The following is a 54,779-nucleotide window of genomic DNA, read 5'->3' on the forward strand; positions in this document are numbered from 1 at the left end:
TTGAAATCGCCAAGGCCGCTCTCGAAGCGAAGTGCCAGCCTACCGACATCAGCTTTGTGCTGGCACTGCGCACGATCCAATATGAGTTGTTCATCGCGGCAGCAACTCAGGCCCAAGGAAAACTCCCTGCCACCTTAAGCCGACTACGGGAAAGGCTGGTACTCGATCTGAAGACTTACCGACCCGATCGGACGTTCGACCGGGGCGTAAAAGCGAAAGCGCAGAGATATCCGGTAACCAGATTGAAGTCAAGCGCTTAACTTAACGGCATTAGGGTCAGAGCTCTAAATTGAAATGATTGTCCACGGTCTAGTCTCGGCACCGACCTCGACGTCTCGGCATTACATCTGTGCCTCTGGTAATTGCCAACCGTTCAATGAACTCTTCGCTGCCGAACACGGCGTTTCGATTGGTGGCATAGCGTACCTGCTCAAGCATTGACCAAGGCATTTCTTCCTCGAACAAGGCGCGATACCTGAGCTCGCGTTCGGGCCGCTCGGTCCCGAGCGCTTCATACAGGGCGTGTGGTTCGACAATGTTGTCTGCTTCGCCGTAGGCGTTCGTTTGATAACTCGACCACCGGTAGTCCAGCGGGTGATCCACCATGCCGGCCCGCACCGGGTTCAGTTCGATATAGCGCTGACACACAAACAAATACCGCGCGTCCTGGACCAGGCATGAGTGATATCTGCCCTGCCACAGCGTGCCCGTTCGGTTGCGGCGTCGATTGACATACGGAACATATCGCTCCCCGAGCATCTTCATCATAACGGCGGGTGATGAGCAGGACTGTGGAGATACCAGTAAATGCACGTGATTCGTCATCAGTACATACGCATGAACGCGGCATCCTGCCTGTTGGGCGCAGAGTCGAAGCATATCGAGATACACGAGATAGTCCGCTTCAGCAAAAAAGCATGGCAAGCGGTTATTGCCTCGTTGAATGATATGAAGAGGAACGTCGGGGATAATCAAGCGGGTTCGGCGGGGCATAAGGTGCTCCGAAAATAGATGGGATGAGCAAGCTGCGCCAGCCTAACGTCTTAGGCGATCTGATCTTGGTGATGCATCAATTGTGCGCGTGTTATTGCTAGTCAGAGCTCTGACCCCGGTGTGGAGAAAAGCATGCGATCAAGAATTTAATTGCTAGTCAGAGCTCTGACCCCGGTTTAGCGGCGAGCGGTCAAGCAACACGTTGACGACCCGGCAAAGCGCGCTACACTTTGGTCTTGCCCACCGAATGGAGTAATGATGCGTCCGATTCCTCTGCAGTGCTGCTTCGCCATCCTCGCCGCCCTCGGGGCGCTCGCGCCGGCGCAGGCGGACACCGTCCTCGATAACGCCAACGGTTACACCCTCAACAGCCGCAATGAGTTGCTGCGCTTTACCTCCCTGGCGTTCGATGGCAAGGGCCGCATCCTGGCCGTCGGCAGCGCCGCCCAGACCCGCGCCAAGGCGCCCAAGGCGCGCCACATCGACCTGCAGGGAAAAACCGTCCTCCCCGGCCTGATCGACGCCCACGGCCACGTGTTCGGCCTCGGCGAGATGCTCACCCAGCTCGACCTGGCCGGCAGCGCGACCCTGGCCGACGCCCTCAAAGCCGCCACCGAGTACGCTCGCGCCAATCCCGCGCACCCCTGGCTGCGCGGGCGCGGCTGGAACCAGGAAATCTGGAAGCTGGGCCGCTTTCCCACCGCCGCCGAACTCGATGGCGCCGTCGCCGACCGCCCCATCTGGCTCGCACGGGTCGACGGCCACGCCGGCTGGGCCAACACGCGCGCCCTGCAACTGGCCGGCATCACCAAGGACACGCCCGATCCGGCCGGCGGCAAGATCGTGCGCGACGCCGACGGCCATGCCACCGGGGTGCTGATCGACGCCGCCCAGGACCTGGTCGCCAGGGTCCTGCCCAAGCAATCCGAGGCCCAGGCCAGAGTCGTCCTCGAGCGCGCCCTCAGGCAGATCGCGCAAATGGGCCTGACCAGCGTGCACGATGCGGGCGTGAACGTCGGCCAGGATGCGCTTTACCGCGACTACGCCAGCCACGGCCAGCTCACCGCGCGCGTGTACGGCATGATCGGCGATGTCGGCGCCGACTTCGATCAGCTCTCGGCCAAGGGCCCTTTGACAAGCTACGCCAGCGACCTGTATGCGCTGCGCGCGGTCAAGCTGTATTCGGACGGCGCCCTGGGCAGCCGCGGCGCCGCCCTGATCGCCCCCTACAGCGACGAACCGGCCTCGCACGGCCTGCTGTTCCGCCAGAACGCCGAGATTGTCGCGATGATGGACAAGGCGATGCGGCGCGGCTACCAGGTCAACGTGCATGCCATCGGCGACGCCGGCAACCGCCAGATCCTGGACGGCTACCAGCAGCTGATCGCGCGCCATAAGGGCAAGGGCGGCGCCGCGCTGCGCCACCGCATCGAGCACGCGCAGGTCGTCGCCCCCGCCGATATCGGGCGCTTCAAGGCCATCGGCATCGTGCCGTCGATGCAGCCGACCCACGCCACATCCGACATGAACATGGCCGAACAGCGCGTCGGCCCGGAACGCATCAAGGGCGCCTACGCCTGGCGCACTTTCCTCAAGCAGGGCTCGCGCATCGCTTGCGGTTCGGACTTCCCGGTGGAGTCGTCCAACCCGTTCTTCGGCATCCACGCGGCCGTCACGCGCCAGGATGCGGCGGGCCAGCCGGCCGCCGGCTGGTATGCCAACCAGGCCATGACGCTCAAGGAGGCGCTGCGCTGCTTCACGCTCGACGCGGCCTACGCCGGCCACCAGGAAAAATCCACCGGTTCGCTCGAAAAGGGCAAGTGGGCCGATTTCATCGTCGTCGACCAGGACCTGTTCAGCATGCCGGCGGCCGATATCCACAAGGTCGGCGTGCTGCAAACCTGGGTCGGAGGCCGCCAGGTGTTCAAAAAAGAGTAAGCCCGCAGGGGCGCATAAATGATTTGACTTGGTTGTATATACAACTTAGACTTTGAAGCTGCACGCAGGCGCGTGGCGCTTGCGCACGCGCCTGCCCCTAAACTCTTGAAGGAGATGCCATGACCACCGATCCGACCAGTTTCGATGACGATCCCCGCTTCGACGCCAGCCGCACGATCCGCGCCCCGCGCGGCACCGAACGCTCTTGCAAAAGCTGGCTGACGGAGGCGGCCTACCGCATGATCCAGAATAATCTGGACGCGGAGGTGGCGGAAAACCCCAAGCACCTGGTGGTCTACGGCGGCATCGGCCGCGCGGCCCGCAACTGGGCCTGCTACGACCAGATCCTGGCGTCCCTGCGCGAACTGGAAGACGACCAGACCTTGCTGATCCAGTCCGGCAAACCGGTCGGCGTGTTCCAGACCCACGCGGATGCGCCGCGCGTCCTGATCGCGAACTCGAACCTGGTGCCGAAGTGGGCCAACTGGGAGCACTTCAACGAGCTCGATCGCAAGGGCCTGTTCATGTACGGGCAGATGACCGCCGGCAGCTGGATCTATATCGGCACCCAGGGCATCGTGCAGGGCACCTACGAAACCTTCGCCGAGGCGGGCCGCCAGCATTTCGGCGGCGACTGGGGCGGACGCTGGATCCTCACCGCGGGCCTGGGCGGCATGGGCGGCGCGCAGCCGCTGGCGGCCACCTTCGCCGGCGCGGTCTCGCTCAATATCGAGTGCCAGCAAAGCAGCATCGACTTCCGCCTGCGCACCGGCTACCTCGACAAGCAGGCCACAGACATCGACGACGCCATGTCGCTGATCGCCCAGCACACGGCGGCGCGCGAAGCGGTCTCGATTGGATTGCTGGGCAACGCGGCCGACGTGCTGCCGGAGCTGGTGCGGCGCGCCAAAGCCGGCGGCCTGGTGCCCGACATGGTGACCGACCAGACCTCGGCGCATGACCTGATCAACGGCTACCTGCCGCGCGGCTGGACGGTCGAACAGTGGAAGGCCGCCCAGAAGGACCCGGCGCAGCACGCGCGCCTGAGCGCCGACGCGCAAGCATCCTGCGCGGTGCATGTGCAGGCCATCCTCGACTTCCACGCCATGGGCGTCAAAGCCGTCGATTACGGTAACAACATCCGCCAGGTGGCCAAGGACCAGGGCGTGGCCAACGCCTTCGACTTCCCGGGCTTTGTGCCGGCCTATATCCGGCCGCAGTTCTGCGAAGGGCGCGGCCCGTTCCGCTGGGTGGCGCTGTCGGGCGACCCGGAAGATATCTACAAGACCGATGCCAAGATCAAGGAGCTGTTCCCGGAACAGAAGCAGGTGCACCACTGGCTCGACATGGCGCGCGAGCGCATCGCCTTCCAGGGCCTGCCGGCGCGCATCTGCTGGCTGGGTCTGGGCGAGCGCCACATCGCCGGCCTGGCGTTCAACGAGATGGTGCGCACGGGCGAACTGAAGGCGCCGGTCGTCATCGGCCGCGACCACCTGGACACCGGCTCGGTCGCCAGCCCCAACCGCGAAACGGAAGCCATGCGCGACGGCACCGATGCCGTCTCCGACTGGCCGCTCCTGAACGCGCTGCTCAATACCGCCGGCGGCGCCACCTGGGTGTCGCTGCATCACGGCGGCGGGGTCGGCATGGGCTACTCGCAGCATTCGGGCGTGGTCATCGTGGCCGACGGCACCGATGCCGCCGCTAGGCGGCTGGCGCGGGTGCTGGTCAACGACAGCGGCTCGGGCGTCATGCGCCACGCCGATGCCGGCTACGAGACGGCAGTCGCCTGCGCCAAGCGCAATGGCCTGAACCTGCCGATGGTTCCATAACGGGTTAACTTCCGACCCTCGCACATCTGAACAGAGCAAACATGAACACGACTTCGAACAAGGGCTGGACCCTTACTCCCGGCGCAATGAGCATGGCCGACCTGCGCGCCGTCTGGGCCGCACCGGGCGCGCTCACGCTGGCGCCATCGGCTTACCCGGCCATCCTGGCCTCGGCCGCGGCGGTCGACGCCATCGTCGCCAAGGGCGACGCCGCGTACGGCATCAACACCGGTTTCGGCATCCTGGCCAAGACCCGCATCCCGGACGAAAAGCTGGAAGAACTGCAGCGCAACCTGATCCTGTCGCACTCGGTCGGCACCGGCGCGCTGCTGTCGGACGCGGTGGTGCGCCTGATCGTGCTGATGAAAATCGGCAGCCTGGCGCGCGGCTTTTCGGGCGTGCGCCCGCTCATCATCGACACCCTGATCGCGCTGTACAACGCCGGCATCATGCCCGCCATTCCGGCCAAGGGCTCGGTCGGCGCCTCGGGCGACCTGGCGCCGCTGGCGCACATGACCCTGGCCATGCTGGGCGTGGGCCAGGTGCGCGTGAACGGCGAACTGGTGGAAGCGGCGGACGCGCTCAAGGCGGCCGGCATCGCGCCGGTGGTACTCGGCCCCAAGGAAGGCCTGGCGCTGATCAACGGCACCCAGGTGTCGACCGCGCTGGCGCTGCATGGCCTGTTCATGACCGAGCGCCTGCTGGAAGCGGCCATGGTGGCCGGTTCCCTGTCGCTGGACGCGGCCAAGGGCAGCGACGCGCCGTTCGACGCGCGCGTGCATGAAGTGCGCGGCCAGCCGGGCCAGATCGCGGCGGCCGCCATCTATCGCCAGCTGGTGGCGTCGAGCGCGATTCGCGCGTCGCACCTGGTCGGCGACGAGCGCGTGCAGGACCCGTACAGCCTGCGCTGCCAGCCGCAGGTCATGGGCGCGATCATGGACCTGATCGCGAACGTCTCGCGCACCCTGCTGATCGAAGCGAATGCGGTCACCGACAATCCGCTCATTTTCGCCGCTACCGGCGAGATCATCTCGGGCGGGAATTTCCACGCCGAGCCGGTCGCCTTCGCGGCCGACACGCTGGCGCTGGCGATCGCCGAAATCGGCGGCCTGGCCGAGCGCCGCATCGCGCTGCTGATCGATGCCACCTTGTCGGGCCTTCCGCCATTCCTGGTGCGCGAACCGGGCGTCAATTCGGGCTTCATGATCGCCCACGTCACCGCCGCCGCGCTGGCGTCGGAAAACAAGTCGCTGGCGCATCCGGCCAGCGTCGACAGCCTGCCTACCTCGGCCAACCAGGAAGACCACGTCAGCATGGCGACCTTCGCGGCGCGCCGCCTGGACGAGATGGCGCACAATACGGCGGTGATTGTCGCCATCGAGCTGCTGGCGGCGGCGCAGGGGATCGATTTCCATCGGCCGCTCACCTCCTCGCCGCATCTGGAGCACGTGCACCAGCAACTGCGCCACAAGGTGCCGTTCTTCGATGCCGACCGTTTCTTCGCGCCCGATATCGAGGCCGCGCGCCAGATGGTGCTGAACGGCGAGTTGAGTGCGTCCTGCAAGCCGCTGTTCGCGGCGCTGTACACTTGACCAGGTAACCAGGCCAACTACTCAGGCAAACATGCAAGAAAGGTAAAGGTGGGCGATCATGGATTTTGACTTCAAGGCGGGCAGTATCCCTATGCTGGTGTCGATGCCGCACGTGGGCACCGACATCCCGGACGACATCGCGGCGCGCCTGTCGCCCGACGCGCTGGCGCGTCCGGATACCGACTGGCACCTGGCGCAGCTGTACGGCTTCCTGGGGGAGATGGGCGCCTCGACCCTGGCGGCGCGCTGGTCGCGCTACGTGATCGACCTCAATCGCCCGCCGGAAGACAGCAACCTCTATCCGGGGCTGGACACGACCGGGCTTTGTCCGGTCGACACCTTCGCCAACACGGCGCTGTATCTGGAAGGCCAGGCGCCCGACGAGCATGACGTGCGCGGACGGCTGGTGCGCTACTGGCAGCCGTACCACCGCCAGCTGCGTTGCGAAATCGACCGCCTGCTGGCGCTGCACGGCAAGGTGGTGCTGTGGGATGCGCATTCGATCGCATCAAGGGTGCCGCGCTTTTTCGAGGGCCGCCTGCCGGACCTCAATTTCGGCAGCGCCCAGGGCACTTCCTGCGCGCCCGGGCTGGAACAGGCCGTGGTCGGCGTGGCGCAGGCGCAGGACCGCTTTTCGGTGGCCGTCAACGGCCGCTTCAAGGGCGGCTACATCACGCGCCACTACGGCCAGCCAGATGTCAACGTGCACGCGATCCAGCTGGAGATGTGCCAGGTGCTGTACATGGACGAAAGCGCGCCGTTCGCCTACCGCCCGGATGTCGCGGCCGAGGTCCAGCCGCTGCTGCGCAAACTGACCGAAGCGGCCGTGGGCTGGGTGCGCGCATGAGCGAGCCGCGCGTCCTGTTCGCGCGCCAGGCCCTGCTGGCCGATGGCTGGCAGCGCGATGTGCGTCTCGAATGGGATGCCGGCGGCACGCTGCTGGCGGTTACGCCGGGCGCGCAGCACAAGGGCGAGCCGGTCGCGGACATCGTTTTGCCCGGCATGGTCAACCTGCATTCGCACGCCTTCCAGCGCGCCCTCGGCGGCCTGACCGAAACCGCCGGCGAAGGCCCGGACAGTTTCTGGACCTGGCGCCAGCTGATGTACCGCTTCGCGCGCAACATCACGCCGGAGCATATCGAGGCCATCGCCGCGCAGCTGTTCTCGGAATGCCTGCGCCATGGCTACACCTCGGTGTGCGAATTTCATTACGTGCAGCGCGACCAGGATGGGACGATGTACGCGCGCCCGGCGCAAACGGCCGAACGCGTGGTCGCCGCCGCGCAGATGACCGGCATCGGCGTGACCATGCTGCCGGTCCTGTACAGCTACGCCGGCTTCGGCGACAAGCCGCTGGCGCCCGAGCAGCGGCGTTTTCGCACCGATGCCGCCGACGTGCTGCGCATCGTCGAGGCGCTTGAACCTTTGCGCGGCAGCCAGGTCGAAGTCGGCGTGGCCCCGCATTCGCTGCGCGCGGCCTCGCTGGGCCAGATCCGCGAGGTGCTGGCGGCGCTGCCGGCGGCCCGTCCGCTGCACATCCACATCGCCGAGCAGCAGGGCGAAGTCGAACAGTGTCTGACGGTGACCGGCCAGCGCCCGGTGCGCTATTTGATGGACAACGTCGCGCTCGATGCGCGCTGGTGCCTGGTGCACGCCACCCACCTGGACGAGGGCGAAGTCGCCGCGCTGGCCGCCAGCGGCGCCGTGGCCGGCCTGTGCCCGACCACCGAGGCCAACCTGGGCGACGGCCTGTTCCCGCTCGCGCCCTTCCTGGCGGCGGGTGGGCGCATCGGCATCGGCAGCGACAGCCACGTTTCGCAGTCGCCGGTGGAGGAATTACGCTGGCTCGAATACGGCCAGCGCCTGCTGCACCAGAAGCGCAACGTGGCGGCGTCGCCAGCGCAGCGCCGCGTGGGCGACTTTTTGTGGCAAAGTGCCTTGCACGGCGGCGCGCTGGCCAGCGGGCGCCCGGTGGGCGTGCTGGCGGTGGGCAAACGGGCCGATCTGCTGGTGCTCGACAGCGAGCATCCGAACCTGGCCGGCATCGGCGCGGACGATGTGCTGGGCAGTGTTATCTTCTGCGGTAACGACAATCTAGTCAGGGATGTGATGGTGGGCGGCCGCTGGGTCGTGCGCCATCGCGAGCACATTGCGCAAATGGCGATTGCGCAGCGCTACAAACAGACCATCGCCGAACTGCGCAAGCTACGACCATGACAATCCTGATCCCCTACGCCAGCCTGGTGGCGTCGCCGTGGAAGAACGGCGGCGGCAGCACCACCGAAATCGCCATCTCGCCCCCTGGTGCGGGGCTCGACACCTTCGACTGGCGCATCAGCCTGGCCACCATCGCCAGCAGCGGGCCGTTCTCGGTTTTTGAGGGCATCGACCGCACCCTGGCGCTGGTCGACGGCCCGGGCGTGACGCTCGATATCGAGGGCGACGGCCGCTTTGTGCTCAGCGAAGACGAGCCGGTGCTCGAATTCGCCGGCGAGGCGCAGGTGCTCGCCACCGCCGGTGCGCGGCCGACCACCGATTTCAACGTCATGACGCGGCGCGAGCGCTGCTCGCACCAGCTGGGCAAGCGCAGCCTGTCGGGCATATCCGGCCTTGCCACGCGCGCCGACCTGACCATTCTGTTCCTGGCCGAGGGCGAGAGCCTGGAAGTGAGCAGCGACGACCAGCGCATCGGCATGGTGCGCTACGACGCCATGCTGTTCGAGGGCGACGCCACCTGGACGCTCGAAGCCGGCCAGGCGACGATCTTCATCGTCGATATCTACTTCCATGAGGATTAAGCGATGACGACCTGCGACGCACTGTTCACCAATGTGCACCTGGCCACCATGGAGCAGGGCTACGGCGAACTGCGCGACGGCGCCATTGCGGTGAGCGGCGGGCGGATTGCCTGGCTCGGGCCGCGCGCCGGGGCGCCGCAGGCGGGAACCGTGCACGATGGCGGCGGCTGCTGGCTTACGCCCGGCCTGGTCGACTGCCACACCCACATCATCCACGCCGGCAACCGCAGCGACGAATTCGAGGCGCGCCTGAACGGCGCCACCTATGAAGACATCGCCAACGCCGGCGGCGGCATCATGTCCACCGTGCGCGCCACCCGCGCCGCGTCCGAAGACGAGCTGCTGCGCCAGAGCCTGCCGCGCGTGGCCAGCCTGCTGGCCGAAGGCGTGACCACGCTCGAAATCAAGTCCGGCTACGGCCTCACCCTGGAAGACGAGGCCAAGATGCTGCGCGCGGCGCGCCGCGTGGCGCAGGTGCTGCCGGTCGCCGTGTCGGCCACGTTCCTGGGCGCGCACGCGCTGCCGCCGGAATTCGCCGGCCGCGCCGACGATTATGTGGACGAGATCTGCCAGCGCATGCTGCCGCAACTGGCGGCCCTGGGCCTGGCCGACGCGGTCGACGCCTTTTGCGAGCGGATCGGCTTCAGCAATGCCCAGACCGAGCGCATTTTCGAGGCGGCACGGCGCCACGGCATGCCGGTCAAGCTGCATGCGGAGCAGTTGTCGGACCAGGGCGGGGCCGAGCTGGTGGCGCGCTTCGGCGGACTGTCGGCCGATCACCTGGAGCATCTGAGCCTGGCCGGCATCGACGCCATGGCGGCATCCGGCACGGTGGCGGTGCTGCTGCCGGGCGCTTACTACTTCCTGCGCGATACCGTGCAGCCACCCGTGACGGCGCTGCGCGCGGCCGGCGTGCCGATGGCGGTGGCCACCGACTGCAATCCCGGCACCTCGCCGATGACGTCGATCCTGCTAGCGATGAACATGGCCTGCACCTTGTGGCGCCTCACGCCCCAGGAGGCGCTGGCCGGCACCACCATCCACGCCGCGCGCGCGCTTGGCCTGGCAAGCGATATCGGCTCGCTGGCGCTCGGCAAGCGCGCCGATTTCGCGCTGTGGGACATCGCGCGCCCGGCCGACCTGTCGTACGCGATGGGCTTGAACCCCTGCCGCGCTGTCGTCAATGCGGGCGTGCTGCGCAAACCGGTGGTAAGCTTGCCCGATTAATTTGTCGGGAGAGTGCCGTGCGCACCTTTTTTGCCACGGCCTTGCGCTGGCTATCCATATTCACGCTGGTCCTCGGCGGCGCCGCCACGGCGGCCGACGGCGGCACCCTGCGCGTCGGTTCCAAGCGCTTTACCGAGTCGTACATCCTGGGCGAAGTGCTGACCCAGAGCGCGGCCGCGCAAGGCAAGGCCGAACACCGCCAGGGCCTGGGCAATACCGCCATCGTGCTGGCCGCGCTGCAGGCCGGCAGCATCGACGTGTATCCCGAATATATGGGCACGATCGACCTCGAAATCCTCAAGAACGCCAGCGCCAGTTCGCTCAACGAGATGCGCGCCTCCTTGAAACCCATGGGCCTGGGCGTGGCGGTGCCGCTCGGGTTTAACAATACCTACGCGCTGGCCATGCGCGCCGACAGCACCGATGTCGCGAGCCTGTCCGACCTGGCGCGCCAGCCGGGCCTCAAGTTCGGCCTGTCGCACGAATTCATCGGCCGCGCCGACGGCTGGCCGGGCCTCAAGCAGCGCTATGGCCTGCCGCACGCGCCGCGCGGGCTCGATCACGGCATCGCCTACGAGGCCCTGGCGCAGCGCCAGGTCGACCTGATCGACATTTACTCGACCGACGCCAAGATCCGTCAATACGGCCTGCGCGTGCTCAAGGACGACCTGGGCTATTTTCCGCGCTACGACGCCATGCTGCTGTACCGGCTCGACGCGCCGCAGCGCTTTCCCGGGCAGTGGGCAGCCATCGCCAGGCTGGAAGGACGCATCACGGCCGAACAGATGATCGCCATGAACGCGCAGGTCGAACTGGAAGGGAAGAGTTTCGCCGCCGTGGCGAAGAACTGGCTGACCCCGGCCAGCGCTGCCCAAGGTCCCGCGCAAGATCCTGCGCAAGGTCCCGCGCGCGCCGGGCTGCTGGATAAAATGTTCGACGCCAGCATGTGGACCCTGACGCGCCAGCATGTGGTGCTGGTGCTGGCGTCGGTGATCCTGGCCTGCCTGGTCGGCATTCCGCTCGGGATCGTGGCCGCCTTTGCGCCGCGCCTGCGGCAAACGGTGCTGGCGCTGGCCGGCGTGCTGCAGACGGTGCCGTCGCTGGCCTTGCTGGCGATTCTCATTCCGGTGCTGGGCATGATCGGCACCGTGCCGGCGCTGGTGGCGCTGTTTGTGTACGCGCTGCTGCCGATCGTGCGCAATACCTGCACCGGTCTCTTGGGCGTGCCGCAGGGCTTGCGCACGGCGGCGCAGGCGCTGGGGCTGGGCCGGCGCGCGACCTTGATCGATGTCGAGCTGCCGCTGGCACTGCCGGTGATCCTGGCGGGCATCAAGACGGCGGCGGTGATGAGCGTGGGCACGGCGACGATCGCGGCCTTTATCGGCGCGGGCGGCTTCGGCGAACGCATCACGATTGGCCTGGCGCTCAACGATAACGATATGTTGCTGGCAGGTGCGATTCCGGCGGCGCTGCTTGCCTTGCTGACACAGGGCTTGTTTGAAGCAGGAGAACGCTTGATCGCGCGCCGCAATTAGGCTTGCGCGCCTGACGATCGGCGCTGTCGTTTGCGCCGCGTCAAACGCGTCGAATCTCAGAGGGTAATAATTGCTTACAACAAGTTACGCATCTAAACAGAGGTAAGCAATTGTAAAGGCCCGCCACATCGCTGCAAGCGGCAACTATAGTGAAGCCGTAGATTGTCTCCAGTCTCCCCTCCCCATTCTAAACAAATGGGTTTGCCCACGGTGATTTTAGCCCGTGGGCTTTTTCTTTTTCAGGCCGCCGCAAGCTTGCCCAGCGCGTCGCCGTCGACGCGGCAGATGCGCCAGTCCGGCAAGATCTGCGCACCCATGCTCTTGTAAAAGTTGATGGCATTCTCGTTCCAGTCCAGCACCGACCATTCGAAACGCCCGCACTCGCGTTCGACCGCCAGTTGCGCCAGCGCGGCCAGCATCCGCTTGCCGTAGCCCTTGCCACGATGAACTTGTTTGACGTACAGGTCTTCCAGGTACAGCCCCTTGCGCGTGAGGAAGGTGGAGAAATTGTGGAAGAACAGGGCGAAACAGGCGACCTCGCCATCTTCCTCGCCGACCAGCGCCTCGCACGAGGAACGCGGACCGAACAGCGCGTCATGCAACTGCGCTTCGGTGGCCACGACCAGGTGTTCGAGTTTTTCGAATACGGCCAGCTCGACAATCATGCCGTAGATGTGGGCAACGTCGGATGGCTGCGCCGGGCGGATGGTGAAAGTGTTATCGGTAGTCATGGAACCTCGGGAATGGCGGCCAGGCTCGCTTCTGGCGCGGGTTGGGTTGAAGGTGAAGAAGCGGTAGCGGGCGCAGTTGCCGGCGCGCGTAGCGCCCACGCCACGCTGGCCAGGCACACGGCCATGCCCAGCCATTCGACCGGACCCGGGCGGTAATGCTCAAGCTGGATCGACAGCAGCACGGAAATGACGGGCGTCACCACGCCGATGTACACGGCTTTCGCCGAGCCGATGCGGTTGATCAGGGTGAAGTAGGCGTTGAAGGCGATCACCGAGCCGAACAGGGACAGGTACAGCAGCGCCATCCAGTAGCGCGGCGCGCTCGGCAGCACGAATGGCTGGCCGGTGGCGAGTGCCCAGACCACCACCATCGCGGTGCCCCAGAACATCGACCAGGCCATGGTCAGCATCAGATTCGACGATTGCTCGCGCACCTTGGCGACGACCACCGTGCCGGCCGAGCTGGCAATGGTGGCGACCAGGGCCAGTATCAGGCCCAGCAGGAAGTGCCCGGTGCCGCCGCCGGCGATTTCTTTCCAGGCGCCGGCAATCGAGTTGTAGAACAGCATCGTCACGCCGGCGATGGCAATCATGCCGGCGGCCCAGGTGCGCCACGAAATCGGCGTGCCGAAGGCGATGCGGCTGCAGATCGGGGTCCAGAACACCATCAGCGCGAACAGCACCGCGACCAGGCCCGACACCAGGTATTGCTCGGAACCGTAAGTGCACACGTAGGACAGGGCGAAGGTGAAAAATCCCTGCAGCATCACCCAGCGCTGGGCGCGCCACGGCAGGCGCAGCTTGTCGCCGCGTAGCAGGCACCAGGCGAACAGGGTGGCCGAGGCCAGCCCGAAGCGGTACACCACCGACACCGCCGGCGCGACTTCGCCCAGCTGCAAGGTGATGGCAAAAAAGGTGGAGCCCCAGATCAGGGCCGCGATCGCGAAGAGGAGTGGAGATGACATCCGGAAAGTATACGGTGATTCGCAACTTTCTGCCCGTCATCCTCAATTCGCCATCGGCGCGGAAAACTGCCTACCAGGCCAGGTTGAGACGCCGGTACAGGAAGCTCAGCACGAACAGCGGGCCGATCAGCAGGAAGCGCAGGTCGTCGAAGAAGGATGGCTTCTTGCCCTCGATCTTGTGGCCGACAAACTGCCCGATCCAGGCCAGCACGAAAATGGCCAGCGACAGTGGCAGCACGGTGGCCGGCGGCATCAGGCTGAGCAGGCCGAGCATCATGGCCGACATCGCGAGCATGCCGGCCGCGAAGGGCTTCGATAGCTGGAAGTAATAGCACAGCGACAGCACGGTGACAGCCACGGCTGCGAACGGGTGGATCCACCAGATAATGCCGAGCAGGGTGAACACGATCACCGGCACGCAAACGAAGTGAATCAGCTCGTTGGTGTGGTTCAGGTGGCTTTCGCTGTATTTCGCGAGCAAGGTATCGATGGCGCGCGGCTGGGGTGCTTGGTCCATGGGAGTCTCCGGATTTTGTTGTTGTGGTTGGCTTGCTGGACGATTCTACACCTGTCCCGGGGACTGCTAGAATCGCACCATGAACGATTTTCAGCTTGCCAATCTCGAAGCCGAAGCCGATGCCGATGCGCTCAAGCGCTGTTTTGCGCCGGTGGTCGATGCGCACACCCGCATTCTTGTGCTCGGCAGCCTGCCGGGCGAACGCTCGCTCGCGCAGCAGCAATATTATGGCAATCGCCAGAACCGTTTCTGGGTGCTGATGTCGGAGGTCACGGGTGTCAATCTGGTGGCGCTGGACTACGAGGCGCGCCTGGCGGCGCTGCTGGCGCACGGCATCGGCCTGTGGGATGTCGTGGCGCAGGCCCGCCGCGAGGGCAGCCTGGACAGCCAGATTCGCGGCCATGTGGGCAACGACCTGGTCGGGCTGGTTGAGAGCCTGCCGCAGCTCAGGACGATTGCTTTCAATGGCGGCACGGCGGCGCGGCTGGGGATGAAGACGCTGGGGGAACTGGCGCAGCGCTATCGCATCGTCAACCTGCCGTCGAGCAGCCCGGCCTACACCGCGCCGTATGCGGAGAAATTGCTGGTGTGGCGGATGCTGGGGGATGATGTGTTGCACTCTGCGCGCCCCCCGGCATAGTCAATCGGCACGCTCGAATTGACCAGGATCACCACTTATGCAATTTGCATTAACCATAGAATAATATTTATCTTGACGCAAGTTTGGCATGCGACTAGGATTTCCTTACCGTTAAAAGCGGTACACCGTTGGATTGAATTTCGCTATTTTTTGAAAGATACGAAAATGAAAAATCAAAATGGAATGAAAACGTTCGCGTTCAAGCTGGCCGAGAAGAAAACCAAAGAAGCAAAACCCACACCGCAGTGGCAAGCGCGCGAAGGCGTCGCCAGCGCCGGCTGCTCCGGCCCGGATGCCCGCGGCGACCGCCGTCCAGGCCGCGACAACGGTATCTACTGCTGACAGATTCGCTGGATAAGAAGCCTTGCTCATCGCAGGGCTTTTTTTTATCCGAACTGCTGTCCTCCACATCACTTTTTGAAAGATTGGTCCATGGAAAAGCAAGAGAACACCAAGCTGTTTGCCTTCAAACTAGCTGAAAAGAAAGCCAAAGAAACCAAACCAGCCCCGCAATGGAAACTGCGCGACGGCGTCGCCAGCGCCGGCTGCTCGGGCGAAGACCAGCGTGCGGATGGTTACTGGGGCCGCGATCTGGGCGTATGGTGCTGATCGCCTGAGCTCCAAGGGCGACCTCGAACAAGCTGCTGCGCGGCGTAACTTTCGAGGTCCCCCAGGCAAGCCCTGCTCTCGGGCAGGGTGTTTTCGGTTGACCTCTTCAAAGCGGCATATGGCGAAAAAGGTTCTGATTGTCAGTAACAGCGCCGACCTGCACGTCGACCTGCTCATCCCGATCCTGCAAGCGAAAGGATGCGCGGCCTTCCGCATCGACCTGGACGCCTTCCCGCGCGATTACCAGAGCGCGCAATGGTTTGCCGCGGGTAGCCTGCGCCAGTGGATCCGCCATCTGCCGTCGGGCGAGGCGCTCGACCTGGCCGAGGTGGGTGCGATCTGGAGCCGCAAACCGGCCGAATTCAGTTTTCTCAGCCCCGACCTCGGCGTCCAGGAACGCATCTACGCCAGGGCCGAAACCGAACAGGCGCTGTTCGGCATGCTCTACACGCTCGACTGCTTCTGGATGAGCCATCCGCTGGCCCTGCGCGGCGCCATGTGGAAGGGCGAGCAATTGCAGCGCGCCGCGCGCATGGGCTTTCGCATTCCGGCCTCGCTGACCACCAATTCGCCCGCCGAAGTAAAAGCCTTCCGCGCCAGTATCGACGGCCCGATGATCTTCAAGGCCCTCTCCAGCCCCAATCTGGGCGGTGAAGACCTGGACGATAATGAGCGGGTGGCGCAGGGCATCGGCACCACCGTGGTCGACGACGCCATGTTCGAACAACTGGACTCGGTGGGCGAGCTGGCCTGCCATTTTCAGGAGTACATTCCCAAACTGTACGAACTGCGCGTGACGATCATCGGCGAGCGCGTGTTCGCGGCCAAGATCCACTCGCAGGACGACGAACGCACCGCCATCGATTCGCGCGACATGTCGGCCGATATTTTGTACGAGGCGACCGTCCTGCCGGACGCGCTGCGCGAGCGCTGCCTGGCGTTCGCGCGCAGCTACGGCTTGCCATACAGCGCGCTGGACCTGATCGTCACGCCCAATGAGGACATCGTTTTCCTGGAAAATAATCCGGTCGGCCAGTTTCTCTACATCGAGCAGTTGATTCCCGCATTCGCCATGCTCGACGCGCTGGCCGACCGACTCATTCTGGAGTGCGCATGACCCAGTCACACCGTTTTCCCGTGCGTGAGCAAATCAAGGAAATCGAAGCGCTGCGCAACAGCCGGGTGCTGGTATTTGTCGCTTCCAACCTGGACATGGAAATCCTGCCGGCCTTGTATGAACAGTGCCGCGCCATTGGTCCGGTGCCGCGCCTGGACGTGGTGCTGCAATGCCGCGGCGGCATCGTCAACGCGGCGCGCCGCATCGCGCTGCTGCTGCGCCAGTTCAGCGAGCACCTGGCGTTCATCGTGCCGTATCACTGCGAGTCCTCGGCCACCATCCTGGCACTGGCGGCCGATGAAATCATCGCCGGCGACCTGGCCATGTTTTCACCGATCGACCCGCACCTGCACGGCGGCAGCGGCGACGACAGTGCCGCCTCGTCGTTCTCGTGCCAGGACATCAAGATGTTCGGCGCCATGAGCGAGGAGTGGTTCGGCGTCAGTTCCGACGAAGCGCGCCTGCAGTCGCTCGGTCTTCTGTGCGGCAGCCTCTTCCCGCCGACCCTCACCGCGTTCTACCGTAGCACCCAGGAAGTGATGCGGATCGGCGAAGAGCTGCTGCGCTTCCACATGCCCGACAAACCCGAGGCCTGGCGCCAGGAGGTGGTCAAGCAACTGATGTTCGGCTACTGCTCGCATAACTACGCGCTCACCCGCGAAGAGCTGGCAAAACTGGGACTGAACATCCGGCGCGAAGCGCAGGTCGAGGACTGTGCCTGGCGCATGTCGCGCGTGCTGCAAACGCTGGTCGGCGGCGGCCTGCGCGAAGCGGCCGACGCACCGTGGAACGATGTGCTGCTGGCCACGCGCGACGGCGGCATGCTGCGCGAACAGCGCAGCGGCGGCTTTCTGCCGCGCTGGAGCAAGCTGGCCGTATGAGCGCCGCAGCCTACCTGGCGGAGATCATCCGCTTCTTCACCGCGTTTTTGCTGGTGTGCGCCGCCATCGGCAAACTGCGCACCCTGGCCGCGTTCGCGCATAACCTGGTCGAGTCGTTCGGCGTGAAGCGGCGGGCGGCCGCACTGCTCGCACCGGCCGTCATCGCGGCCGAAGCATTGCTTGCGGGCCTGATTTTGGCCGGCGGCGGCATCGGCCGCATCGGCATGGCCGCCGCCCTGGTGCTGTTCGCGCTGCTGACGGCGCTCGTCGGCTACCGCTACGTGGTCGAAGGCAGCGTCAAATGCAGCTGCTTCGGCGAGAGCGAACGGCCGGTATCGGGCTACGATTTGCTGCGCAATGGCCTGGTCATCGCCGCCATCGGCGCCTGCCTTGTGTTCTCCGGCGGGGCCGCTTTCGGCAGGAAAGAAAGCGTGCTGGCCGCCGCCCTGGGGCTCATTGCCACCATAGTCGCGATCGGTTTCCACGACCTTGCCCGTAGCCTGAAGCGGAGCGCCTGATGGATAGCGACGTCCTGGCCGTCATCCTGCTGCTGCTGGCCTTGAGCGTGGCGCTGAACCTCAAGCTGTCCCTGCAGCTCCTGAAAGCCGTGAACCGTCTCGGTGCAGCCGCAAAGGCGGCATCGATCCTGCCGCTGGGCGAGGCGCTTGACGCCTTCAGCGGCACACGCCTGGCCGACGGCGCGCCGCTCACGGTGGGCGATGATGGCCAGCCGGCGGTGCTGCTGTTCCTGTCCAGCGCCTGCCCCAAATGCCGCCACAAGCTGCCCGAGATCGCGCGCCTGGCGCCGCTGGCGCGCGACGCCGGCGTGGCGCTCTGGCTGGTCAGCCTGGAGCCGGCCTGGCGCCTGCGCCGCTTCCTGCAATCGACCACGCTGGCCGCCAGCGCCGTGCGCGTGTCCGGCGCCGACTACGAGATGCTCAACCCGCTCATGTCGTCGCCCTCGTACCTGTTCATCAGCCAGGCCGGCACCCTGGACGCGCGCGGCATGATCGGCGACGACGACTGGCGCAGTTTTTGCGAACAGATGGACCAGCTGCAGATGGCGCAAGAGGCAAGCGCGTGAACCGGCCGTCGCCCCATCTCGACCGCCTGCGCCTGCTGCGCCCCTTCGCCGGGCGCCTGTGCGCGGGCCTGGTGTGCATGGCCATCACGGTGCTGATCCAGCTGGCCTATCCGAAGGCGCTGTCGTACTTCATCGATAACATCGGCGTGAGGAACGACATGGCGTGGTTCAGCTCACTGGCGCTCATCATGCTGGGCGTGCTGGCGCTGCAGGCCGTGGCGGCCACCGCGCGCTATTACATTTTCGAGTCGACCGGCTACATGATCGTCACGCGCATCCGGCGCCAGTTGTACGCGGCGCTGATCGCGCAGCCGATCCGCTTCTACGACAAGCACCACGTCGGCGAACTGACGAATCGCCTCACGGCCGATGTCGAGATCCTGCACGATACGCTCACCATGGGCATGGCCGTGTCGCTGCGCTGCCTGTGCGTGTTCATCGGCGGCGTGGCGATGCTGCTGACGATTTCGCCGGTCCTCTGCCTGATGCTGGTGATCTTTTTGCCGGCCACCCTGTTCATCGGCAAAATGACGGGCAAGGTGTACCGCAAGCGCGCAAGCCTGATGCAGGACGGCCAGGCCGAATGCGGCAAGGTCGCGCAGGAGCATTTTTCGAACATCCGCCTGGTGCATGCCTTCAGCCAGCAGCGCACCGCGCGCGCGCGTTACGCCGGCGCGACCGGACACGCCTTGTCGCTGTCGGTGTCGAGCAGCGCGCTGTTTGCACTGTTTCGCGGCGGCTCGTCGTTCCTGGTGTACCTGGCGCTGCTGGGCACTTTATGGTTCGGTGCGCGCCTTATCGGCCAGGGCGTGCTGTCGGTGGGCGACCTGACCGCCTTCATCCTGTACGCCAGCATGGTGACCGAAGCGGCGGGCGCCATCGGCGAATTCTGGAACGCGTGGATGCGCACCATCGGCGCCACCGAATGGATCTTCAAGGTCATCAACACCGAAAGCGCACAGGAAGCCGCGCCGGCTGGCGACCTGCATTTGCAGGGCAGGCTGGCGTTCGAGGACGTCGTGTTTGCGTATCCCGAACGGCCCGATACGCCGGCCTTGAACGGCATCGACTTTTCCATCGCCGCCGGTGAGACGATTGCGCTGGTCGGCGCATCCGGCGCCGGCAAATCGACCATCGCCAGCCTGATCCTCGGTTTCTACCAGCCCGAGCGCGGCAGCATCCTGTTCGACGGCGTCGACGCCAGTGCCATGACGCTGGCGGGCATCCGCAGCAAGCTGGCGATCGTGGAGCAGGAGCCATCGCTGTTCTCGGGCAGCATCTTCGAGAACATCGCGTTCGCGCTGGCCGAACGCGACGTGACGCTCGATGAAGTGAAGGCGGCGGCCAGGCTGGCCTATGCCCACGATTTCATCAGCGCCTTCCCGGACGGCTACGATACCGTGGTCGGCGAGCGTGGGGCGCAACTGTCCGGCGGGCAGAAACAGCGCATCGCGATTGCGCGCGCCCTGCTGCGCGATCCGCGCATCCTGATTCTCGACGAAGCGACCAGCGCGCTCGATTCGGCCAGCGAACTGCAGGTGCAGCGCGCGCTCGACACCTTGATGCAGGGGCGCACCACGATCATCATCGCGCACCGTTTTTCCACCATCGTCAAGGCCGACCGCATCCTGGTGCTGGAGCAGGGCAGGCTGGCGCAGCAGGGCACGCACGCGCAGCTGGTGGCGCAGCAGGATGGCTTGTACTTCCACCTGATGCGCCATCAGCTGGCCCGGGCCGGCAGGGAATAGGCAGCTGCTTAAACCCCTGCCGCCGGCAGCGTTTTGCTGAACTGCGATACGCCATTGAGGTCGAACAGGTCGACCTTCATCGCTTTCGACTGCGGGTCGATATTGACTTCGCCGAAGAACTGGTAGCCGGCGAACGGCGACGAGTTCTGGATCGGCGGCGCCTTGGCGAACACCTCGGTCGGGCCGAAGGTCATATCGAGTTTGCCCGGACCGAAGGCGCCGGCATTCATCGGGCCGGCCACGAATTCCCAGAACGGCGCAAAATCGGTGAAGTGCGCCCTGGCCGGGTCGTAGTAGTGCGCGGCGCAGTAATGCACGTCGGTCGTGATCCAGACCACGTTCGGCACCGCCTTGATGCCCTTGAGCAGACGCGCCATTTCCAGTTCGCGTCCCGAGGCCGGGCCGCTCACGCCATTGGCCACCGCTTCCCACATCGCCACGCCTTTGGCGTCTTTGCCGTCAGCCACTTCCAGCCCGATCGGCATGTCCGACGAGATGACCTTCCAGGTCGCCTTCGAGGCAGTCAGTTCGGCGATCAGCCAGTCCACCTGGGCCGAGCCGAGCAGCGCCGAGCCGGCGTTTTCTTCGGTTTGCAGATTGGTGCTGTTCGGGCCGCGGTAGCTGCGCATGTCGATCACGAACACGTCGAGCAGCGGACCGTAGCCGATGCTGCGGTAGATGCGCTGGGGTTCGGCCTGTTTGTAGAAGCGCATCGGCGCGTACTCCAGGAAGGCGCGGCGGCCGCGTTCGGCCAGGGTGGCGACGTTCTTTTCCTTGTAGCGCGCGTCGGCCGTCAGGTCCTTGGCGCCGCTGTAGTTGTTGGTGACCTCGTGGTCGTCCCACTGCCAGATCTGCGGCACCTGCGCGGCGAATTTGCGCAAGTTCAGGTCCAGCGTGTTGTACGCGTGGCGGCCGCGGAATTCCTTGAGCGTTTCGGCGACCTTGCTCACTTCTTCGGTCACGATGCTTTTCCAGATCTGGCCATTTTCGGCCTTCGCTTCGGCCGCGATCGGGCCGTCGGCGTAGACCGTGTCGCCGTTGTGGATGAAGAAATCCGGATCGCGCTTGCGCATCGATTCGTACATGCGCACGCCGCCGAAGTCGGTGTTGATGCCCCAGCCCTGGCCGGCCTGGTCGCCGCTCCAGTGGAAGCGGATGGCGCGCTTGCCGTCGGCCTGCGGCATGGTGCGGAACTGGCCCGACACCGCTTCGCTCTCGATGCGGCCATTGGCCGGGTCGATGTATTTCACGCGCACGAAGACGGTCTGGCCGGCCGGCAGGCCCGACAAGTCGACGCGCGAGGTGAAGTCGGTGGCCTCGGTGGCGGTCGGGCCGACAATCCGGCTGGCGTTGGTGAAGCGCTCGCTGGTGTCGTATTCGACGATCATCTGCGCATTGCGGTCGCTGCGGCTCCAGATCACGGCGCGCTCGCCGCTCACGTCGCCGAACTGGATCCCGGACGGCAGCTTGGGCCGTTCGGCTTCGCTCGGGACGATGGCCGGAGCAGGGGAGTCCGAGCTGCCGCAGGCGGACAGCAGCAGCGAACCATTGAGGGCCGTGCCGCCGGCGATGATGCCGCCGCGCGTGAGGAAACCGCGGCGTGAAAGTGTTGAGGTCATGAAGGCTCCAGTGAAGAATGGCTGGAAGTCTAGAGCCTGTTTGTTACCTATTGATGAATTGCCAAAGGGGAAACTAAGTTGCGTCGAACAGGGCGTGCAGCACGCTGGCGCTGTCGCTGATGGTGGCGTATTCGCCGTTCAGGTTCGCCAGGGCCATGGCGTGCACCTCGTCGGCGCTGCGGGCCTGGCCGGCGTAGTCGGTGCAGGCAAAGGCGAAGCAGGCGTCGGCCACCACGGTGGTGTCGAAACCCAGATTGCCGGCGCTGCGCGCGCTGCCCTCGACCGAATTGTTGGTGCTCACCCCGACGATGACGACGCGCTCGATGGCGCGCATGTGCAGCCAGCGTTCCAGCCCCGAATGAATGAACGCGTCGGGCACGTTTTTCTCGACCACGTGTTCGCGCGGCAGGGGCGCCAGCGCTTGCTGGAATTGCACGCCCGCCTGGCCGGGGCGGAACAGGCTGTCCGGCGAGCGCGAGATATGGCGCACATGGACCAGCGGCGCATCGGCCGCGCGCCAGGCGCTGAGCAGGCGCGCGATGCGTTCTTCGGCGTCGGGATTGTTGCGATGGCCCGCGGCCGGATTGGCCATGGCTTCGTGCATGTCGATGATGATCAGGGCGGGCAGGTCGCTGCGCATGAAGGCTCGCTAGGAATGGACGAGCACCCAGTATAGGTGCGCCGTGTGGGGCGCGCCAGTTGCGACTACTACGTACGGCCAGCCTCAGTAAGCGCGCTGGCGCTTGCCGATCTGCGAGCGCAAAAAGGCCAGCTTGGCCGAATAGCGTTCGGTGGCCGCATGCGTGGTGCTGTTGTCGAGCGCCAGCGCCAGCGCGTCGCGCGCGGAAGCCGCTTCGCCCAGGCGCCAGTGCGCGATCGCCAGCCAGAAGTGGAACTCGTGGTTGAACGGCGCGCGCCGCACTTCCTTGTTCAGCAAATCGCGCGCCTCGGCGTAGCGCAGATCTTCCAGTGCCTTCATCGCTTTGTGGAAGTAGTGGTAGGGCGGCGTGGGTTCGAGCGTGGCCAGGCGCGCCGCCAGTGCTTTCGATTCGTCGTTCTTGCCCAGTTTGGACAGCACCGGCACCAGGTTGTGCATGGCGATCGTGCTTTCCGGTTCCAGCGTCAGGGTGGCCTTGAAGGCGCGTTCGGCCAGCAGCTGGTCGCCGTGGCGCTGGTAGATCACGCCCAGCGTGTTGTAGGGCGTCGAGTAGGTCGGCAGGTGCACCACCGCCGCGCGCGCCCACCAGTAGGCCTCGTCGAGGCGGTTGTCGGCCAGCGCTTCGGCCGCGCGGTTATTCATGAACATCGCCTCGATCATGCGCTCTTCGATCACGTGCGTGTTGTAGCGCGCGCTGTCTTCGGGCGGCAGGAAGTCGATGGTCAGCATGCGCTCGTCGCCCCCGATGGTGCGCGCCTGCACCGTGCGCCGCTTGCCCATGCTGAGGTTGACGTGGGTGCTGGCGAAATACAGGCTGGCGCTGCGGGTCCAGGTTTCGTCGATCATCACGTCCTGGTACTGCACCTCCAGCCCCAGGTGCTTGGCGAAAGCGGCGGTCATGACCACCAGCGACAGGCAGTTGCCCATGCGCGCGTCGAAGGTTTCGGCGGCGTTGCGGGTGACGCTGGCGTCGTATTCGAGTTTCAGCTCGCCCTTGGTGTAGAGCGCCTCGACCAGGCCGCGCTCGGGGCCCAGCCTGCGCAGCACGTTGCGGAACTCGGGGCTGTCGATATAGGCGCGCATGGCGGGACTGAGCGCGAACAGCTGGTCCGGGCCAACCGGCGCCGGCGGCGGCGTGAAGGCGGTGTCGCTCAAGACCGCCTGCAGCGGCAGCGGGGCAGGCGCGCGCATGCTGGCGCAGCCGCTGCCCAGCAGGGACAAGGTAAGGATGGCCAAGCTGGCAAGGTGTCGCATCGATGCCTCCTGAAGTCTGCTTTCAGTATCGTCGTCGAAACGCGGAAAGTCTAGTGCTCGTGCTCGCCGTGGAAGGAATCGTGCAGTTCGTCGAGCAGGTCGGTGATGTCGTCGTCGGACAGGCCCAGATAGGCGCTGGCGCGGGCGCCGCCCTTGTCCCATTCGAGCGAGCCGCCGTGGCCCTGGTACTGCTGGATGGCGCTTTCGGCCAGCAGCGACAGCGCCACCAGGGCGCGCACGGCGTCGTCGGTCGCCTCGTCTTCGAGCACGGTGTAATCCTGGTGATGCAGGATGGCCCACGCCACTTCGCTCGACAGGCCCCAGTTACGCGCCAGCAGGCAGCCGATGGCGGCATGGTTGGTGCTGTGGCGCTCATCTTCGAGCGCGGTGAACGGGCGCACCGGATCGTTGGCCGCTTCGGCGAAGGTGGACGCGTAGGCGGGAAAGCGCTGCATCAGGAGCGGCACGCCGGTGTCGCAGAACAGGCCGAACGTGTGGGCCACGTCGGCTTCGCCGATGCGCAGGCGGCGCGACAGGTACACCATGGCCTGGGCGCGCCGGGTCGACAGGTCCCAGAAACTGGCCAGCGAAGCGTGGTCGGTGCCGATGCTGCGCCGGGCCAGCAGGCCGGTCATCAGGGCCGCGACCTGGTTAATGCCCAGGAACAGAATGGCTTGCTCGATCGACTTGGCCTTGCGCTTGCCGCCGTAAAACGAGGAATTGGCGAGCTTGAGCAGCGCCCCGGACATGCCGACATCGCTGGCGATGATGCGGCCGATGGTTGCCGGCGACGGATCTTCCGACATCAGTTCGCGCTGCAGGTCGGCCAGCAGGCTCGGACGTGGCGGTATCCGGATCGACTTGATCAGGGCATCGACCGGGTCGTCGGCGGGGTTGGCTAGGGCTGGGTTGCTCATATGATATGGAAGATTAATTTCCGCGTGGAATCTCTTGCAATACGTCACTATAAACCAGTCTGCCTCGCAGCGGCTCATCTTCTCTCAATCCAAAAGGAATCTTTCTTCAGTGTTGGCCCGCTGTCACACCCCGGCATGGGCAAACTGGCAGGCTTGCCTCAAAACCAACCGCCGGGGGGAGTTTAGGTAGAATTGTTTCTTATGAAAATGCAGACAATGACACGGTTGGCGGGCGTCGATTTTGGCGCGCCGTCGCAGGAGGTGGCGCGCCAGCTCATCGGCGTGGCGCTGCTGGTCGATGGCGTGGGCGGGCGCATCGTCGAAACCGAGGCCTACGACCGCGACGATCCGGCTTCGCACAGCTTTTCCGGCCCCAGCGAGCGTAACCTGGCCATGTTCGGCCCGCCCGGGCATGCTTACGTCTACCGTTCTTACGGGATCCACTGGTGCCTGAACTTCGTGTGCCGCGAGGATGGCCATGGCGCCGGCGTGCTGATCCGCGCCATCGAGCCGCTCGAAGGCATCGGCCTGATGCGCGAGCGGCGCGGCCTGGACGATGTGCGCCTGCTGTGCTCCGGTCCCGGCAAGCTGAGCCAGGCACTGGGCATCACGCGCTTGCACAACGCGCTGCCGCTGAACGCGCCGCCGTTCGCGCTGATCGCCCCGGCCGCGCCGGCCACCGTGGTCGCCGGGCCGCGCATCGGCATTTCCAAGGCCATGGAGGTGCCCTGGCGCTTCGGCCTGGCCGGGTCGCGCTTTGTCAGCAAACCCTTCCGCTAAGGCCAGCCCCGCCAGCAGCCTGCTCAGTTGATGCGCTGTCCGGCCGCCCCGCGCGCCGCCGGCGACAGACCGCGCGCGCCCACCGCCCGCATCCGGCTCGCCGCCGCGCGCCGCTCGGCCGGTGCGCGGCAGGCGGCGTCCGGGTCGCCATGCAGCGCGGCGTGCCCGTCCCGCAGCGCCGCGTCGTCCTGCGGATCGGCATCGATCTGGAAGATCGACACCGCCTTCGACAGGTTCACCGTCTGTTCGTGCAGGCTTTCGGCCGCCGCCGCGGCCTGCTCGACCAGCGCCGCGTTCTGCTGGGTCATGGAATCCATCTGGCCGACCGCCATGTTGACCTCGGCAATGCCTTCGGCCTGCTCGGAACTGGCCAGGCTGATGCGCTCGATGATGTCGTTGACCTGCCGGACCGAGGCCACAATGTCGCCCATGCTGCTGCCCGCTTCGTTGACCGAGGCGCTGCCGCCGTCGATGATGGCGGCCGAGTCGGCGATCAGGGCCTTGATTTCCTTGGCCGCCGCCGCCGAGCGCTGCGCCAGGGTGCGCACTTCGGCCGCCACCACCGCGAAACCGCGCCCCTGTTCGCCGGCGCGCGCCGCTTCGACCGCCGCGTTCAGCGCCAATATATTGGTCTGGAACGAGATGCCGTCGATCACGCTGATGATGTCGACGATCTTGGCCGAACTGGCCTTGATCTGGGCCATGGTGCTCACCGCCCGGTCCACCGCTTTGCCGCCGCTGGCGGCCAGGGTGGCGGCAGTCGACGCCAGGTCGTTGGCGCGGCGCGCGTTGCTGGCGTTTTCCTTCACCGCCAGGGTCAGGGTTTCCATCGCGCTGGCAGTCTGTTCGAGCGAGCCGGCCTGCATTTCGGTGCGGTTCGACAGGTCCATGTTGCCGGTGGCGATTTCGTGCGAGGCGGTGTCGATCGAGCGCACCGAGTCCAGTACCGAACGCAAGGTCTGGTTCAGGGTGCCGATGGTCTGGTCCAGCGCGCGCGAGGTGTCGGCGATTTCGTCACGGCCGCGGTTGGGCGTGCCGACCGTCAGGCGTCCGTTCGAGAGCGCGCCCACCACCCCGGCAATGGCGCGGATGTCGGCCAGCATGGCGCGCCGCACCAGCATCGTGGCCAGCAGCGACAGGCCGATCGAGAGCAGCACCAGCGCCCCCATCGCCCCCACCAGCGCGCGGAATTCCTCGCGGGCGTCGGCATAGGCGCGCTCGCCCAGCTGCTTTTCGATGTCGGCCAGCTGGCCCAGGGCCGCGCTCAGGGCGACGAATTCCTTCTCCGCCTTTTGCATCGAATTGGTCGCGATCGACTGGTCCACCTGCGCCATTTCGATGGTCTCGAGCACGCTCTTGCGGTAGGCGCCGAGCGCCACGGTGGAGGCGTCGATCAGCTTTTTCCCGGAGGGGTGCGCCATGCGCGCGAGCGCGCCGAGCTGGGCGCCGATGGCGGCGTGCTTCTTGCCGATCTCGGCGCTCAGGGCATCCACGCGCGACTGGGCGAAGCTGCCGTTGATCCAGGCCAGCAATTGATAGATGTTGGCGTGCGCATGCTTGGTGTCGCCGGCCACGTCGGCCGCCGCTTTCTGGCGCGTCGCGTGCACTTGCACCATTTTTTCCAGTGATTCATTCTGGCGCACCATGCCGTACCAGGCGCCCGCGGCCACCAGCATCAGCAAGATCAGTACCAGCCCGGGGGCCAGCAGCAGCTTGGGCCCAATACGCAATTTGTTCAGCATGCCTTACTCCCGACAGAACGTTCGGCGGACGGCAGGTGCCGGCCGCATTCCGGACGCTTTAGTTTTTGTAAATGCCCGCTTGCGCAATCACGTCGTCGACGCGCTGGAGGCAGGTGGTTTTCGGCGCGATCTTGCCGCTGGGGTCGACCATGGCGATGGCGTCCTTGTCGGTGGTGCCTATGGCGCAGGCGTGGCCGGCGCCATAGGCAAGGCACGGGGCGGCGGCAGTCATCAGCAGTTTCATGGGGATCCTTTCGGGAAACGGGAGCAGTGTTGCTTGGGTGTACTGCGTAATTTATGCCCTCCCTCATGGCGTCGATTGCGCCATATCAAGATCGGGGTAAAGGATGCATACAAGCCACACTCCGCTGTTCCGCCGGCGCCCCACCGGGCGGGCCGGTGAGTCATGTTGATCTATAACAATTTAATTCCATAATGCAAGCATATGATGGCTTCCTGCCTGCCATTCCGTTTCGGAAATCGCTGATGGCATCCCTTTCCGCCTTTCTCCAGGAGCCCACCGTGACCGATTCCGCGCCCCTCAAATTCAAGCCTTATACCCGCCAGTCGATTGCCAGTGCGCGCCAGTGGCAATTCATGTCGCCCGAGCTGCGCGAAGCGGTGGAAGTGGTTTCGCGCGTGCTGCCGTTTCGCACGAATGCCTATGTGATGGACCAGCTGATCGACTGGAGCAGTATTCCGGACGACCCGATCTACCGCCTGGTGTTTCCGCACCGCGACATGCTGCAGCCCCAGGAGTACGCCCAGTTGCGCGAGCTGGTGCTGTTCAAGAAGGACGAGGCGGCCATCGACAAGCTGGTGCGGGCGATCCGCATGCGCATGAACCCGCATCCGGCCGGCCAGATGACCCACAACGTGCCGCGCGTAAACGACGCGCCCTTGCGCGGCCTGCAGCACAAGTACAAGGAAACGGTACTGTTCTTTCCCAGCGCCGGCCAGAGCTGCCACGCCTACTGCACCTTTTGCTTTCGCTGGCCGCAGTTCGTCGGCATGGACGACCTCAAGTTCGATGCCAGTGAAACGACCGAACTGGTGGCCTACCTGGCGACTTGCCCGGAGGTCACCGACGTGCTCATCACCGGAGGCGACCCGATGATCATGAATACCCGTTCGCTGGCGGTGTTCCTCGAATCGCTGCTGGTGCCCGAGCTGGCCCACATCCAGAACATCCGCATCGGCACCAAGGCGGTGGCGTACTGGCCACAGCGTTTCGTCACCGACCGCGATGCCGACGACCTGATGCGCCTGTTCGAAAAAGTGGTTGCCGCCGGCAAGAACCTGGCCATCATGGGCCACTACAGCCACGCGGTCGAACTGCGCAACGCGATGGCGCAAAAGGCGGTCAAGCGCATCGTCTCGACCGGCGCCACCCTGCGCATGCAAGGTCCGCTGATCCGCCACATCAACGAAGACCCCGCCAGCTGGGCCGAGCTGTGGACCACCGGCGTGCGCCTCGGCGCGATTCCGTACTACATGTTCGTCGAGCGCGATACCGGGCCGAGCGAGTATTTTTCGCTGCCGCTGGCGCGCGCGCACGATATCTTCCAGGCGGCGTTCCAGATGGTGTCGGGCCTGTCGCGCACGGTGCGCGGTCCGTCCATGAGCGCCTTTCCCGGCAAGGTCGTGATCGATGGCGTGGTCACCATCCATGGCGAGAAACTGTTCGCGCTGCAATTTTTGCAGGCACGCAATCCGGACTGGGTGCGCAAACCGTTCTTTGCCAAATACGATGAAACGGCGACCTGGATGGATCATCTGGTGCCGGCTTTTGGCAAGAGCAAGTTCTTCTTCGAAGGCGCGGACGAGGGCTTTGTCCAGGCGCCGACCGCCAAGGTGATTCCGATCAGGACGGCGCAGCGCGCGGACGCCGGCCGCTGCCGCCAGTAAGCCTTCGCCGTGCCGCCGCCTTCGGCGCGGCGGCGGCATGGCGCGCCAGCCGATTCGCCGACCTCGGCAGGGGCATTCCGGGGAATCGTCCGGCACTGGCGCGGCACCCGGTCCGCGTATTGACGAGTGCCACGCCCGCATCGAGCGCAACGCCGCAACCGATACAGCCAGTTGCGGCGGCAAAATCACATGGTTTCCGATGAAGGCGGGGATGCTGATCCGCGCCGCTGCATGCGGGCGCGGCGCGCGTGTCTTGCTTACTTCTTGTAGATGCCTGCCTGCAAGATGACGTCATCGACCCGCATCAGATAGGTCGTCTTCGGCTCGATCTTGCCGGAGGCGGGGTTCTTGTAGGTGTAGTCGATCCAGCCCTTGCCTTGCTTGGCCACCATGTCGACGCCCGCGCGCCGGAATGGCTTGCCGTTGGTGTCGGGCACGTCGATCAAGTCCTTGCCCACCAGCGCCGGGTTCATCGGGTGCGCCAGGATCACGCCGGTCTTGGCGTCCGACATATAGATATAGAGGGCGCTTTGCACAAAGGTGGGGTCCTTGGCGTTGATGCGCTTGATCATCTCGGCCTTGCCATCCGACTTGACCAGGGCGACGCCTTTCTCGACCAGGGCGATGGCATCTTTTTCGGCCGGTTCGGCAGCGCAGACATGACCGGCCGCAATGGCCAGGCCCAAGGTGGTAGCGGTAAACAGCAGCTTCATGGTGACTTCCTTCAGGGAGAACTTCATTGGATAAATATTGCCTTGACGCATTTCCTAATGTACGCCCGCGTCCGCGCCGCCACTTGCGCGAGGTCAAACCGCCGCAATCCGTCAGCCCGGCAGGACCCAAAGACAACACTGGCCATTTCTGTGCGAAATAGATTCTTCAAAGGAACTTTTACTGAGTAAGTTGACGTAAGACAATTTGGATCGGGTGCAGGCTTTTAGTATTAATTCCTGTCGACAATTTTCTGCAGTTGGAAATCGTTGGCGGCGAACCCGCATCCTATTCACCGTTCACCGGAGTCCGCAATGCGCACTGAGACCATCCGCAGCACCTTCTGGCGCGGCAAGGACGCGGACCCGCCCGCCAACCCGGCACCGGGCTTGGAGCCCGCCGCGAGCGATGTACAAAAAACCTCCTGGCAAGCGCGTGCCGCGCTGTTTTTCACGGTGTTCCTGCCGTTCGCGCTCGGCCAGTACATGCATGCGCTGCTGCGCAACGTGAATGCGGTGCTGGTGCCGGACCTGGTCGCGTCGCTGTCGCTCAATCCCGGGCAGCTCGGCCTGCTCACGAGCACCTTCTTTTTCTCCGTCGTGCTGGCCCAGCTCCCGACCGCCTATGCGCTGGAGCGCCACGGCCCGCACAAGGTGCAACTGGCGATGCTGCTGCTGGCGGCACTCGGCGCGCTGATGTTCGCCTACGGACAAACCCTGACCCAGCTGGTGCTGGCGCGCGCGGTGATCGGCTTCGGCGTCGGCGGCACCATGATGGTGGCGGTGAAAGCCATCTCGGCCGGGGTGGTGGCGGAACGGCTGCCATCGTCGGTCGGCTTCCTGATCGCCTTCGGCGGGCTGGGCTCGGCGTCGGCCACCCTGCCGCTGCGCCGCGTGCTCGAGGTCACCGACTGGCGCGGCCTGTTCATCGGGCTGGCCGTGCTGACCGCCGCGATCGCCCTGTTTGCCTGGATGGTCAGGCCGCGCAAGGGTGCCGCCCCGACCGGCAAGGCGCCCACCGGGCAGGCCCTGCTCGACGTGTGGCGCAACCGCGCCTTTCGCAAGACCATCACCCTGGTGCTGCTGTCGCACACCATTTACTGGGGCATGCAGGGACTGTGGATCGGCCGCTGGCTGTCCGACGTGGCCCGTTTTCCCGAGGGCACCGTGGCTTACCTGCTGTACCTGAGCATGGCCGCCGTCATCTTCGGCGCCATCGCGGTCGGCATGATTACCGAATGGGCCAAGCGGCGCGGGATCGCCCCGCTCGACGTGGCGGCGGTCGGGGTGGCCGGGTTCGTGCTGGTCCAGTGCGCGATCGTGCTGAACCATTCGCCGACGTTCGCGCAGATGGCCGTGTTGTTCACGCTGGTGGGCACCATCACCGGCATCGAATATACGATCGTGCAGCAAAGCCTGCCGCGCGAGCTGGCCGGACCGGCCTCGTCCTGCCTGAACATGCTCATCTTTATCGGCGCCTTCCTGGTGCAGGCCGGTTTCGGCCAGTTGATCGGCTTGTGGGCACCGGACGCCGGCGGCCACTATCCGGCCATCGCCTACCGGGTCGGGTTCGGCGTGCTGGTGCTGCTGCAACTGCCGGGCCTGGTGATGTACGCGCTGGGACGGCGCGCGGCCAGCGGCGTGGCGCCGATCCTGGTTGCGGAGGAGGATTTCGGCAAGGCGGCCTGAAGGGGGACGGCGGGGTGGCGTAACGGGCGAGCAAAATTGGACGATTCGTCTAGAATCGCCGGGACTGTTTCCCGTCCCATCCAAGGAGATTTTCCATGCGCGACCATCCGTCCGTTCGCCTGCTCGCAGGCTGCATGCTGCTGGGCCTTGCGGCCTGCGGCGAAAAGTCCACCTTGCCGGCCACCGCCGACGTCGGCCCGGCCCCGGTGATTCCCGCGCCGAACAAGACGCTCATTCCGACTGTCAATATTGCACCCGCCAAGAGCTGGCCGGCGGGCGTGACCCCGCGCGCCGCCAGCGGCATGGCCGTCAAGGCCCTCGCCAGCGGGCTGGACCATCCGCGCTGGCTGTACGTGCTGCCCAATGGCGACGTGCTGGTGGCCGAAACCAACGCCCCGCCCAAGCCCGAAGATGGCAAGGGCATCAAGGGCTTCGTGATGAAAAAGGTGATGGCCAAGGCTGGCGCGGGCGTGCCCAGCGCCAACCGCATCACCCTGCTGCGCGACCTTGACGGCGACGGCGTGGCCGAAGTGCGCACCGAATTCCTGAAGGGCCTCAATTCGCCGTTCGGCATGGCGCTGGTCGGCGATGTGCTGTACATCGCGAATGCCGACGCTATCGTCAAGTTTCCGTACCGCAGCGGCGAGACGGCGATCGGCGCCGCGCCCGAGACGGTGGCCGCCTTGCCGGGCGGGCCGATCAACCACCACTGGACCAAGAACATCATTGCCAGCAAGGATGGCGGCAAGCTGTACGCGACCGTCGGCTCGAACAGCAACGTGGCCGAAAATGGCATGGAGAACGAGGTCAACCGGGCCGCGATCCTCGAAATCGACCTGGCCAGCAAGGCCACGCGCCTGTTCGCCTCGGGCCTGCGCAATCCGAACGGCATGGGCTGGCAGCCGCAGAGCGGCGCTTTGTGGACGGTGGTCAACGAACGCGACGAGCTGGGCAGCGATCTGGTGCCCGATTACCTGACCTCGGTGAAAGATGGCGGATTCTACGGCTGGCCGTACAGCTACTACGGCAAGCATGTGGACGAGCGGGTCAAGCCGCCCAAGCCGGAGCTGGTGGCCAAGGCCATCGTGCCCGACTACGCGCTGGGCAGCCATGTGGCGCCGCTCGGCATGGTGTTCTATGAGGGCAGTCTGTTCCCGGCGCGCTACGCGGGCGGCGCGTTTATCGGCCAGCACGGATCGTGGAATCGCGAACCGCTGAGCGGGTATAACGTGGTGTTCGTGCCGTTTGAAAACGGTGCGCCGAAAGGCAAGCCAATCGAGATCCTGACCGGGTTCGTGAACGAGGCGGGCGATGCCTACGGGCGTCCGGTTGGGGTGGCGGTCGACAAGGCCGGTGCGCTGCTGGTGGCCGACGATGTGGGTAATGTGGTCTGGCGGGTGACGCCGGCCGCACCCGCCGCAACGCCGGTCGCGGCTTCCAGGGTGGCCAACTAGCCGCAACACCGTCGTTCCCGCCAAGGGGGCCGCCGAGGCCGGGAACGACGGAGCCTGTTTAGCGATGTTATAGATAGCTGCGGCAAGCAAAAAACCTAGCCGCAACCATCGAGCATCAAGGCCGGCAGGCTGGTCCAGGCCACGCCGGCCACGGCCAGCACCGCACTGCCGGCGCTGGCCCAGTCCAGCAAGCGCGTCGCCTCCGACGCCTTGGCCAGCACATGGCGCGCGCGCCACGCCAGCCACAGGCACACCCCCAGCGCCAGCGCCGACGCCAGTCCCACCATCGCCCGCCGCGGCGCCTCGCCATCGATCAGCCCCGGTGCGCACAGCGCCGCCACCCACACGTAGCAAAAGAAAAAATGCAGCGCCCACACCAGCAGCGGTGCGCAGGCGTGCAGCAGTTTGCTGAAAAGACGTTCGCGCATCATCAGTCCATCACCCACGGCACCAGGTGGATCGCCGCCGCCGCCACGATGCCCTGCAGGCTGGTGTAATGCCACATCAGCGCCGTGTTATCCAGGGTCGCCCGGCTGGCGCTGGTAAGAATCCCGCGCCATGCGCGCGCGCACAGATACAGCGCCGCCAGCACCAGCGTGATCACATGCAGGCCCTGGTAGGCCAGCAGGGTCGCCACCGTGGCGCTCCAGGCCTGCGCGGTCGGCTCCAGCCCGGCCAGGCGCTGGCCGTTGAAGTCGCACGCAAACGCGGCCAGCATGCACGCCAGCGCCGCCAGCACCAGCGGCGTCAGGCGGCGTCGCTGCACTGCGCGGCTGGCCAGCCAGATCAGCGCCGAACTGGCGATCAGCAGGGCGCTCGATAGCAGCGGCCACAAGGGCGCGGCCAGTGCGGCCTGCGGCGGCGGGCACACGGTCAGGCGCATCGAAATATGAATGTACGCGAACACAAACGATGCGAAGATGGTCGCATCGACCACCAGCATGATCAGGGTCGCCCACCACGAGTGCGAGGCGGTGCCGCGCGCGCCGACCGGCAGGGTCAGGTCCGCGCCCACCCTGGCATGCGCCAGGGTGGGCGGGCGGTCCGACTGCCACAGCCACGCCACAATGCCGACAATGGCCGCGATGCCGCAGGCCCAGGCGGTCCAGGTCAGTTTGACCGTCAGCAGCAGGAAGAAGCCGGCCGTGCCGGCGGCGGCGATGAGTGGCCACCAGCTGTCGCCGGGCAGGATCATCAGGTAGCGCGGCACGGCGCCCAGCGCGCTGGTGGCGATGGTCTCGCGCCGCCCGCTGACAGTGCCGGGCAGGTAGTGCTGGCCCGCCTCGACCTCGCGCGCCAGCGCCGGCTGCTCCCACAGCGGATCGCTTGAGGTGATGCGCGCGATGCTGCGGTTGCCGTAATCTTCCGACGGCAGCCATTCGAGCGTGGCCGCGTTCCACGGGTTGCCGACTTCCTTGTCCGCCATGCGCAGGGTGCGCGCCAGGTCGAACAGGAACAGCAGCACCCCGCAGGCAAACACGAAGGCGCCCACGGTCGAGACCATGTTCAGCCCATCCCAGCCCATCTCGCTGCTGTAGGTGTACACCCGGCGCGGCATGCCGAGCAGGCCGGTGACATGCATCGGGAAGAAGGCCACGTTAAAGCCGCCGAACATCAAGCCGAACACCCAGCGCGCCAGGCGCTCCGAGAGCCGGTTGCCGTTGATCAGCGGGATCCAGTAATACAGCGCCGCGAACACCGGAAACAGCATGCCGCCAATGAGCACGTAATGCAGGTGGGCGACGATGAAGTAGGTGTCGTGCACCTGCCAGTCGAACGGCAGCACGGCGACCATCACCCCGGTCAGCCCGCCGAGGACGAAAATGAACATGAAGCCGAGCAGGAACAGCGCCGGCGCCGTCATGGCCACGCGCCCGCGCCACATGGTGGCGATCCAGGCGAACACCTGGATCGCGGTCGGCACCGCGACGGCCATGCTGGCGGCCGAGACGAAGCTCATTTTCAGCACGCCCAGGCCGGCCGTGAACATGTGGTGCGCCCACAGCGCAAAGCTGAAAAAGCCCACCGCCACCAGCGCCACGATGATCGCGCGCCGTCCCACCAGCGGCACCCCGGCAATGCTTGGAATCATGGTCGAGACCATGCCGGCGGCCGGCAGGAAGATGATGTACACCTCGGGATGGCCGAAGAACCAGAACAGGTGCTGCCACAGGATCGGGTCGCCGCCGCGCTCGGCGATGAAGAACGGCCAGTCGTAGGCGCGTTCGAGTTCGAGCAGCGCGGTGCCGGCGATGATGGCCGGGAAGGCGAACACGATCATCACGCCGACCACCAGCATGGCCCACGCGTACACCGGCATGCGGCCCAGGGTCATGCCGGGGGCGCGCGTGAACAGGATGCCGACGATCAGCTCAATCGCCCCGGCGATGGCCGAAATTTCGATGAAGCCGATCCCGAGCAGCCAGAAGTCGGCGTTCAGGCCGGGCGAGTAGGCCTTGCCGGTCAGCGGCGGATACATGAACCAGCCGCCGTCCGGCGCCAGCCCGACGAACAGGGTGCAGAAAAACGCCAGCCCGCCGATGGCGTAGGCCCAGAAAGCGTAGGCCGACAGGCGCGGGAAGGGCAGGTCGCGCGCGCCCAGCATGTTGGGCAGCAGGTAGACCGCGATCGCTTCGACCACGGGAATGGCGAACAGGAACATCATCACCGTGCCGTGCATGGTGAATACCTGGTTGTAGGTCGAGGCGCTCAGGAAGGTGTTGTCGGGGACCGCCAGCTGCATGCGCATCAACAGGCCCAGGATCCCGGCCAGCAGGAAGAACAGCAGCGAGGTGCCGATGTACAGCAGGCCGATATTGGTGTTGTTGACCGTGGTCAGATAGCGCCAGCCGGTCGGCGTCTTCCACGCCGCTTGCAGGCGTGCGAGTTCGCCGGGAGGGCGCGGCAGCGTGTTGGGAAGGGGGGCGGTGCTGTTCATTTGAGCTGTTCGAGGTAGGCGGCCAGCGCGTTGAGGGTGGCGCCGTCCATGCCGGCCGGCGGCATGCGCGCGCCGGGCTTGATGCTTTGCGGGTCGGCGATCCAGCCGGCCAGGGTGCCGCGATGGGTGCGCAGGGTGCCGGCGGCGATATGCAGGCGAGCGCCGACGTGGGTCAGGTCCGGCCCGAGGCGCGTGACCTCGCTCACGCCGCGAATGGTGTGGCACACCACGCAGCGCTGGTCGATGAAGGCTTGCCGTCCGCGTGCCAGGATTGCGTCATTCGCCGGGTTGGCCGGCGCGGCCTGGCGTGCCAGCCATGCGTCGTAATCGGCCGGCGTGTGGGCGATGACGTGCAGCGCCATGCGCGCGTGCTGCTCGCCGCAGTATTCGGCGCACTGGCCGCGGTACACGCCGGGTTTGTCGGCCTGCAAGGTCAATCCGGTGACGCGTCCCGGCACCATATCCATCTTGCCGCCCAGCGCCGGCACCCACAGGCTGTGAATCACGTCGCCGGCGGTGAGGCCCAGGTACACCGGGCGTCCCGTGGGAATATGGATTTCATTGGCGCTGACGATGTCAGGCCCGCCGCCGGGGTGCGGGTAGCGCACCTCCCACCACCACATGTTGGCGCTGACCGCGATCCGGGTGGCGTGCTGCGAGGTCTGGGCCGCCATCTGGCCGCTGCGCCAGGTGCTCCACGCCAGCAGCACCGTGAGCACCGCCACCGGAAAAGCCACGCCGGCGCCGGCGATCCAGGCCAGCGGCCGCACCGTGCGCGCGCGCCGCCCCAGGCCCAGCGCGGTGAGCACCATCACCAGCGCGAACACCAGCGCGCCGCCGCCGAACAGGACCCAGGCGAACTGGCCGATGATGGCCGCGTCGGGGCCGGCGGGGTGCAGCACGGATTGCAGCACAGGCGGCAGCGCCGGTTGCAACGATGCCCCGTTCATCGCAAGGTGGCCAGGTAGGCCGCCATGTGGCGCGCTTCGGCTCTGGAGACGCCGACGTTGGGCATCATGGTGCCGGGTTTCATGGCGGGGGGATCGACCAGCCACTCGGCCAGCGGCCCCGGCAAGTTGGGAATGCGTCCGGCGATGTAGCTGCGGCGGCCGAATTTGCCGAGCGGCGGGCCGGCGCTGCCGGTGGCCGCGCCCACGCCGGGAATGGCGTGGCAGGCGCCGCACTGGTACTGCTCCATGAGGCGTTTGCCCAGGGCCGCGTCGCCGCCGGCCACGGCCATGGGTACGGGTTCGGCGCGATTGTCGCAGCCTGCCAGCGCCGCGCACAGCGCGGCCGCCACGGCGATCGGAAGGGGAAACACGCGCACGTTACGATCCTGCGAAAGCGACTTGGATCGATATAATACAAGAAAAATTGCTATCATTTTTTCAACAGAACGCGCCCTCCGGCGGTGCCCGACCATGCCTTCCAACCGCGTCCGCCTCATGCTCAAAACCGCTGCCGCGACCCTGCTTGCCGCCGCCGTGGCGGGCGCCATCGGCGCCGCGCTGGTGCTCAAAAGCGGCTGGTACAACGTGGCCTCGACCGACCAGCATTTTCAGTTCGTGCATACGCTGCTGGAGCAGGGCATGCGCGACTCGGTGCGCTTCCACGCGCGCGCTGTGGCGGTGCCGACGCTGGACGCGGCGCGCCTCGCCCAGGGCGCGCTGCTGTACCGCGACCACTGCGCGCAGTGCCACGGCGCGCCCGGCGTGGCGCAGCGGGACTTCGGCAAGAGCATGCAGCCGGTGCCAGGCCCGCTGGTCGACGCGGCGCGCCGCTGGCAGCCTTCGGAGCTGTACTGGATTACCAAAAACGGCATCAAGATGAGCGGCATGCCGGCCTGGGAATATCACCTGGCCGACGACGACCTCTGGTCGCTGGTGGCCTTCATGGTCAAGCTGCCGGAACTGGCGCCGCCCGCGTATGCCGCCATGACCGCGCCATCCGCGCGCGCGGCAGTCGCGGCGCCCGCACCGGCGCGCTGGCCGGGCAACCCGGAGCGCGGGCGCATCGCGCTGACCCAGTACGCCTGCAACGCCTGCCACGTGGTGCCCGGCGTGACCGGTCCCGAGACCTATGTCGGGCGGCCCCTGGAGGGCCTCGGCAAGCGCCGTTTCATCGCCGGCCACCTGCCCAACACGCAGGAAAACCTGGTGCGCTGGATCCGCAATCCGCACGCCATCGACCCGCTCACCGCCATGCCGGTGCAGGACGTGAGCGAGGCCGACGCGGTCGACATCAGCGCCTATCTGCTGACCTTGCGCTGACCCTGCGCCGGGCCTGCGGGACCGCCTGCGCTACAATCGCGGGCGACTTTACGCTGTCCCCATCCAAGGAATACACATGAAACTGGTTCGTTACGGCCGTCCCGGCAAAGAAAAACCCGGCTTGTTCGATGAAGAAGGGCGCCTGCGCGACCTGTCCGGCGTCGTCGCCGATATCGATCCCTCGCTGTTGTCGGACAAGGCGCTGCGCAAGCTGGCCAAGATCGATTACAAGACGCTGCCGCTGGTGCGCGGCAATCCGCGCCTGGGCGTGCCGCTCAAGGGCGTGGGCAAATTCATCGGCATCGGCCTCAATTACGCCGACCACGCCGCCGAAACCGGCGCTACCCCGCCCACGGAACCAATCGTGTTCATGAAGGCGATCACCTGCCTGTCCGGCGCGGACGATCCGGTGATGCTGCCGCAGGGATCCAAGAAGACCGACTGGGAAGTCGAACTGGGGGTGGTGATCGGCACCCGCGCGCAGTACGTCAGCGAAGAGGACGCGCTCGATTACGTGGCCGGCTACTGCGTCGTCAACGATGTCTCGGAGCGCTCGTTCCAGCTCGAGCGCGGCCCGCAGTGGGACAAGGGCAAGGGCTGCGACACCTTCGGCCCGGTCGGCCCGTGGCTGGTCACGCGCGACGAAGTGATCGACGTGCAGCGCCTCGACCTGTACCTGGAACTGAACGGCAAGCGCATGCAGACCGGCTGCACCGAGACCATGATTTTCAGCGTGGCGCAGATCGTCAGCTACCTGTCGCGCTTCATGACGCTCGAACCGGGCGACATCATCGCCACCGGCACCCCGCCGGGCGTGGGCGTGGCGCGCAGCCCGCAGCGCTTCCTGAAAAAAGGCGACACTTTGCGCCTGGGCATCGCCGGCCTCGGCGAGCAGCAGCAGGATGTCATCGCGTACGCGAAACCCTGACGCAGCCAGTTCACGTCGGCGCCATCGCAACGCGTCATTTGTGTAAAAACAAAGCTTTATGCCACGGTGACTTTTCGTAAGGGAGCATTGCGTATATAGGCACACCATGCAGACCAACATGCCGAAAAACCGGCTTGCGGCCTGCATGGACGGCTTGTTCCAGCCATGCCGGTCTTTCTCCTTCAACCTGGAAGAATAAGACCATGACCAGCTATCGCCCCCCCCTCCTGCTCGCCCTCGCGAGCCTGGCGCTGCCGCTGTACGCCGCCAACCAGACCATCCCCCACGGCAGTTATCAACTTTCCTGCAACAATATTTCGGTCCATGGCGACAAGCTCAAGGCCAACTGCAAGAAGCTCAGCGGTGTCCAGCAGACCACCACCCTCGAGAAGATGGATGCATGCCTGAATGCGATCCGCCAGTACGGCGACATTGGCAACCTCGACGGCAACCTGATTTGCCTGCCGGACCTGCCGCGCCCGAACCCGGCGTTTGTGTTTCCCAAGGCCGAGACCCAGTTGAACAAATGGGTTTTCGGCGGCCAGGAAAGCCAGATCCACCAGCATGGCTGGGGACTGTGGGCCGGGCTGACCCAGCCGGTGGGCACGGTCGACGGCGCCGTGGTGCGTGCCTTCGAGACCTGGACTACGCCGGGCAACATGATTTTCCGTAGCGCGCCCAACAAGCGCGACGAGGGCCGGCGCGATGAAGGCAGGATCGGGCCGCTCGACCGCCCCACGCTCGACCTGCAACCGCCGCGCCAGTTCCAGCGTGGCCCCCGGCGGCCGGACAAGAATCCGCCCCCGATACCGTCCACTCCCACCGCCGCCAGGCCGGATACGGCAATCCTGGTGTCGGTCGCCTTCAACCCGCCGGCCGCGCAGCATGCGATCAGCAACAAGCTGTTTTACGAGAGCACCCTCAAGCAACTGATGGCGCAAGGCTACACGGAAATCCCGAATTTTCCCGCGAACGGGATCACGATCAAGCCGGTGTTCAAGATCATTCCAAAGAACGTGCCTCGCGGCATCTATGCCTTCCCGGGCTGGCCGGGACCGGGCGCCGCCCAGCCCGACAGCGGCTTTGGCGAAGCGTCCTGGAACAGCTGCGTGTACGTGGACATCAACCGTCCGCTCGGCATCGGCGGCAACAAAAACGATGCCGGATGCGACAAGCGCACAGCGGCCAACACCTTTTATCTGAGCGACTTCATCCATACGCTCATCACGTCCGAGAACGCGGCCTTCCTGTCGGCCCAGCTCAACAAGCCGGTGGTGGCCGGCGACATTGCCATTTTGATCGGCATGCACGTTACTACGCGCGAAAACAAGATGTGGACCTGGCAAACCTTCTGGTGGGTGGCGGATCCCGACCGTCCGTTTGCGCCCAGTTCGGCCACCATCGCCAGCGCGCGCCCGCTGGCCTACCTGGACGGCGCGGCGCGCCACTATGCGATGTCGCAGGCGTACTCCACCGTCTCGCCGGCGCAGCCTATCACCAAGGGCAAGAACGTTGGCGCGCCGGTGTACGGCTACAACCCCTACCTGGAAGCCGGTTTCGGGCCGGAAGTCTTCGCCGGCATCAGCCGCCCGATCAATGGCACGATCAATGCCAATACCGGGATCCAGTCGAACTGCATGACGTGCCACAACATGGCGGCCTACGCGCCGCCGCCGCAACCCATCATGCCGTACGCCAGCGACTTTTACATGAGCATTACCGATCCGGTGTTCGACGAGACGCTGCGCTCCGACTTCTCGTGGACCATCATCGACCGGCTCGTCAAGACGCCGGCCAATTAGGCCACGGCCCGGCGGCTCAGTCGAGCGCCGCCGCCAGCGCATCGGACAGGCGCGAAACGATCTCCGACAGGTCGGCATCGGTGGCGATGAACGGCGGCGCCAGCAAGATATGGTCGCCGCGCACGCCATCGATGGTGCCGCCCATCGGATAGACCATCAGGCCATTGGCCATGGCCTTGTTCCTGACCGACGCGTGCAGCTTGCGCGCCGGGTCGAACGGCTGCTTGCCGGCGCGCTCCCGCACCAGTTCGAGGGCGATCAGCAAACCGCGTCCGCGAATGTCGCCCACGTTCGGGTGCGCGCCGAATTCGGCCTGCAGCATGCGCCGCAGCGCTTCGCCGCGCAGGCGCACCGCGGCCAGCAGGTCGTCCCGTTCGATCACCTTCTGCACCGCCAGCGCGGCGGCGGCGGCCACCGGATGGCCGATGTAGGTGTGCCCGTGCTGGAATGCGCCGCTGCCCTTGCGCAGCTGGTCGACCAGCGCGCGCTGGGCCAGCACCGCGCCGATCGGCTGGTAGCCGGCCCCGAGTCCCTTGCCGATGGTGATGATGTCGGGCGAAACGCCATCCTGCTCGATCGAATACATGGTGCCGGTGCGGCCCATGCCGCACATGACTTCATCGGCGATGAACAGGATGCCGTAGCTGTCGCACAGGCTGCGCACGCCGCGAAAGTAGCCGGGCGTGGGGGGAATCGCGCCGCCGGTCGCGCCCACCACCGGCTCGGCCACGAAGGCGATGACCTTGTGCGGGCCGGCCGCCTGGATCTGTTCGTCGAGTTCGCGCAGCAGGGCGCTGGTGTACTGGTCCTGGGTCTGGTCCGGCAGGCGGTCGCGGTATTCGTAGCAGGGCGCCACGCGCGCCACGTCGATCAGGAGCGGCCCGAAGTGGCGGCGGCGCCACTCGTTGCCGCCCACGGCCAGCGCGCCGAGCGTATTGCCATGGTAGCTCTGGCGCCGCGCGATGAATTTGGTACGCTCGGTCTGGCCGGTTTCGACAAAATACTGGCGCGCCAGCTTCATCGCCGTTTCCATCGCCTCCGAGCCGCCCGAGACGAGGTACACTTCCGTCAAGCCTTCCGGCGCGCCGGCGGTCAGGCGGTCGGCCAGTTCCTCGGCCACGTCGGTGGTGAAGAAGGCCGTGTGGGCGTAGGCGTTGCGGTCGATCTGGCGGTGCATCGCACTGAGGATGTCCGGATGGCCATGGCCGAGCGACGACACCGCCGCGCCGCCGCAGGCGTCGATATAGGTCCTGCCCTCGCTGTCGCGCACCAGCATCCCCTGGGCGCTGACGGCCACCCGCGGGGTTTGCCGGAGATTGCGGTGCATCATGTGGCTCATACCGTCCTCATCATGAAAATTGTTGATGATCGACAATAAACGGAGAACGTCGCAATTCTGTTGATCTAACCCCGGCCGCGTGCGAATATTTTTGTCTGCGGAAAAAACGCAACACACGAGGTCACCATGAAAGGCCAGCGCATGATCGACCGGCTCGGACCATTGGCAGCGCAACAACTGACGGCGGCGCAGCAGGCGGCGGCGCAGGCGATCATCGATGGTCCGCGCGGCGCGCTGTACGGGCCGTTCGTGCCGCTGCTGCGCAGCCCGGAGCTGATGGAATGCGCGCAGCGCATGGGCGAATACCTGCGCTACCGCAGCGCGATCGGCACGCGCCTGTCGGAAGTCGCCATCCTGGTGACGGCGCGCGAATGGGACCAGCAGGTGGAGTGGGCGATTCATGCGCCGATTGCCGCGCGCAGCGGGATTGACCCGGACGTCATCCAGGCCATCGGCGAACGGCGCAGGTCGCCCGCGATGCAGGCCGATGAAGCGCTGGTGCACGATTTTTGCGTGGAGCTGCACCGCAGCAAGCGCGTGAGCGATGCGACTTATGCGGATGCGCTGGCGCTGTTCGGTGAACAAGGCGTGGTCGATTTGATGGGGATCAATGGGTACTACACTTTTTTGGCGATGGTGATGAACGCGGCGCAGACACCGGCGCCGGCATCGACGGCGCCGCCCTTGCCGGCGTAGTCCGGTGTCAAGCCGGCAGCGCATAAGCCGGGATTGAAAGCGATTGTATGAGCATGAGTTGGGACGATCATTTTTTGGTGTGGGAGCGGGTTTATCGCGACCCCGGCCCGGCTTGCTTCAACGGCTTGCAGGCGGCGCGCAAGCGCGTGGCCACCAATACGCGCGAGGATTGGGTGTGGCTGGCGGACGCGCTGGGCGATGTGCGGCGCAAGTTTTTTGTCGCCATGGTGTTCAGATTGCAATCGGTACCGAGGCGCCTGCTGGCGGCGTTGATCAGCGCCGCGGTGAGCGAACTCAATCCCAGTAAAAACCAGTACTACATTCTCCCCTGCGTGCGCACCTTCGGCACCAAGGAGGTCGTGACACGCCTGCTGCGGATTGTCGATGCGGGCTCGAACGAGGAGCAATGTGGCGCTGTGAGTGCGCTCTACTGGGCGTATGGAAACAAGCGCAATGATGACCTGAGCGAACTGCGTGAGCGCCGGCAGCGTCTGTTGCTGATGCGCTTCATCGAGAACGACGATGTCCACCTGCGGCGCCGGATTCTGCCGGCGCTCAGCCTTCAAGCCGACAAGTACCCGCCCGAGCTTCAACCGTATGTTGCGACGGCAATGGCGATCGCGCGTGCGCATCCCGATGAGTACATTCGCCATCGGATCGGCATTCAGACGGGGGAGGGCGGTCCGCTGATGCCGCTTCCATCGACGAGAGCGGCAGCGGACGGTCGGGCCGGCATTTCCTTCGCCGCGTCATCCGTGCCCGGCGCCTCGCACGATTGGTCCTTGAACTATGCGACGCGCGTTCTTGATTAGCAAGTAGCACCTGTCCCGGAGACGCGCTTCAGCCAGCCTGCCTGCAAGGGCAGTGAGGGCGGGCAGCGCCGTTTTCAGCTGCCGTCGTCGGCAAGTTCCCGCATCACCGCAGGGGAAAATGCCGATGCGCCGAACAGGGCTTTTTGCTGCTCGGCATTGAGGGGTGTGCCGGCCAGGCTCAGGTGAATTCTTCCGTTCACGGGAAGGATTTCGCGCTCGTCAGGAACTGCGGCGGCAGCAATTTTCTTTCGTAGTGCCGCCGATGCACGCTTGTATGTAGCAAGCTCATCTGCTTGCTGTTTACCCGGTGTCTTCATAGTGTTCACTTTAAGTGTCGTTGCAGGAATAGTTGCTCTTATGTTTGTAAAAGCGGCTAACATGCTGCCAGCGTCTTCCAAATATAGTTTAGTAAAATGGACCATGATGGACTGTTCGCGCGCAAATGGAACTGCATTGGCCGCGCGCTACCGTATGTTTCCCACCACTCGGGACAGCGCGCAAGGACTTCTTGCACCGTGCGCAGGCCGTGCATCGCAGCATCCGGATGCCGGGTCATTTCCGCAGCGTGCGCGGGGGCATCGAAACCGAGCTTGGGCCAGACCCAGTAGCCGATCAGCGCATCCGCATCCTCGGGCTGCAAAGGGCCGTGTCCGGCGCCATACAGCTGGATATGCGAGAAGCCGAGGCGATACGCCGTGATCGCCATCAAGGCGAACGCTACAGTGCAAAACCTGCGCGGGGTTTCCGGAGACAGCATCATGCTGCCGATATGCAGGGCATCACTCCACGCGCCTGGTGTCTGTTCCGAGCGAAACGCAATCACGCTGTTCTGCTCGCCGTCCTTGAGGAACGCGTTGATGAACCGTATGTTCATGCCGGGTGGTGCATTGCCATGTTCGTTCACCCGCAATGCCCATGCCGCTGAACCGTCCGGAATCATGAAGAGGTGTGCGCTCTGTTGTTCGGTCAGTTCAAGTATGGTGCCATCGTGTCGCTCCAGCGTGAAACCGTCGAACCGTTGCCCCCGCTTGTAATACAGTTCGCCCTGGAAGTAGTTGCGTGCAATGGGGTGGGCGAGCAGGAGGGTCTCGATTTTCCTGATATTGTGTTCGTCGAACCGTGGCTCGATAATCATGATAGGGCCTCTGATGTGGTGTCGATGGGTGAGTTCATCAGCGCAGGACCGTAACGCTCGGGTGCGAACTTCAGCGTGGGAAGTGAATTCGCGGCAGCGCGGATTGCAGGGATGAGTTCAACCAGCGTACTCGCCATTGGCGCGGGCGCACAGGGCGCTTTGGGGGAAACGGGCGGTCACTGTATCGTGGTCAATGATTGCCCGATCATATGGAACTTTCGTCATTCGAGGCCCGATACGCCATCATCCGGACCCAACAGTGCGGCGCATCCGGGATGGCAAAAAACCTGCGCATCGGAGGCAAACGGCGCCCATGGCGGAGTGGTATTGCGTGACGCGGGAGGCCCACGCGAGCTCGTCTTTGCATCAAGTTTGACCGGCTCCCCGGTTTTTTGTTCCAACAGAATCTCATCGAACCGGTTTCCCAGCCAGTCATACAGCTCACCCCGAAAATAGTTCCGTGCGATCTCGTGGCCGAGCAAGAGCGACTCGATTTTTCGAGTATCGTGTTCGGCGCATCGGAGGTCGGTGATCATGATTACGGGCTGTCGGCATTGACGGCTCACCCACGTTCCGGCATGGCGTGTGCATGCGGTGCGCGATGAGAGTCCGGACAGCGTACGCGGCATCATGAGGCGCACGCAGAGCGCCCATACGCCAAGTGGCGACGGCTCGATATGGCTCAACGATTGAGCGGGGATAGTGAACTTATGCGGCCTGCGGTTCGCAGTCGTGCCGTGGAGGGGAACAATCAAGCGGCCGATGCGTGGCACCGGCCGCGTCAAACAATGAAACGCCGCTTTAAGCGAGCGCTTCCTTTGCAGCTTCTTCCGGCGTCAACCCATCATAGAACTGGTCGGTAAACCACTCGACCTGTTCCTCGATATGGTCCTGCGCCTGCTTCTGGGTTGCGCCGCCGGCCACCAGGAAGCCTTCCACCTCGATGCACCAGTGAATCAGCGCCAGGGTTTCCTCGTCGAGTTCTTCTTTCTTGGCCATGTTGCCACCTCTTTCAGCGTTTGTTGTCCGAGAAAGGATGATAACCGATCACTCGCCGAGGTCGGTGACCATGCCCCACTTGGCGAACTCCGGCTCAAACTCCGCCAGGGTCAGCTGGCCGACGCTGGTATAGGCCCCGACCGCGCCCAAGGTACCTGCTGCTAAGCGACGCGCCAGCAGCACCGCCGCCATGCACGGGATTTCCGGCCCATGGTCGTTGTCTGCCGCGATATGCCAGGCGCGCCGCGCGGGCATGCCAGCGCCGTCCACGCCGTGCACGCGCACCACCATCCCGCCCAGCGCCGAGCCGAGGAAATTGAGGCCGTCGGCGGCGCGGTTGAGCAGGCCGGCGAAGCGCTCCGGATGGCGCACCAGCCCAAGCCGGCGCAGGCCCGCCAGCGCCGCCATGCCGCGCTGGCTGATGCCGGTTTCCAGCGCGGCGCGGAACATCACCGTCCGCACCCCGGCATAGTGGGCAGGAAACAGTTCGAGGTCGGGAATATCGCACAGCGATGCCAGGCGCGGGCGCAGGCGCGCGTAGGCCACCGTGACCGGCGCCGCCCAGCCCAGCTGGGTGGTCCAGCGTCCGTCCTGCCAGACCTGGATCGGCGCGCCGCAATAGCTCAGCACGGCGGACATGGTCGCCACCCCGCGCGGCGCGGTCTGGGCCGGGGCGATGCACATCTCGATCGAGGCAATGCTGCGCCAGCCCGCGCTCAAGTGGTCGACCACGGCCGAGGACATGGCCGGCACGCTGCTGGCGCCGGTTATCGCGATGCGCTGCTGGCGCCGGAATGCATCGTCCAGCGCGGCCGGAAAATCGCACACGAAGCGGCGCCCGTCGGCCAGGTCGATGTAGTGGGCGCCGGCCGCGGCCGTGGCAAGGGCGGTGCCGTAATCCTGCTGCTGGAACGGGCCGGCGGTATGGATGACGAGCTCGGCCCCGAGGGCGCGCAGCGCTTGTGTCAGTTGGGGATCGTGGATGTCGATGCGGGCGGCGACAGCGCCGTGCCCGCAGGCGCGGGCCAGGGCGCTGGCCTTGTCCAGGTCGCGCCCGGCGATGATCAGTTCGATGCCCGGGCTGGGCGCCAGGGCACGGCAGATGCGGGCGCCGAAGTTACCGTATCCGCCGAGAACGACCGTTTTCATGCCGGGTGGATCAGGCTGCGAGGCCCTTGGCCAGCAATTCGGCGACGACTTCATTGAGGTCGGCGTCGCGTTCCTTGGCCAGGGTTTGCAGTTGCAGTACCAGGTCGCTGTTGAGCTTGACGGCGAAGGGAACCAGGCCGAGCGCCTGGTCGCGCTTGCGCTGTTCGCGGCGGTCGACAACGGCGTTGTCGGCGTTGCCGAAGCCGGCTGCGCCCGGGGCGACCATCTTGCCCATCAATTTTTTGGCGTCACTCTTTGCCATGCCGGTTTTTTTCATTGTCTGCCTTTGCTATCAAAGAACGCATTCTACGCTCTCTGGGAGGCGCCGACGACGGCGCACCGAATGGCGCGCGAAAATCAGCCCAGGACTTTCTTGAGCCAGGCGCCGATATGGTCGATTTCTTCCTGGCACAGCGAATGCTGCATCGGGTAATCGTGCCACTCGACCTGGTAGCCCAGCGCGGTGAGCAAGTCGCGCGAGGCCACCGCGCGGGCGATTGGAATGACGCCGTCGTGCTGGCCATGCACCTGGAAAATCGGGGTCCCCAGGCTCGCTTCCGAACGCTCGCCGGCCACTTTGTCGGCCAGCGGCACGTAACCGGACAGGCACATCAGTCCGGCCAGTTTTTCAGGATGGCGCAAGCCGGTCTGCAAGGTCATTGCGCAACCCTGCGAAAAGCCCGCCAGGATGATGCGCGAGGCCGGAATGCCGCGCGCTTTCTCGCGCGCGATCAAGGCTTCGACCTGCGCCTGCGAAGCGCGCAGGCCGGCTTCGTCTTCGCGCCGGCCAAGGTCGGCGTGGACGATGTCGTACCACGAGCGCATCACGTAGCCGTTGTTGATCGTCACCGGCATCGTGTTGGCATTCGGGAAGACGAAGCGGATGGCGGGCAGGCCGGCCAGGTCGAGCTCATTGACCAGCGGCACGAAATCGTTGCCGTCGGCGCCCAGGCCGTGCATCCAGATGATCGCCACCGTCGGGTTGGGGGCGGTGACGACTTCGATGGTTTCTAACAGTTCGCTCATGCGTTGTTCTCGTTGGACGGCGCCGGACGCAGCGCCGATTTCGGCCGGAATGCCTTGCACACGGCCGGGTTGGTTTCCATATACGGTCCGCCGATCAGGTCGACGCAGTAGGGCACGGCCGCGAAAATGCCGCCGACCACTTGCTTGCCGTCCGCATCTTTCAAGCCTTCGAGGGTTTCCTTGATCGCTTTCGGCTGGCCCGGCAGGTTCATCACCAGCGCGCTATGGCCATCGATGTCGCGGATCACCGCCGTCTGGCGCGACAGAATCGCGGTCGGCACGAACCGCAGGCTGATCTGGCGCATCTGCTCGCCGAAACCGGGCATTTCTTTGGTGCCGATGGCAATGGTGGCTTCGGGCGTGACATCGCGCCGCGCGGGGCCGGTGCCGCCGGTGGTGAGCACCAGGTGGCAGCGCGCCACGTCGACCAGCTCGACCAGGGTCGCTTCGATCTGCGCGCGTTCGTCGGGAATCAGGCGCGTTTCAAGCCGATACGGCGTGCTGAGGGCGCTGGCCAACCAGTCGGCCAGCGCCGGCAAGCCCTTGTCTTCGTACACGCCGCCGCTGGCGCGGTCGGAGACCGACACCAGGCCAATGACCAGCTCGGGCGTCAGCGCCGCCGGATTACTCGTCGTCGGACTCGTCATCGATCGGCTCGCCGTCTTCGTCCTCGTCCTGGCCGGCCGGCTTGGCAGCGGCCTTGCGCTTCTTGTCGATATCCTTGAGGATCTGGAAGATCTCGCGGTAGGCTTTGGGCGGCTTGTTCTCGGCCTGTTCCTTGCGCGCGTTGCGGATCAGGGTGCGCAGGTGCTGCACGTCGAGTTCCGGATTTTCTTCGAGCAACACAGTCAGGGCCTTGTCGTCGGCCAGCAGCTTGTCGCGGCGGCGTTCGAGCGCGTGCAGGGCGGCGGTATCGGCCTTGGACATGCCTTTCCAGCTGTCAATGGTGCGCTGGATGACGGCCACTTCTTCCTCGTCGAGGGTGCGCATCTTCTTGCCGACGAATTGCATCTGGCGGCGGCGTCCCTCGTGGTTGGTGATCAGCTGGCACGCCAGGATGGCGTCGCGCACGTCTTCCGGCATCGGCACGCGCTTGACGCGGTCGCGCGCTTCGGCGACCAGTTCTTCGCCGAGCTTTTGCAGCTCGCTCATCTGGCGCTTGAGCTCGGACTTGGAAGGGCGTTCGTATTCTTGTTCGAACTCGGAGGATTGGAAGCCGCAGGCGCCCCGGTTTGGATTTGGCATGATATGGTTCCGATAGGCGTAAAGCCGATCAGTGAAAACTGTAAACGACTGCTATCATACCCGTTTAACCGGACAGCCGAAGAAAACCACACATGAACGACTCCGTCTTTATCCACACCCAGGATCAGCTGCAACAGCTGGCGCGCGACGTTTTGGCCTTTGCCAGGGAGATGGGCGGCACCGATGCCGCCGTCGACATCAGCGAGGGAAGCGGGCTTGCGGTGTCGGTGCGGCGTGGCAAAATCGAGACGATCGAGCAAAACAAAGACAAAGGCATGGGCGTGACCGTGTATATCGGTCAAAAACGCGGCAATGCCAGCACGTCCGACTTTTCCCCGGCGGCCCTGCGCGCCACGGTCGACGCGGCCTATAACATCGCCCGCTTCACGGCCGACGACGACTGCGCCGGCCTGGCCGACGCCGACATGCTCGAAACCAAGCCGCGCGACCTGCGCCTGTGCTACCCGTGGATGATCTCGACCGAAGACGCCGTGGTTCTGGCGCAACGCGCCGAAGCGGCCGCGTTCGACGTCGATGCGCGCATCACCAACAGCGAAGGCGCCAGCGTGCACGTGCAGCAGTCGCACTTCGTGTCGGCCAATTCGCGCGGTTTCGCGGGCGGCTATCCGTTTTCGCGCCACACCCTGTCGGTGGCGCCGATCGCCGGCAAGGGCGCCAAAATGCAGCGCGACGACTGGTACACCTCGGTGCGCGACCCGAAAAAGATGGCCCAGCCCGAAGCGGTGGGCCGCTACGCCGCCGAGCGCGCGCTGGCGCGCCTGAACGCGCGCACGCTCGATACGCGCACCTGCCCGGTGCTGTTCGAAGCGCCGCTGGCGGCCGGCCTGCTCGGTTCCTTCGTGCAGGCCACCTCGGGCGGCGCGCTGTACCGCAAGTCGACCTTCCTGCTCGATTCGCTGGGGCAGGCGGTATTCCCCTCGCATATCCAGATCCTGGAAGACCCGCATGTGATCGGCGGGGTCGGTTCGGCCCCGTTCGATGAAGAAGGCGTGCGCACGGTGCGCCGCGATGTGGTCAAGGATGGCGTGGTGCAGGGCTATTTCCTGTCGTCGTACTCGGCGCGCAAGCTGGGCATGAAAACCACGGGCAACGCGGGCGGTTCGCACAATCTGACCATGAGCTCCAGCCAGACCAAGCGGTCCGACGATTTTGCCGGCATGATCAAGAAAATGGGGCGCGGCCTGCTGGTGACGGAACTGATGGGCCAAGGCACCAACTATGTGACCGGCGACTACTCGCGCGGCGCGTCGGGCTTCTGGGTCGAGAATGGCGTGATCCAGTATCCGGTCGAAGAAATCACCATCGCCGGCAACATGAAGGATATCTTCCAGCAGATCGTCGCCATCGGCAATGACGTGCTGATTCGCGGCAACAAGCAGACCGGCTCGATCCTGATCGAAAAAATGGTCGTCGCCGGCGGCTGATCGACGTTGTTGTTCTCGCGTGGGCCGCAGTGCCCACGCGCTACCCCTTCCGCATCCCGCGCTTGGCCCTGTAAGACTCCTGTAAGATAAATTACGTTGCATGCTTGCCTAGACGCAAATACACTAGCCCAGGCACCATGACACCGGTGGTATTTCCGTGACGTAAACCCTTCAGGAGACACAGACATATGGAACGTCGTTCCTTCATTAAAAAAGCGGCAGTCGGCGCTGCCGCCGGCGCAGTCGCCGCACCGGCGCTGGCACAGTCGCAGCCAACCATCAACTGGCGCCTCGCCAGCAGCTTTCCCAAGTCGCTCGACACCATTTTCGGCGCGGCCGATATCCTGACCAAGCGCGTTTCCGAGCTGACCGGTGGCAAATTCAACATCCGCTCGTTCGCGGCCGGCGAAATCGTGCCGGGCCTGCAAGTGCTCGACGCGGTCCAGGCCGGCACTGTGGAAATCGGCCACAGCGCGTCCTACTACTACTTCGGCAAGGACGCCACCTTCGCCTTCGACTGCGCGGTCCCGTTCGGCCTGACCTCGCGCCAGCACACCGCCTGGTACCAGGAAGGCGGCGGACGCGAACTGACGCGCAACTTCTTCAAGGGCTACGGCATCGTCAACTTCCTGGGCGGCAATTCCGGCACCCAGATGGGCGGCTGGTTCCGCAAAGAAATCAAGTCGGTGGCGGACCTGAAGGGTACCAAGATGCGCGTCGGCGGTTTCGCCGGCAAGGTGCTGGAGCGCCTCGGCCTGGTGCCGCAGCAATTGGCTGGTGGCGACATTTATCCTGCGCTGGAAAAAGGCACGATCGATGCGGCCGAATGGGTCGGGCCTTACGATGACGAAAAACTGGGCTTCTACAAAGTGGCGCCGTACTACTACGCGCCGGGCTGGTGGGAAGCGGGCGCGAGCTTCTCGTTCTACGTCGGCATCAAGGAGTGGGAAAAGCTGCCGAAGGAATACCAGGCCGCGCTGGAATGCGCCACCTACGAGGCGCACATCGGCATGCAGGCCGAGTACGACGCCAAGAACCCGGCCGCGCTGGCACGGTTGATGAAGAACGGCGTCAAGCTGCGCACCTTCTCGAAAGACATCATGGACGGCTGCTACAAGGCGGCGCAGGACGTGATGAACGAGGAAGCGGCCAAGAACGCCAAGTTCAAGACCATCTACGAGCCGTGGAAGCGATTCCGCCAGGACCAGAACATGTGGGCCTCGGTGTCGGAAGCGGCCATGCTCGACTATATGATCAAGGCTGGCAGGAAGTAACTCCAGCGGACTCCCCGTCGTTCCTGCCGCTGGCAGGGACGACGGCGGGCAGCTTTACCTGATAAATGACGATGAAACGAATTCTGCTCCTCGCCCTCCTCGCCGGCGGCGCCTTCTATGCCTACAAAACCGGACGCCTGGGCGGCGGTGACGGCGCGTTCGACAAGGACGGCAAGCCGGCCGTGATGCTGTTTACCAGCGCCGAGTGCGGCGACCCGTGCGACAAGATCCGTGCCGAGCTGAAAAAACGCGTCGCCAGCTTCGACGAGGTGATCCTCACCGAGCCGAACAGCAAATACCGCGTGAACGCCATGCCGACTGTCATCGCGGGCAAGCAGCGCAGCGTGGGCGACGATGTGCACAAGCTGGCCGGGATGCTCGGCGAGGTGCTGGGCAAGGATGCGCTGACGCGGCGCGAACGCATCGTGCTGGCCAATCACTTCGACGAGCAGGACAAACCCAAGGTGGTGTTGTACGGGACCAAATGGTGCGGCTACTGCAAGGCGCAGCGCGAACTGTTCGAGGAAAAGAAGATCCCGTTCGAGGATGTCGACGTCGAGGCGTCCGAAGCGGGCCTGATGGCCTACAACGCACTCGAAGGCAGCGGCTATCCGCTCACCTATGTGGGCTACCGCCGCTTCGGAGGATTCAACGAGTCGGAGATCCTGGCGGCTGTCAAGGAACTCGGGGACAAGCCGCAGGCCGGCCTGCGCTGAGCGCGAACGCGCCAAAGCAAAGTAAAGAGGCGTCCCGCAGGGACGCCCCGCTCAATCAGAAGCGGTAACCGACACCGACCGCGATCAGCACAGGATCGACTTTCACGCTGCTCACTTTGGCGCCGGCGATCATCACATCGCTGCGGATATTGATGCGCTTGAGGTCCAGGTTGAGCGACCAGTTCTTGTCGATCTTGAAATCCACGCCGGCCTGGAAGGCCAGTCCCACGCTGTCGTTTTCCAGATCGCCCGCGCCGTTGAGCAGTTTCACTTTCGAGATGCGCGTGTAGTTGATACCGGCGCCCAGGTAAGGCTTGAACTGCCCGATCGGGTTGAAGTGGTACTGGCCCAGCAGGCTTGGCGGCAGGTGCTTGAAGGTGCCGATCTTGGCGCCGTCGAGCATCACGTCATGTTTTTGCGGATAGGTCAGCACCAGTTCGGCCGCCAGGTTCGGCGTGAAGAAATAGCTGACATCGAGTTCCGGAATCGTCTTGTCGGACACCGAAATGCGGTCCGATGCGCCCACGCCGCCAACCGGCGAGGACTTGTCGGCCGGGTTCAGATGCGCGGCGCGCGCGCGCACCAGCCATTGTCCATCTTGTGCATGAGCTTCAACGCCAACCAGGCCCAGCATGCTGACTGCTACTGCTGCTAACAATTTGCTCTTCATCACAACTTCCTTCTTCGTTTGTCATTGGGTATGACTGAAGTTTATTGATTGACCTCAACAAAATCGTTGATGTGAATCAAAAAAATCGAAGCAATGATGAAAAGCCGTATCGGGTCAGGCCGGGTTGCGCAGCGCCTGCAAGATCGGTTGCAGCACCGCCGCGCCAAGGCGTGCGCTGCGTGCGCCATCCCAGCCGCAGATCGGATCGGGATCGTTGGCGTTGTCCTTGAACGGCAGTTCCAGGGTCAGCGACAGGCAGCCGAAGGCGTGCGTGATGTGCGGCGAACCCATGGTGAGGGTTTCGTCGGTGTAGGGCGAGTCGCCGTAGCCGTGCACGTCCTGGAAGTCAGGGCTGGCGATCTTGAAGTCGTCGGAGAAGCGCTTCTGCTCTGCGGCCTGGGCCGGCGTGAAGGTCGGCAGCGATTCGCTGCCGGCCACGAACACATACGGCAAGCCTTCATCGCCATGCACGTCGAGGAACAGGTCGCAGCCGGTTTCCTTCATCTTGTTCTTGACCACGAATACTTCGGGGCTGCGCTCCATGGTCGGCGTATTCCACTCGCGATTGAGATTGGCGCCGGCCGCGTTGGTGCGCAGGTTGCCGCGCACCGAGCCGTCCGGATTCATGTTCGGCACCACGTAGAACACGGCTTGCTTGAGCAATTGGCGGCCGAAGGCGTCGGCCGGGTCGAGCAGGGCGTCGAGCATGCCCTCGACGAACCACTCGGCCATGGTTTCGCCCGGATGCTGGCGCGCGATGACCCAGACTTTCTTCTTGCCGTCCGGGGAGCCGGCGGCCGGGTCGCCGATCACCAGCACGTTCATGTCGCGCCCTTCCACGCTGCTGCCTAAATCAAGCATGCGCACCTGTTCCGACAGCTGCGCGCGGTCCAGCAGTTCGAGGTGGCGTTCCCACGAATAGGGTTCGAAGTAGGCGTAGTAGACGCTGTCCATCTCGGGCGTGTGGGAAATCGTCATCACCTCGCCGTCGAAGCTGGTGGGCACGCGGAACCACTCCACGCGGTCGTAGCTGGCCATGGCCTGGTAGCCTTCCCAGCCGGCCGGATACGCGCTTTTTCCCGCGTTCAGGAAGCGGATGGTGCTGGCCTGTCCCTGCGCGCCTTGCAGGCGGAAGTAGAACCACTGGGTGATGTCGGCGTGCGAGTCGCGGCGGATGTTCAGGTCGATCGAGGAGGCGCTGGTGGCGCTCACGATATCGATGGCGCCAGCGTCGAACTGGCTGCTGATTTTGATAGACATGGTGTGTCCTTGGCTGATGAATGAGAGGCGCGGCTGCTGCGCGCGCGAGGCGTCATGATACGCCTTCGGATTAAACACGGTTAATAGGGCGAAAATCGCCCGCATTCAGCCTTACCCTGTTGTTTTGAAAACAGCGA

General features: G+C 65.1%; 55 protein-coding genes and 1 pseudogene. 28 read left to right on the forward strand and 28 right to left on the reverse strand.

Annotated features, from left to right (window positions below; genetic code table 11):
- Positions 1 to 260: pseudogene (locus F2P45_RS35575) on the forward strand (IS4 family transposase); the annotation flags it as partial.
- A gap of 49 nt (positions 261 to 309) precedes the next feature.
- Here F2P45_RS35575 and F2P45_RS06350 read toward each other — a convergent pair.
- The gene (locus F2P45_RS06350) at positions 310 to 993 is read right to left on the reverse strand and encodes a transposase (protein ID WP_166871608.1); all 684 of its coding nucleotides are present in this window, start codon (positions 991 to 993) and stop codon (positions 310 to 312) included.
- Between the two features lie 258 nt (positions 994 to 1,251).
- On the opposite strand from F2P45_RS06350, the gene F2P45_RS06355 reads away from it, so the two are divergent.
- The 8 genes from F2P45_RS06355 to F2P45_RS06390 all read left to right on the forward strand — a co-directional run bounded on the left by F2P45_RS06355 (position 1,252) and on the right by F2P45_RS06390 (position 11,915).
- The gene (locus tag F2P45_RS06355; protein ID WP_166871610.1) at positions 1,252 to 2,931 is read left to right on the forward strand and encodes an amidohydrolase; all 1,680 of its coding nucleotides are present in this window, start codon (positions 1,252 to 1,254) and stop codon (positions 2,929 to 2,931) included.
- 119 nt (positions 2,932 to 3,050) lie between these two features.
- Positions 3,051 to 4,763 (forward strand): urocanate hydratase, encoded by a 1,713-nt coding sequence (hutU, locus tag F2P45_RS06360; protein ID WP_166871612.1) that lies wholly within the window; start codon positions 3,051 to 3,053, stop codon positions 4,761 to 4,763.
- Between the two features lie 41 nt (positions 4,764 to 4,804).
- Positions 4,805 to 6,355: a histidine ammonia-lyase gene (hutH, locus tag F2P45_RS06365; RefSeq protein WP_166871614.1), complete on the forward strand. Its 1,551-nt coding sequence runs from the start codon at positions 4,805 to 4,807 to the stop codon at positions 6,353 to 6,355.
- 58 nt (positions 6,356 to 6,413) lie between these two features.
- On the forward strand, positions 6,414 to 7,202 hold the full coding sequence (gene hutG, locus F2P45_RS06370; protein WP_166871616.1) for an N-formylglutamate deformylase: 789 nt from the start codon (positions 6,414 to 6,416) through the stop codon (positions 7,200 to 7,202).
- Complete coding sequence (locus F2P45_RS06375; RefSeq protein ID WP_166871618.1) at positions 7,199 to 8,572, forward strand: formimidoylglutamate deiminase; 1,374 nt, start codon at positions 7,199 to 7,201, stop codon at positions 8,570 to 8,572. Before hutG ends, F2P45_RS06375 begins: the two co-directional genes overlap by 4 nt.
- Complete coding sequence (locus F2P45_RS06380; protein WP_166871620.1) at positions 8,569 to 9,153, forward strand: HutD/Ves family protein; 585 nt, start codon at positions 8,569 to 8,571, stop codon at positions 9,151 to 9,153. Before F2P45_RS06375 ends, F2P45_RS06380 begins: the two co-directional genes overlap by 4 nt.
- 3 nt (positions 9,154 to 9,156) lie before the next feature.
- Complete coding sequence (hutI, locus tag F2P45_RS06385) at positions 9,157 to 10,380, forward strand: imidazolonepropionase (protein WP_166871622.1); 1,224 nt, start codon at positions 9,157 to 9,159, stop codon at positions 10,378 to 10,380.
- Between the two features lie 17 nt (positions 10,381 to 10,397).
- Positions 10,398 to 11,915, forward strand: a complete 1,518-nt coding sequence (locus F2P45_RS06390; protein WP_166871625.1) for an ABC transporter permease/substrate-binding protein — start codon at positions 10,398 to 10,400, stop codon at positions 11,913 to 11,915.
- A gap of 239 nt (positions 11,916 to 12,154) precedes the next feature.
- On the opposite strand, the gene F2P45_RS06395 is transcribed toward F2P45_RS06390, so the two are convergent.
- The 3 genes from F2P45_RS06395 to F2P45_RS06405 all read right to left on the reverse strand — a co-directional run bounded on the left by F2P45_RS06395 (position 12,155) and on the right by F2P45_RS06405 (position 14,128).
- Positions 12,155 to 12,646, reverse strand: a complete 492-nt coding sequence (locus F2P45_RS06395; RefSeq protein ID WP_166871628.1) for a GNAT family N-acetyltransferase — start codon at positions 12,644 to 12,646, stop codon at positions 12,155 to 12,157.
- Complete coding sequence (locus F2P45_RS06400; protein WP_166871631.1) at positions 12,643 to 13,611, reverse strand: DMT family transporter; 969 nt, start codon at positions 13,609 to 13,611, stop codon at positions 12,643 to 12,645. The genes F2P45_RS06395 and F2P45_RS06400 overlap by 4 nt, the downstream gene beginning before the upstream one ends.
- 70 nt (positions 13,612 to 13,681) lie before the next feature.
- Positions 13,682 to 14,128 carry an Mpo1 family 2-hydroxy fatty acid dioxygenase gene (locus tag F2P45_RS06405; RefSeq protein ID WP_166871634.1) on the reverse strand — a complete coding sequence of 149 codons (447 nt, stop codon included), beginning with the start codon at positions 14,126 to 14,128 and terminating at the stop codon, positions 13,682 to 13,684.
- Positions 14,129 to 14,207: 79 nt separating this feature from the next.
- Here F2P45_RS06405 and F2P45_RS06410 point away from each other — a divergent pair, with 79 nt between their 5' ends.
- Positions 14,208 to 14,768 (forward strand): DNA-deoxyinosine glycosylase, encoded by a 561-nt coding sequence (locus F2P45_RS06410; protein WP_166871637.1) that lies wholly within the window; start codon positions 14,208 to 14,210, stop codon positions 14,766 to 14,768.
- 111 nt (positions 14,769 to 14,879) lie between these two features.
- Here F2P45_RS06410 and F2P45_RS06415 read toward each other — a convergent pair whose 3' ends face one another.
- Complete coding sequence (locus F2P45_RS06415) at positions 14,880 to 15,140, reverse strand: hypothetical protein (RefSeq protein ID WP_166871640.1); 261 nt, start codon at positions 15,138 to 15,140, stop codon at positions 14,880 to 14,882.
- A 60-nt stretch (positions 15,141 to 15,200) separates the two neighbouring features.
- On the opposite strand from F2P45_RS06415, the gene F2P45_RS06420 reads away from it, so the two are divergent.
- The 6 genes from F2P45_RS06420 (at position 15,201) to F2P45_RS06445 (ending at position 20,207) form a co-directional block, all read left to right on the forward strand.
- Positions 15,201 to 15,377, forward strand: coding sequence for a hypothetical protein (locus F2P45_RS06420; protein WP_166871643.1), 177 nt, complete (start codon positions 15,201 to 15,203; stop codon positions 15,375 to 15,377).
- Positions 15,378 to 15,495: 118 nt separating this feature from the next.
- On the forward strand, positions 15,496 to 16,494 hold the full coding sequence (locus F2P45_RS06425) for an ATP-grasp domain-containing protein (protein ID WP_166871646.1): 999 nt from the start codon (positions 15,496 to 15,498) through the stop codon (positions 16,492 to 16,494).
- Complete coding sequence (locus F2P45_RS06430; RefSeq protein WP_166871649.1) at positions 16,491 to 17,375, forward strand: SDH family Clp fold serine proteinase; 885 nt, start codon at positions 16,491 to 16,493, stop codon at positions 17,373 to 17,375. Before F2P45_RS06425 ends, F2P45_RS06430 begins: the two co-directional genes overlap by 4 nt.
- Positions 17,372 to 17,893, forward strand: coding sequence for a MauE/DoxX family redox-associated membrane protein (locus F2P45_RS06435; RefSeq protein WP_166871652.1), 522 nt, complete (start codon positions 17,372 to 17,374; stop codon positions 17,891 to 17,893). The genes F2P45_RS06430 and F2P45_RS06435 overlap by 4 nt, the downstream gene beginning before the upstream one ends.
- On the forward strand, positions 17,893 to 18,459 hold the full coding sequence (locus tag F2P45_RS06440; protein ID WP_166871655.1) for a thioredoxin domain-containing protein: 567 nt from the start codon (positions 17,893 to 17,895) through the stop codon (positions 18,457 to 18,459). Before F2P45_RS06435 ends, F2P45_RS06440 begins: the two co-directional genes overlap by 1 nt.
- Positions 18,456 to 20,207, forward strand: a complete 1,752-nt coding sequence (locus F2P45_RS06445) for an ABC transporter ATP-binding protein (RefSeq protein ID WP_370663212.1) — start codon at positions 18,456 to 18,458, stop codon at positions 20,205 to 20,207. The genes F2P45_RS06440 and F2P45_RS06445 overlap by 4 nt, the downstream gene beginning before the upstream one ends.
- A gap of 8 nt (positions 20,208 to 20,215) precedes the next feature.
- Here F2P45_RS06445 and F2P45_RS06450 read toward each other — a convergent pair whose 3' ends face one another.
- The 4 genes from F2P45_RS06450 to F2P45_RS06465 form a co-directional block, all read right to left on the reverse strand.
- Entirely contained in the window at positions 20,216 to 21,826 is a 1,611-nt protein-coding gene (locus F2P45_RS06450) for an alkaline phosphatase D family protein (protein ID WP_166871657.1), read from the reverse strand.
- Positions 21,827 to 21,899: 73 nt separating this feature from the next.
- Positions 21,900 to 22,466 (reverse strand): cysteine hydrolase family protein, encoded by a 567-nt coding sequence (locus tag F2P45_RS06455; protein WP_166871660.1) that lies wholly within the window; start codon positions 22,464 to 22,466, stop codon positions 21,900 to 21,902.
- 84 nt (positions 22,467 to 22,550) lie between these two features.
- Complete coding sequence (locus tag F2P45_RS06460; protein WP_166871663.1) at positions 22,551 to 23,738, reverse strand: tetratricopeptide repeat protein; 1,188 nt, start codon at positions 23,736 to 23,738, stop codon at positions 22,551 to 22,553.
- 50 nt (positions 23,739 to 23,788) lie between these two features.
- The gene (locus F2P45_RS06465; RefSeq protein ID WP_166871666.1) at positions 23,789 to 24,655 is read right to left on the reverse strand and encodes an HDOD domain-containing protein; all 867 of its coding nucleotides are present in this window, start codon (positions 24,653 to 24,655) and stop codon (positions 23,789 to 23,791) included.
- A gap of 216 nt (positions 24,656 to 24,871) precedes the next feature.
- On the opposite strand from F2P45_RS06465, the gene F2P45_RS06470 reads away from it, so the two are divergent.
- Complete coding sequence (locus F2P45_RS06470; protein WP_166872324.1) at positions 24,872 to 25,435, forward strand: DNA-3-methyladenine glycosylase; 564 nt, start codon at positions 24,872 to 24,874, stop codon at positions 25,433 to 25,435.
- A gap of 23 nt (positions 25,436 to 25,458) precedes the next feature.
- On the opposite strand, the gene F2P45_RS06475 is transcribed toward F2P45_RS06470, so the two are convergent.
- Both F2P45_RS06475 and F2P45_RS06480 read right to left on the reverse strand, forming a co-directional pair.
- Positions 25,459 to 27,177, reverse strand: a complete 1,719-nt coding sequence (locus tag F2P45_RS06475; RefSeq protein ID WP_166871669.1) for a methyl-accepting chemotaxis protein — start codon at positions 27,175 to 27,177, stop codon at positions 25,459 to 25,461.
- 58 nt (positions 27,178 to 27,235) lie between these two features.
- Positions 27,236 to 27,421, reverse strand: coding sequence for a hypothetical protein (locus tag F2P45_RS06480; RefSeq protein WP_166871674.1), 186 nt, complete (start codon positions 27,419 to 27,421; stop codon positions 27,236 to 27,238).
- A gap of 242 nt (positions 27,422 to 27,663) precedes the next feature.
- Between F2P45_RS06480 and F2P45_RS06485 the strand changes: the two genes are divergently transcribed.
- A complete protein-coding gene (locus F2P45_RS06485) occupies positions 27,664 to 29,085 on the forward strand; it encodes a KamA family radical SAM protein (RefSeq protein WP_166871677.1) in 1,422 nt (473 codons plus the stop codon).
- A 257-nt stretch (positions 29,086 to 29,342) separates the two neighbouring features.
- Here the strand turns inward: F2P45_RS06485 and F2P45_RS06490 are convergent, their stop codons facing one another.
- Complete coding sequence (locus F2P45_RS06490) at positions 29,343 to 29,798, reverse strand: cache domain-containing protein (protein ID WP_166872326.1); 456 nt, start codon at positions 29,796 to 29,798, stop codon at positions 29,343 to 29,345.
- Positions 29,799 to 30,110: 312 nt separating this feature from the next.
- On the opposite strand from F2P45_RS06490, the gene F2P45_RS06495 reads away from it, so the two are divergent.
- The gene (locus F2P45_RS06495) at positions 30,111 to 31,484 is read left to right on the forward strand and encodes an MFS transporter (protein ID WP_166871680.1); all 1,374 of its coding nucleotides are present in this window, start codon (positions 30,111 to 30,113) and stop codon (positions 31,482 to 31,484) included.
- Positions 31,485 to 31,579: 95 nt separating this feature from the next.
- The gene (locus F2P45_RS06500; protein WP_166871683.1) at positions 31,580 to 32,938 is read left to right on the forward strand and encodes a PQQ-dependent sugar dehydrogenase; all 1,359 of its coding nucleotides are present in this window, start codon (positions 31,580 to 31,582) and stop codon (positions 32,936 to 32,938) included.
- Positions 32,939 to 33,033: 95 nt separating this feature from the next.
- On the opposite strand, the gene F2P45_RS36730 is transcribed toward F2P45_RS06500, so the two are convergent.
- The 4 genes from F2P45_RS36730 to F2P45_RS06520 are packed head-to-tail and all read right to left on the reverse strand — an operon-like array spanning position 33,034 to position 37,203.
- Entirely contained in the window at positions 33,034 to 33,366 is a 333-nt protein-coding gene (locus F2P45_RS36730; RefSeq protein ID WP_166871686.1) for a hypothetical protein, read from the reverse strand.
- 2 nt (positions 33,367 to 33,368) lie between these two features.
- On the reverse strand, positions 33,369 to 35,876 hold the full coding sequence (gene ctaD, locus F2P45_RS06510) for a cytochrome c oxidase subunit I (RefSeq protein ID WP_166871689.1): 2,508 nt from the start codon (positions 35,874 to 35,876) through the stop codon (positions 33,369 to 33,371).
- Positions 35,873 to 36,826 carry a cytochrome c oxidase subunit II gene (locus tag F2P45_RS06515; protein WP_166871692.1) on the reverse strand — a complete coding sequence of 318 codons (954 nt, stop codon included), beginning with the start codon at positions 36,824 to 36,826 and terminating at the stop codon, positions 35,873 to 35,875. Before F2P45_RS06515 ends, ctaD begins: the two co-directional genes overlap by 4 nt.
- Positions 36,823 to 37,203, reverse strand: a complete 381-nt coding sequence (locus tag F2P45_RS06520; protein ID WP_370663213.1) for a c-type cytochrome — start codon at positions 37,201 to 37,203, stop codon at positions 36,823 to 36,825. The genes F2P45_RS06515 and F2P45_RS06520 overlap by 4 nt, the downstream gene beginning before the upstream one ends.
- 118 nt (positions 37,204 to 37,321) lie before the next feature.
- Between F2P45_RS06520 and F2P45_RS06525 the strand changes: the two genes are divergently transcribed.
- From F2P45_RS06525 to F2P45_RS06535, 3 genes are all read left to right on the forward strand, one after another.
- Positions 37,322 to 38,146 carry a c-type cytochrome gene (locus F2P45_RS06525; RefSeq protein WP_166871695.1) on the forward strand — a complete coding sequence of 275 codons (825 nt, stop codon included), beginning with the start codon at positions 37,322 to 37,324 and terminating at the stop codon, positions 38,144 to 38,146.
- A gap of 76 nt (positions 38,147 to 38,222) precedes the next feature.
- Positions 38,223 to 39,074 carry a fumarylacetoacetate hydrolase family protein gene (locus tag F2P45_RS06530; protein ID WP_166871698.1) on the forward strand — a complete coding sequence of 284 codons (852 nt, stop codon included), beginning with the start codon at positions 38,223 to 38,225 and terminating at the stop codon, positions 39,072 to 39,074.
- Positions 39,075 to 39,277: 203 nt separating this feature from the next.
- On the forward strand, positions 39,278 to 40,876 hold the full coding sequence (locus F2P45_RS06535) for a hypothetical protein (RefSeq protein WP_166871701.1): 1,599 nt from the start codon (positions 39,278 to 39,280) through the stop codon (positions 40,874 to 40,876).
- A gap of 16 nt (positions 40,877 to 40,892) precedes the next feature.
- Here the strand turns inward: F2P45_RS06535 and F2P45_RS06540 are convergent, their stop codons facing one another.
- Positions 40,893 to 42,215 carry an aspartate aminotransferase family protein gene (locus F2P45_RS06540; RefSeq protein WP_166871705.1) on the reverse strand — a complete coding sequence of 441 codons (1,323 nt, stop codon included), beginning with the start codon at positions 42,213 to 42,215 and terminating at the stop codon, positions 40,893 to 40,895.
- A gap of 141 nt (positions 42,216 to 42,356) precedes the next feature.
- Between F2P45_RS06540 and F2P45_RS06545 the strand changes: the two genes are divergently transcribed.
- Positions 42,357 to 42,911: a carboxymuconolactone decarboxylase family protein gene (locus tag F2P45_RS06545; RefSeq protein ID WP_166872331.1), complete on the forward strand. Its 555-nt coding sequence runs from the start codon at positions 42,357 to 42,359 to the stop codon at positions 42,909 to 42,911.
- Positions 42,912 to 42,958: 47 nt separating this feature from the next.
- Positions 42,959 to 43,723: a hypothetical protein gene (locus F2P45_RS06550; RefSeq protein ID WP_166871709.1), complete on the forward strand. Its 765-nt coding sequence runs from the start codon at positions 42,959 to 42,961 to the stop codon at positions 43,721 to 43,723.
- Between the two features lie 74 nt (positions 43,724 to 43,797).
- Here F2P45_RS06550 and F2P45_RS06555 read toward each other — a convergent pair whose 3' ends face one another.
- From F2P45_RS06555 to yjgA, 9 genes are all read right to left on the reverse strand, one after another.
- Complete coding sequence (locus F2P45_RS06555; RefSeq protein ID WP_166871712.1) at positions 43,798 to 44,103, reverse strand: hypothetical protein; 306 nt, start codon at positions 44,101 to 44,103, stop codon at positions 43,798 to 43,800.
- Positions 44,097 to 44,858, reverse strand: a complete 762-nt coding sequence (locus F2P45_RS06560; protein ID WP_166871716.1) for a hypothetical protein — start codon at positions 44,856 to 44,858, stop codon at positions 44,097 to 44,099. The genes F2P45_RS06555 and F2P45_RS06560 overlap by 7 nt, the downstream gene beginning before the upstream one ends.
- A 221-nt stretch (positions 44,859 to 45,079) precedes the next feature.
- On the reverse strand, positions 45,080 to 45,394 hold the full coding sequence (locus F2P45_RS06565; protein WP_166871719.1) for a hypothetical protein: 315 nt from the start codon (positions 45,392 to 45,394) through the stop codon (positions 45,080 to 45,082).
- 265 nt (positions 45,395 to 45,659) lie between these two features.
- A complete protein-coding gene (locus F2P45_RS06570; RefSeq protein WP_054268373.1) occupies positions 45,660 to 45,857 on the reverse strand; it encodes a hypothetical protein in 198 nt (65 codons plus the stop codon).
- 48 nt (positions 45,858 to 45,905) lie between these two features.
- Positions 45,906 to 47,006 carry a saccharopine dehydrogenase family protein gene (locus F2P45_RS06575; RefSeq protein ID WP_166871723.1) on the reverse strand — a complete coding sequence of 367 codons (1,101 nt, stop codon included), beginning with the start codon at positions 47,004 to 47,006 and terminating at the stop codon, positions 45,906 to 45,908.
- 10 nt (positions 47,007 to 47,016) lie between these two features.
- Positions 47,017 to 47,283 carry a hypothetical protein gene (locus F2P45_RS06580; RefSeq protein ID WP_166871726.1) on the reverse strand — a complete coding sequence of 89 codons (267 nt, stop codon included), beginning with the start codon at positions 47,281 to 47,283 and terminating at the stop codon, positions 47,017 to 47,019.
- 80 nt (positions 47,284 to 47,363) lie between these two features.
- Positions 47,364 to 48,032 carry an alpha/beta hydrolase gene (locus F2P45_RS06585; RefSeq protein ID WP_166871729.1) on the reverse strand — a complete coding sequence of 223 codons (669 nt, stop codon included), beginning with the start codon at positions 48,030 to 48,032 and terminating at the stop codon, positions 47,364 to 47,366.
- On the reverse strand, positions 48,029 to 48,679 hold the full coding sequence (gene mog, locus F2P45_RS06590; RefSeq protein WP_166871732.1) for a molybdopterin adenylyltransferase: 651 nt from the start codon (positions 48,677 to 48,679) through the stop codon (positions 48,029 to 48,031). The genes F2P45_RS06585 and mog overlap by 4 nt, the downstream gene beginning before the upstream one ends.
- On the reverse strand, positions 48,657 to 49,277 hold the full coding sequence (gene yjgA, locus F2P45_RS06595; protein ID WP_166871734.1) for a ribosome biogenesis factor YjgA: 621 nt from the start codon (positions 49,275 to 49,277) through the stop codon (positions 48,657 to 48,659). The genes mog and yjgA overlap by 23 nt, the downstream gene beginning before the upstream one ends.
- A gap of 92 nt (positions 49,278 to 49,369) precedes the next feature.
- Between yjgA and pmbA the strand changes: the two genes are divergently transcribed.
- From pmbA to F2P45_RS06610, 3 genes are all read left to right on the forward strand, one after another.
- On the forward strand, positions 49,370 to 50,722 hold the full coding sequence (gene pmbA, locus F2P45_RS06600; RefSeq protein ID WP_166871738.1) for a metalloprotease PmbA: 1,353 nt from the start codon (positions 49,370 to 49,372) through the stop codon (positions 50,720 to 50,722).
- A gap of 188 nt (positions 50,723 to 50,910) precedes the next feature.
- Positions 50,911 to 51,996, forward strand: coding sequence for a TRAP transporter substrate-binding protein (locus F2P45_RS06605; RefSeq protein ID WP_166871741.1), 1,086 nt, complete (start codon positions 50,911 to 50,913; stop codon positions 51,994 to 51,996).
- 71 nt (positions 51,997 to 52,067) lie between these two features.
- Positions 52,068 to 52,712 carry a glutaredoxin family protein gene (locus F2P45_RS06610; protein ID WP_166871745.1) on the forward strand — a complete coding sequence of 215 codons (645 nt, stop codon included), beginning with the start codon at positions 52,068 to 52,070 and terminating at the stop codon, positions 52,710 to 52,712.
- 55 nt (positions 52,713 to 52,767) lie between these two features.
- Here F2P45_RS06610 and F2P45_RS06615 read toward each other — a convergent pair whose 3' ends face one another.
- Positions 52,768 to 53,382 (reverse strand): OmpW/AlkL family protein, encoded by a 615-nt coding sequence (locus F2P45_RS06615; RefSeq protein ID WP_166871748.1) that lies wholly within the window; start codon positions 53,380 to 53,382, stop codon positions 52,768 to 52,770.
- A gap of 114 nt (positions 53,383 to 53,496) precedes the next feature.
- The gene (locus tag F2P45_RS06620) at positions 53,497 to 54,642 is read right to left on the reverse strand and encodes a M14 family metallopeptidase (RefSeq protein ID WP_166871751.1); all 1,146 of its coding nucleotides are present in this window, start codon (positions 54,640 to 54,642) and stop codon (positions 53,497 to 53,499) included.
- Positions 54,643 to 54,779 lie beyond the last annotated feature (137 nt).

This window comes from Massilia mucilaginosa (assembly GCF_011682145.1).
GTDB lineage: Bacteria > Pseudomonadota > Gammaproteobacteria > Burkholderiales > Burkholderiaceae_D > Telluria_A > Telluria_A mucilaginosa.

Bases quoted from the DNA above. Each gene is read 5' to 3' on its own strand.
- F2P45_RS06350 (WP_166871608.1), bottom strand. From the start codon at position 993: ATGCCCCGCCGAACCCGCTTGATTATCCCCGACGTTCCTCTTCATATC.
- F2P45_RS06355 (WP_166871610.1), top strand. From the start codon at position 1,252: ATGCGTCCGATTCCTCTGCAGTGCTGCTTCGCCATCCTCGCCGCCCTC.
- hutU (WP_166871612.1), top strand. From the start codon at position 3,051: ATGACCACCGATCCGACCAGTTTCGATGACGATCCCCGCTTCGACGCC.
- hutH (WP_166871614.1), top strand. From the start codon at position 4,805: ATGAACACGACTTCGAACAAGGGCTGGACCCTTACTCCCGGCGCAATG.
- hutG (WP_166871616.1), top strand. From the start codon at position 6,414: ATGGATTTTGACTTCAAGGCGGGCAGTATCCCTATGCTGGTGTCGATG.
- F2P45_RS06375 (WP_166871618.1), top strand. From the start codon at position 7,199: ATGAGCGAGCCGCGCGTCCTGTTCGCGCGCCAGGCCCTGCTGGCCGAT.
- F2P45_RS06380 (WP_166871620.1), top strand. From the start codon at position 8,569: ATGACAATCCTGATCCCCTACGCCAGCCTGGTGGCGTCGCCGTGGAAG.
- hutI (WP_166871622.1), top strand. From the start codon at position 9,157: ATGACGACCTGCGACGCACTGTTCACCAATGTGCACCTGGCCACCATG.
- F2P45_RS06395 (WP_166871628.1), bottom strand. From the start codon at position 12,646: ATGACTACCGATAACACTTTCACCATCCGCCCGGCGCAGCCATCCGAC.
- F2P45_RS06400 (WP_166871631.1), bottom strand. From the start codon at position 13,611: ATGTCATCTCCACTCCTCTTCGCGATCGCGGCCCTGATCTGGGGCTCC.
- F2P45_RS06405 (WP_166871634.1), bottom strand. From the start codon at position 14,128: ATGGACCAAGCACCCCAGCCGCGCGCCATCGATACCTTGCTCGCGAAA.
- F2P45_RS06410 (WP_166871637.1), top strand. From the start codon at position 14,208: ATGAACGATTTTCAGCTTGCCAATCTCGAAGCCGAAGCCGATGCCGAT.
- F2P45_RS06415 (WP_166871640.1), bottom strand. From the start codon at position 15,140: ATGAGCAAGGCTTCTTATCCAGCGAATCTGTCAGCAGTAGATACCGTT.
- F2P45_RS06420 (WP_166871643.1), top strand. From the start codon at position 15,201: ATGGAAAAGCAAGAGAACACCAAGCTGTTTGCCTTCAAACTAGCTGAA.
- F2P45_RS06425 (WP_166871646.1), top strand. From the start codon at position 15,496: ATGGCGAAAAAGGTTCTGATTGTCAGTAACAGCGCCGACCTGCACGTC.
- F2P45_RS06430 (WP_166871649.1), top strand. From the start codon at position 16,491: ATGACCCAGTCACACCGTTTTCCCGTGCGTGAGCAAATCAAGGAAATC.
- F2P45_RS06435 (WP_166871652.1), top strand. From the start codon at position 17,372: ATGAGCGCCGCAGCCTACCTGGCGGAGATCATCCGCTTCTTCACCGCG.
- F2P45_RS06440 (WP_166871655.1), top strand. From the start codon at position 17,893: ATGGATAGCGACGTCCTGGCCGTCATCCTGCTGCTGCTGGCCTTGAGC.
- F2P45_RS06450 (WP_166871657.1), bottom strand. From the start codon at position 21,826: ATGACCTCAACACTTTCACGCCGCGGTTTCCTCACGCGCGGCGGCATC.
- F2P45_RS06455 (WP_166871660.1), bottom strand. From the start codon at position 22,466: ATGCGCAGCGACCTGCCCGCCCTGATCATCATCGACATGCACGAAGCC.
- F2P45_RS06460 (WP_166871663.1), bottom strand. From the start codon at position 23,738: ATGCGACACCTTGCCAGCTTGGCCATCCTTACCTTGTCCCTGCTGGGC.
- F2P45_RS06465 (WP_166871666.1), bottom strand. From the start codon at position 24,655: ATGAGCAACCCAGCCCTAGCCAACCCCGCCGACGACCCGGTCGATGCC.
- F2P45_RS06470 (WP_166872324.1), top strand. From the start codon at position 24,872: ATGACACGGTTGGCGGGCGTCGATTTTGGCGCGCCGTCGCAGGAGGTG.
- F2P45_RS06475 (WP_166871669.1), bottom strand. From the start codon at position 27,177: ATGCTGAACAAATTGCGTATTGGGCCCAAGCTGCTGCTGGCCCCCGGG.
- F2P45_RS06480 (WP_166871674.1), bottom strand. From the start codon at position 27,421: ATGAAACTGCTGATGACTGCCGCCGCCCCGTGCCTTGCCTATGGCGCC.
- F2P45_RS06485 (WP_166871677.1), top strand. From the start codon at position 27,664: ATGGCATCCCTTTCCGCCTTTCTCCAGGAGCCCACCGTGACCGATTCC.
- F2P45_RS06490 (WP_166872326.1), bottom strand. From the start codon at position 29,798: ATGAAGCTGCTGTTTACCGCTACCACCTTGGGCCTGGCCATTGCGGCC.
- F2P45_RS06495 (WP_166871680.1), top strand. From the start codon at position 30,111: ATGCGCACTGAGACCATCCGCAGCACCTTCTGGCGCGGCAAGGACGCG.
- F2P45_RS06500 (WP_166871683.1), top strand. From the start codon at position 31,580: ATGCGCGACCATCCGTCCGTTCGCCTGCTCGCAGGCTGCATGCTGCTG.
- F2P45_RS36730 (WP_166871686.1), bottom strand. From the start codon at position 33,366: ATGCGCGAACGTCTTTTCAGCAAACTGCTGCACGCCTGCGCACCGCTG.
- ctaD (WP_166871689.1), bottom strand. From the start codon at position 35,876: ATGAACAGCACCGCCCCCCTTCCCAACACGCTGCCGCGCCCTCCCGGC.
- F2P45_RS06515 (WP_166871692.1), bottom strand. From the start codon at position 36,826: ATGAACGGGGCATCGTTGCAACCGGCGCTGCCGCCTGTGCTGCAATCC.
- F2P45_RS06525 (WP_166871695.1), top strand. From the start codon at position 37,322: ATGCTCAAAACCGCTGCCGCGACCCTGCTTGCCGCCGCCGTGGCGGGC.
- F2P45_RS06530 (WP_166871698.1), top strand. From the start codon at position 38,223: ATGAAACTGGTTCGTTACGGCCGTCCCGGCAAAGAAAAACCCGGCTTG.
- F2P45_RS06535 (WP_166871701.1), top strand. From the start codon at position 39,278: ATGACCAGCTATCGCCCCCCCCTCCTGCTCGCCCTCGCGAGCCTGGCG.
- F2P45_RS06540 (WP_166871705.1), bottom strand. From the start codon at position 42,215: ATGAGCCACATGATGCACCGCAATCTCCGGCAAACCCCGCGGGTGGCC.
- F2P45_RS06545 (WP_166872331.1), top strand. From the start codon at position 42,357: ATGATCGACCGGCTCGGACCATTGGCAGCGCAACAACTGACGGCGGCG.
- F2P45_RS06550 (WP_166871709.1), top strand. From the start codon at position 42,959: ATGAGCATGAGTTGGGACGATCATTTTTTGGTGTGGGAGCGGGTTTAT.
- F2P45_RS06555 (WP_166871712.1), bottom strand. From the start codon at position 44,103: ATGTTAGCCGCTTTTACAAACATAAGAGCAACTATTCCTGCAACGACA.
- F2P45_RS06560 (WP_166871716.1), bottom strand. From the start codon at position 44,858: ATGATTATCGAGCCACGGTTCGACGAACACAATATCAGGAAAATCGAG.
- F2P45_RS06565 (WP_166871719.1), bottom strand. From the start codon at position 45,394: ATGATCACCGACCTCCGATGCGCCGAACACGATACTCGAAAAATCGAG.
- F2P45_RS06570 (WP_054268373.1), bottom strand. From the start codon at position 45,857: ATGGCCAAGAAAGAAGAACTCGACGAGGAAACCCTGGCGCTGATTCAC.
- F2P45_RS06575 (WP_166871723.1), bottom strand. From the start codon at position 47,006: ATGAAAACGGTCGTTCTCGGCGGATACGGTAACTTCGGCGCCCGCATC.
- F2P45_RS06580 (WP_166871726.1), bottom strand. From the start codon at position 47,283: ATGAAAAAAACCGGCATGGCAAAGAGTGACGCCAAAAAATTGATGGGC.
- F2P45_RS06585 (WP_166871729.1), bottom strand. From the start codon at position 48,032: ATGAGCGAACTGTTAGAAACCATCGAAGTCGTCACCGCCCCCAACCCG.
- mog (WP_166871732.1), bottom strand. From the start codon at position 48,679: ATGACGAGTCCGACGACGAGTAATCCGGCGGCGCTGACGCCCGAGCTG.
- yjgA (WP_166871734.1), bottom strand. From the start codon at position 49,277: ATGCCAAATCCAAACCGGGGCGCCTGCGGCTTCCAATCCTCCGAGTTC.
- pmbA (WP_166871738.1), top strand. From the start codon at position 49,370: ATGAACGACTCCGTCTTTATCCACACCCAGGATCAGCTGCAACAGCTG.
- F2P45_RS06605 (WP_166871741.1), top strand. From the start codon at position 50,911: ATGGAACGTCGTTCCTTCATTAAAAAAGCGGCAGTCGGCGCTGCCGCC.
- F2P45_RS06610 (WP_166871745.1), top strand. From the start codon at position 52,068: ATGAAACGAATTCTGCTCCTCGCCCTCCTCGCCGGCGGCGCCTTCTAT.
- F2P45_RS06615 (WP_166871748.1), bottom strand. From the start codon at position 53,382: ATGAAGAGCAAATTGTTAGCAGCAGTAGCAGTCAGCATGCTGGGCCTG.
- F2P45_RS06620 (WP_166871751.1), bottom strand. From the start codon at position 54,642: ATGTCTATCAAAATCAGCAGCCAGTTCGACGCTGGCGCCATCGATATC.